This is a genomic window from Arcicella sp., assembly GCF_964672035.1.
Map to the genome: position 1 here is coordinate 1 of NZ_CBABQS010000028.1, position 49,665 is coordinate 49,665.

Consider the following 49,665-nt stretch of genomic DNA (forward strand, 5'->3'; position numbering starts at 1 on the left):
TCTTTTACTAAAATGGGCGTAGAGTTGACATTATTTTTAATGAAAACTTCCAAATAATCGCCCTGATTTATTTCGGCAATTGTTTCGAGTGTCAATTGAAAGCCTTCATTTTTTGCTCCTACTGAAATAGATGAATTCGGGGCAATTTGAATCAAGCCATTTTTATAAACTGCCACCGATAAATCTGAATTAGCTTCGGGTGTTTTTCCGCCCACGTTGATATATACACGTGCATTCAAAGGTCTTTTGCCCGTATAGGTAACTTTGTTAGATGAAATCGTAAATCCGTCTGATTTTATAGTGGTAGTTTCGCCAGCAATTTTTGCAAATAAATTCGGAGAAATCAATTTTGTTGGCGTCGCATTATCGTTCATATAAACAAATCCATAAGGCTTCGTATCGGGCAAACCGATGCCATTTTGCCTCATTTCCCAGCCAGGCGTAAATGAATCAAATCCTGTTATTAAAACTGCTGGGCCTCTGAAAAGGTTACCGTTCATTCTGGCTTGATCTACTTTGGCTTTTGCGTTGAATTTGACGGCTGTATTACCTGAAAACACAAAATAATTATTCGATAAATCAATATCACTTGCTTCAAAATCAGGCATAAATTCAATGCCTACGCCCGAAGAAATACCCGTAATGTAATTAAAAGCACTACAAAATTTACCCGTCGAACCTGAAATTTTCAAACCATCACGGCATCGCCAAAAATTGGAAGTAATGTACATCGAATTAAACCCACTAAATCGCCCAACGCCTCCGCTGACCATTCTTGGCGCTTCAATGACCGAATTTCCAGCTAATAAATTTAGGGTTTTTGTACCCGTATTATCCTCGAAATCATAAGCAGTAGTAGTGACTCCTAACGGAATCACACACACTTTTTCTAAATAAACGTCTAAGTCTTGGCTTCTCAAAACGGCACCTTTTACGGCTGAAATAATTCTATCTTTCGTTGGGTCAAGTCCTCTGATACCCGCTCCGTTCATATTAATGAAATTTTGTCCAATATCTACGCTTCCAACAATAATATATACTTTGGATGGGTTTAGCGTAATTCCTCCGTTTTGCTGACTCGGGAAATCTCCCACCGCATCTACATAGACGATATTGGCAGGGAAAGGATTTTGTGATTCTTTTTGGGCAAATGAATCGTTAAAGAAAATTGAGAAAAGTAATAGTGTTTTTGTAATCGTAATTAGCTGTTTCATACTGTTTATTGATTAAATTATGTGTATATTACAAGTTTTGAAAGTGTGTAAAATGTAGTAAATAAACTCGATTTTGTTTATGCTAAAAATTGCGAAGGGCGGACTTATTACTAAAATCTATTTTTCACAAAGGCCTTATTTTGAGGAGTTTCAAATAGTTACTACCAAAATTCGAACATTACATTTCTATAATTGTTTGTTTTATTTTACAAGATTATTTTTTACATTTTTAATGCCGATTATCATGATTTTAACATGATTACATACTGAAATTCGTTCAAACACAAATATATTTATGAAGGATAATGCTAACCATAAAAAAAGCTACAATCCCGAAATTATTCGGGATTGTAGCTTTTTTTATGGTTATACTTTTTACTTCCCTTCTCCAATTGGGGAATAATCCTTGAAAGTTTTCACTGGATTTGCTTCCACTTTTTTACGATATTCAAGCCAATTATTGGCAAAAAAATTATTAATTTTTTCGATGGATTCTTTCGTCAAAATCTCCAATTGTTCAACTAAATTAATGTCACCTTTGGTCGGGCTAATCTGTTTTGAACTAATATAATTCATCGCTTCAAAAATCTTGCCTTGCGCTGTTACTTGGTACGGTCGTCCGTAGCCTTGCTTCTCGAATTTTTTCCCCGTAATGATTTCTCTTTTTACCTTGATAGAATCTTGAATCGATTTACTGGCTTTTCCTAAATCTTCAAATGTTTTGCCCTCTTTATCTTTCACTTGGCTTTGAACAGCTTTCGCAATTTCTTCGGCTTCAGAGAGGCGATCGGTGGCTTCGGTGAGTTGGGTAATTGATTTTTCCATGCGAGCGTATAAAACTCTCTGTGCAGTTTTTACTTCCGTTGAAATTGGCACTCTTGGGTCGTCTTTTACTTCAATCATGGTAGAATCTTTAGCATCTCCACACGTGAATACAGCCTTATATTTTCCCGATAAAACGTCAATTCCGTTACCGTCAGGTGCATTTTTCTTAGGTTTTGGTGTACCTGGAAAACGAACCCCTTTTTCCGTCATATTCCACATAAAAGACTGATAACCAAGCGAATCTGGCTTGTGTTGTAAAGTTCGGATAAGTTTATTTTCAGCATTATATATTTTCACGTAAACGGTATCATATTTCATTCCACTTTTCTTAGTCGTATCCTTGGGCATACTTGGAGCAACTGCTACATTATCCGTATTTTTAACTTCTAAGCGCTTATTTTTAGCTTTTTCTCCACTTTTAATATTCGAGTTTGATGCTTTATTTTCCAATATATTTTGGGTATCCTTTTTCACCGAACTTGTATCTTTCTTGGGTGGATTATAAAAATAACTCAGTTTAAAACCCTTCTTACGGTTTTCTCCTGTGTAATTAGCGTCACCCGCAAAACCTGCACCTGCGGCATCTCTATAATTGGCCATATAACCCGTAGCATTATCAAAAGTGGCTAATTTTTGGGTTAAAATCGTCCCATTTGTTGCCGCAATTTGACGAAGCGGACGAATATTATCCAAGACATAAATGGCTCTTCCGAAAGTGGCAATTACTAAATCAGCTTCCCGTTCCTGAATACTTAAATCCATGGTTGAAACGGGTGGAAATCCATTTTTCCACTGCGTAAAATTTGCTCCTTCGTCCACACTTACCCAGAGTCCTTGTTCGGTACCAACAAACATTAATTTTGGCTCCACGATATCTTGCTGAATCGCCAAAGCGTAACCCACCACTTTTTTATCATCCACCAAATGCGTCCACGTTTGTCCGTAATCTTTCGTGCTGAAAATATACGCTCCCATGTCTCCTTGTCGGTAATTATTAGCCACCACAAATGCCTCTCCAGCGTTGAAAGTTGATGCTCTAATTTGCGGAATCCATGATTCCTTCGGCAACCCAACAATTTTGGGGGTAACATTTGTCCAGTTTTTACCGCCATCTCGGCTTAATTGCACATTTCCATCGTCCGTACCTACCCAAATCACACCTTGTGTCACGGGCGAAGGTGCAATACACAAGATGGTGTTATGATTTTCGGCAGAAGTTACATCCAACGTCAATCCGCCCGTTTCATCGGCCGCTTTTTGTTGAACTTTATTGTCCGTCGTTAAATCGGGTGAAATGGTTTCCCAATTCATTCCTTTATCAGTTGATTTATGGACAAATTGCGAAGCATAATAAATCGTTTTTTTGTCAATTGGGTCAAGGGCAAACGCAGCATTCCAATTAAAACGTAAACGAGTTTTGAGGTCTGGAGCATTTGGACGAATAAAAACATTAGCACCAGTTTCGGCATCGTATCTTGCTAAATTTCCACCTTGCGACATCGCATATCCGTGTCTAACATCTTGAAGGTCAGGCATAACGTCAAAACCATCACCGCCAACCATCATTTGCCAATGCCAACTTCTGATGCTTCCTTCTTGCCATGTATAACCTGGCCCACGCCAAGAACCGTTGTCTTGCAAACCTCCGTAAACATTGTACGGAATTTCATTATCAACATTTATATGGTAAAATTGTCCAATGGGCAACGTTTCCGAAAAATTCCATTTTCTACCTCTATCTCGGGAAATAGCAACCCCACCATCGTTTCCATTAATGATAAAAGAAGGGTCTTCTGGGTGAATCCAGAAAGCATGGTGGTCGGGGTGAACGCCTTCGTAAGGAACAATCACTTTGAAAGATTTTCCACCATCTTCACTCATCGAAATCATTTGAAAAATACCGTACACTCTATTTTCATTTTTAGAATCTACGGCAATATCCCAGAAGTAAAAAGGTCTATTTCCTTTGATGGTTTCGGCATCGTCATCATTTATTTTTTCCCACTTTACCCCGCCATCGTCCGAACGATAAAGCGCATTTTTAGCAGATTCAATCAAAGCATAAACTCGGTTAGGTTCCGAACGTGCAATTGCAATACCAATTCTGCCTAAATCGCCTTCTGGAATACCATTAGGCTTATTTGCCAACTTTGTCCAGTTCTTTCCACCATCTAAAGTTACATAAAATCCTGAGCCTTTTCCACCCGATTTGAAATCGTAAGAATTGCGGTGATGTTCCCACATGGCCACGAATAATTTATTGGGATTACTTGGATCCATTACCATATCACCCACGCCCGAACGCTCGTTGGTATAAAGGATTTTCTCCCACGTTTGTCCACCGTCGATGGTTTTGAAAACACCTCTTTCAGGATGATCAGCGAAAGGATTTCCGATAACGCCTACGTACACAATATTGGGGTTTGTTGGGTCAATAATTACTCGGTGAATGTTTTTAGTTTTCTCCAAACCCATTGATTTCCAAGTCTTTCCACCGTCGAGCGATTTAAAAATACCTGCTCCAAGATTGACAGAATTTCGAGGATTTCCTTCGCCCGTTCCTACCCAAACTACCGATGGATTGGACTGTTGAATGGCAATTGCTCCGATGTTAATAATTGGATTTTCGTCAAAAATAGAAGTCCATGTGGTTCCGCCATTTTCAGTTTTCCAAACGCCACCCGAAGCAGCTCCTGCGTAAATAATGTCAGGATTTGATACCACCGCATCAATCGCCGTGATTCTACCCGACATAGCCGCTGGGCCAATGGCACGAGCTTTCATGTTTTTCAATAAATCGGTTTTGAGTTTTTGGGCATTAATTTGAAAAAGAAGGAAAAATGACACGATACCGATTAGTAGCGTTTTAATAAAATTTGATTTCATTTTTTAAAGGTTTTGTGATGAAGTCTCAATTTCGGAAAAAAATGGAGCATTGGCAAAAAAATGTTTGATACGATTCTAAATGATATACTTACCTTTGTGTGTAAATAATTAAACTCTCCCAACAAATGTTAAAATCAAAATTATTTTTCGTTGTATTTTTATCCGTTTTAATTTCAAGTTGTAGTAGTGAAGAAACACTAACACCCGAACAAGAGAATCAAAAAATAGAAGCATATATTACTGCAAAAAAAATAACCATTACCGAGAAAACGACTTCTGGTTTGCGTTATGTTGTTACAAAAGCCAATTCAGCGGGTGCGAAAGTAGCAAATGGACAGACAATTTCGGTTATCTATGCGGGAAGATTATTGACCGATAAGCAATTTGACGCAGGCAATTTTTCTTTTGTTTTAGGTTCAGGAGGAGCAATTGCTGGTTTTGACCAAGGAATTGCCAAAATGAGAGTTGGCGAAAAAGCAACGCTTATTTTTCCTTCAGCTTTAGGATATGGCTCAAAAAGTCAAGGTTCGGATATTCCTGCTTATTCGCCCTTGGTTTTTGATATTGAAGTGGTTTCGGCGAGATAAAAAATCATGAAAACTCATTAATAAAAATAGGTTTATGCACAACGCTTAAACCTATTTTTATTAATGAGTTTTCATGATAAGAAACTAATCCTCCTCAATAATTTCCATTCCCCAAGCGCCCAAAGATAAAGTTGCGTTTTGAGTTACAGACGTATTTGACAGTAAATTTTTACCTCCTTTATACGGATATTTTACGGTACTTGGATTTGCCGAATAATTGAAATAATAATGCACCTTTTTCCCCTGTTGGTTCACGCCCGATTTTGTAATTAATGGAAAATATAAAGCCTGGTCAACACGCCAAAGATTGGCTTTTGTTAACGCTTCTTTCAATATTTTTTCGTTCAATACAGGCGTTGTCATGCAACCAATATATGTCGCTACGCCTTTTCCGTAGGCATTTTGCGTAATAGCTGCATATTTTCCCCAAACAGGATGGTCGTAATAAGCTAATACTTTGGAGGTGGTTGGCGTAATTAATTCCATCCAAGTATTCACCTTATTTTCTCCTGCACCCACTTGGTAAGGGTCGCCTTTTAACGAAACATTTTTCGGAATGGTGAATTGACTGTACGAAATTCCACAGGCTTCGTTGATAATACCTGGTTGTAAAGTGCTTCTGACTTTAACATTTTCATTCGAAAATCCACTTTTAAAAGTATAAACAACGTGGCCACCATTTTTTACGTAAAGGTTCAATTTGGTTAATAATTCATCCGAAGCGGCATATAAAGCGGGTATAACAATGAGTTTATATTGACTAAAATCTTTTACCGAAGGGTCGATAAAATCCGTTCCGACGTTCATTTTATAAAGCGCATCGTATAAAGGCCGTAAAATGTCGTTGTAATTTTCTTTGGCTCCCCAACCAAAACTAAAAGCATTGAAAGCCGTGAGGGCTTCGTTGCTAAAGAGAATGGCAACATCGTTTGTCTTTTTAAGATTCACCAATTTATCACTTAATCTTTGAAAGTCTTTTCCGATAGTTTTAGCTTCATTATAAGTTGGATTGGGTTCAAAATCGTGGCTCAACAAACCTTTCCAATAGGTTTCTGCCGAATTATGAATGGAATGCCAATGCCAATATTCCAACATATTTGCTCCCGAAGCCAAGTGACTGAACGCCTGTAAACGTAATTGATTGGGATACGGAACCCACTGCGGAAAACCTTGCGCTTCGGTTTCGATGACAAGATAATTTTTATTTTTCATCGAACGACCCACATCTCCACCAAACGAAATTTCAATACCCGTTAAATTATCTTGCGTAGGATGATAGATATCCACGCCCGCAAAATCCATGGTTTTACTGGCATCGAAATGATTGACATCGGTTTGAATTCCGTAAGAAATTCCACGCCATTCGAAGTCGAAATTTTGCGTAACAAATTGGTTTGGTTTGCTGTATTCTTTGACCAACGCTACTTGCCAAGCCAAATAATCAGTCACCAATTGACGTTGAAATGTTGAAAATTCTGAGTTTAAACTGGCATTAATTGAACCGACAGTTGAAGGAAAATCATTCCAATTATTAATTTTATTACTCCAATAATCTAAGCCAAAAGCCTTATTAACGTTATCTAAGGTCTTGAATTTATTTTTTATATATTCCACAAAAGCCTTTTGAACATTATCGCCAGCGGTATTATAATGCTTGGTTTCGTTATCGACTTGATACCCAATAATAGCAGGATGGTCTTTTACGTGTTCCATGATTTTGCGAATCACTCGTTCGGCATGAAAACGAAAATGCTCATTGGTAATATCCATATTTTGTCGAACACCGTAGCGGTTTTGTCCGTGGGCTGTTGTGGCCAAAACTGAAGGATATTTTTTGACCAACCACGTAGGAACCGCATAAGTTGGCGTGCCAATAATAACGCTAATATTGCCTTTGTGCATGGCATTTAGCACTCTATCAATGTGCGAAAAATCATAGACATTATCTTGCGGTTCTACGGTACTCCACGTTGATTCCGCAATTCTAACCACATTAATTCCCGCCTGATTCATCATGGCTACGTCTTTTTCAAGGCGTTCGTAAGGCATATATTCATCGTAATACGCAACCCCAAAAAGCAGTTTTTCGATTTTAGGAGATTGGGCGAAAACGAACGTTTGGAGCAAACAAAAGCCGAGCATTAACACCACTTTTTTGATGACAGAAAGATTCATTGGCAGTTTGGGTTTGTATTGTGTTAGATATTTTGCTACAAATTTACCGTAACCGTCATAGAAAGAACAAATAAAATGAAAAACTATTGGTTTAAGTACAATTTACATATTTCCACAAGCAATTATAAATCACTATTGTTATGAAGGTAATGATAATAGATGTTACTATTTTTTCGAGGAAATTAATGTGCTTTTTCATTTTACGGTAAACGGTTCACGGTGAACGGTAAGGGGTGAACAGTTATAAGAACGTTTTTTTTATTTACCGTTCACCGTTTACCCTTTTGTATATTTAAGATATTTCAACCAATTCTTGCCCCTAATTGCACTTTGTTAATGATTTCTTAAAGAATTTTCATAATTTCGAAATAGGAAAATTTGTTTAGGTACAGCTCTGTCTTAATTTCCTTCCATTTTTATAAAACCTCAATACAATGCAAAAACAATTATCTAAACTCTTAATTCTCTCATTCCTCATCGCTCACAGCTCATTGCTGAAAGCCCAAGACCCGTGGATTGTGAAAGCCGACAAAATTAATCCAAGTAACTATTACGGCGTAACGGTTGCCAATGGTATGATTGGGATTGTTTCATCACCCGAACCCTTGAAGGTGAAAGATGTGGTTTTGAACGGTGCTTTTGATACCTACGGACGTGGAAGAGTTTCGAATATTCTTAAAACTTTTGAATTCGCCAACATGGATTTGGAAGTAGATGCTCGCCGTTTGGGAAGAGCTGAGATTAGTAATTATGAGCAATCGTTAGACATGAAAAATGCGATTCTAACCACTACTTTTGATTATCAGGATAAGGTGTCGGTTAAATATTCAGTTATGGCATTACGTCATTTGCCGTTTACCATGATGATTGATGTGGAGGTAAAAGCCAAGAAAGACTGCGAAATTACGCCCCATAGTGTAATGTCTGCCCCAGATATGTTGCGAGATGTCAAAAATTCTTATGCGCTAATTGACCGTCCACACGCTTTAATTCCTTTGATGACTTCGGTAGCAAAATCGCCAACGGGCAAGCATACGTTAGCAGCTTCTAACTCCTTTATTTTCAGCGAAGAACGGGGAAAAGAACCGCAATTAATTCACGAAGAATGGGACTACGGAATGCACCGTTTGAAGTTTACGAAAAAGATGATTGCGGGAGAAACCTATTCATTTAGTATTGTGGGTTCAACGATTTCAACGGAACAAACCCCCGACCCACAAAACGAAGCCGAAAGACTAACAATTTATGCGGCTTTGGAAAAACACGACCGTTTATTGAGTCGTCACAAAGCCGATTGGGTAAAACTTTGGACTTCCGACATCAAAATCGAAGGCGACCCAGAAGCACAACGGGCGGCCCATTTTGCGATGTATCATTTGTATTCATTTTGTCGTGAAGGACAGGCGTATAGTCTTTCGCCCATGGGACTTTCGGGTTTGGGGTATAATGGACACGTGTTTTGGGATACTGAAATTTGGATGTACCCTGCCATTTTGGTTTTGCATCCAGAAATGGCTAAATCAATCTTGGAATACCGTTTTGAACGCATGGAATCTGCTCGTGCCAATGCAAAATCGCACGGATATAAGGGCGTAATGTTTCCTTGGGAGTCAGACGATAAAGGACAAGAAGCCACGCCAGTTTGGGCTTTGACTGGGCCATTTCAACATCACATTACGGGTGATATTGGATGGGCATTTTGGAAATATTATGAAGTTACGAAAGATAAAGAATGGCTCAGAACTCGTGGATATCCATTATTGAAAGAAGTTGCCGATTTCTGGATAAGTCGTGCGGAGAAAGGAACGGACGGAAATTATCACATTATCAACGTAGTTTGTGCGGACGAATGGGCGGAAAATGTGGACGATAATGCCTACACCAACGGCATGACAAAAGAGGTTTTAGGTTTCGCAATTGATGCGGCCGATGAGTTGAAAATTACGTCAAATCCAAAGTGGGAGGAGGTAATGAACGGATTAGTAATTCTGAGAAATGCCGATGGCGTAACGAAAGAACACGCTACTTATACGGGTGAGACAATCAAACAAGCAGATGTAAATTTATTGTCGTATCCAATGCACCAAGTTATTGAAAAAGAGCTAATTAAGAAAGATTTAGATTATTATGAAGCCCGTATGTCAACCGATGGACCCGCCATGTCGCAGGCGATTATGTGTATTTTACACGCCCGTTTGAATAATACCGACAAGGCTTTTGAACTCTTCACCAAAAGCTATAAACCAAATGAAGTTCCACCGTTTGGCGTATTATCAGAAACCGCAGGAGGCACAAATCCCTATTTTGCCACGGGTGCAGGAGGATTTTTACAAACGATTCTAAACGGTTTTGGCGGTTTGGACATTGGCGAAGAAGGTATCACCCAAATCAAAGACATTAAACTTCCCAAAACTTGGAAATCTTTGACGATTACGGGAGTTGGGGCTGAGAAGAAGACGATTGTGGTTTCTAATGAGAAGTAGTAACAAACTGTCCCAAGGGTTTAAAACCCTTGGGACAGTTAAAGATGAAAATATATCAAAAATAATATGGAAAAATTCTCAAATAGTTTTCAACCAGACACCTATTATCATGTTTATAATCACGCTATTGGACATGAAAATTTATTTAGGAATACAGGCAATTACCACTATTTTCTTAAAAAATATGCCGAATATCTACATCCTGTCTGTCAAACGTATGCTTGTTGTTTAATGCCAAATCACTTTCACTTATTGATTAAAATACGCAGTAGAAATATTTTATTCGAAACTTTGGATTTTCATAAATTAGTAATGTTGCAGTTTCAACATTTTTTGAATGGATATGAACAAGCAATTAAGAAACAATTTAATCGTAAAGGAGGGCTTTTTCTGAATCATCTTAAAAGAATAGTAGTCCCAACTGATAGTTATTTTACTTCCCTAATTCACTATATTCATTTCAACCCTATTCATCATGGATTTTGTAGAAAATTAAGCGATTGGCAACATTCATCCTATAATGCTTTTTTATTAGAGAAAACTACCCGCTTGGAAAGAGATGAAATTTTGAATTGGTTTGGGAATCGAGAGCAATATTTACGATTTCATGAACTGACTCTTGATACACACAGATTTAGTGAAATTGAATTTTAAAATTTTCTGATGGCTTTCATATAAAGAACAATTTTAATCTTCTTAAGGGTTTTAAAACCCTTAAGAAGATTCTTCATTACCCTTGAATGTGCTTTGTATTATACTTAAATTTAAATCAAAAAATATGTCAAAAACCCGCTTAGAAGCTTTCAGCGATGGTGTGTTAGCCATCATTATTACCATCATGGTTTTAGAACTAAAAGTGCCTCATGGCAATACCCTAAAAGATATTCAACCACTTTTAGGTATTTTTTTGAGCTATATTTTAAGTTTTATTTATGTACTAATTTATTGGAACAATCATCATCATTTGTTTCAATCGGTCAAACACGTCAACGGCAAAGTATTATGGGCTAATGGCCATTTATTGTTCTGGTTATCCTTGTTTCCATTTGCTTCAGGATGGATGATGGGCGAAAATCATTTTACTCCCGTACCAGTGCTTTTATACGCCATAATTGCGTTGATGTCGGGATTTGCTTATAATATTCTGACCGAAACATTATCGAAAATTCACGAAGAAGATTCGGTTTTCAAAAAAGCTAATCGCAGTACACGCAAAGGGATTGCTTCAATAGTTTTGTATTTTCTGGCTACAATTTTGGCATATTTCGTACCAATGGTTTCTTGTGGAATTTTTGTGGTTGTAGCCATTATGTGGTTAATTCCTAATCGAGATATTGAGAAAATTATCCACTAAATTTCACCCAAAATTATCATAAAAATATAGATTATGGCCAGTAACTAAGTTATCAAGTTTTTACATAGATTTCAGAAAAAAATCGCTTAATTTCCTACTAATTACCACTTTTGATAAGATAATAACATAACTTTTAAATTTCAAAGTAAATGAAAAGGAGCAAATTCATCGTATCAATATTAGCGGCCACAGCGGTTTCTGTTTCCGTAAAATCAACGAATAAAATGGGAAATTCAAGGACTGATAGAGGTTTCAAAGTAAAGGCAGGCGAAGGCAGAACACATGGACACCTTAAATTAAAAGGGGTTAATGCCAATGTATTAGATGTAAAAATATCTGGAAAAGATACTAACAACGGCTTTGCCATGTTTGAACAAACTTCACTATCGCAAGGGCGAGGGACTCCTTTGCACGTGCATCCTTACCAAGATGAAATGTTTTACGTTGTTGAAGGGGAATATTATTTTCAAATTGGCGAAGATAAATTTCGTGTCAGCATGGGCGAAACCATTTTCCTACCCAAAAATGTACCGCACGCTTGGACGCAAGTATCCGAAAAAGGTAAAATGACCGTTATTTTCCAACCCGCAGGGAAAATGGAAGAATTCTTCGTAACCATGTCAGCATTAGACCATGAACCAACGCCAAAGGAAATTACCCAAATTTTCATTGATAATGAAATGCAAGTGGTTGGTCCGCCACTGAAAATTGAATAATTATCCAAAATTGACTCCCTCTTAATTCTCCACCACAGCGACTATATCAGGGTTTTTAACTACCCATAAATGCTCAGCATATCCCACAAAAAGATACTAACCAAATTAAAATGCCGTTTTCTATCACAAAATTCCTTAAATTGAACCTCAGTGAAGTTTTGATATTTTTGAAAGTCCCATAAAATGTCATGTTCAAGACGTAAATCGCAATTTGTAACCCATTTTAAAGAATCAATTAATGCAACCCACGAAACTAATTCTAACCTTCCTCTTTGGGATTTTTATGATACTGGCAGGTATAAATCATTTCCTAAAGCCCGAAATGTACGCCCCATTTATACCATTTTTTTTACCAACCGAAACCACCAATTATTTGTTTGGTATTTTAGAAATTGTTTGTGGCGTAGGTGTATTTATTCCTCCATTTCGTAGTTTGGCAACTTTAGGCATTTTGGCGATGATGTTGCTTTTTTTACCACTTCATATTTGGGATATATTCAAAGAAAAACCTGCTATTGGAAGTCATCAAATAGCATTAATTCGGCTACCAATTCAATTTGTATTGATTGCGTGGGCATGGTTTATTAGTAAGAAATGAAAGAGATACAAACCGAAAAAAACAATCTTCATCCACGAAATCCGCATCGTTTTCGGTATGATTTTCAAGCATTAATCAAAAGTTGTCCAGCACTGCTGCCTTTCATTTTTATCAATAGATATGATTCTGAAACCATTGATTTTGCCAATCCAGAAGCGGTAAAAATGCTCAACAAGGCTATTTTAAAGCATTTTTATAACATTTCTAATTGGGATATTCCCAAAAACTACCTCTGCCCTCCTATTCCTGGACGGGCTGATTATATTCATTATATTGCCGATTTATTAGCGTCTTCAAACAATGGTATTATTCAAAAAGGAAAGTCAATAAAAGTGCTTGATATTGGCGTTGGAGCCAATTGTGTGTATCCAATTATTGGCAGTCACGCCTACGATTGGCAATTTGTCGGCACCGACATTGACCCCATAGCGATTCAATCTGCCAAGAATATTATTGAAAATAACGAGGTGATTTCAGATAAAATTGAGGTGCGATTACAAACTTCTTCAGCTAATATTTTCAAAGGAATAATCTTGCCCGATGAAGTTTTTGAAGTATCAATTTGCAACCCTCCTTTTCATACTTCTTTGGCTGAAGCAACGGCAGGAACGCAACGAAAAATAAAAAATTTAGGCGGCAAAAAATCTTCAAACCCCACCTTAAATTTTGGAGGACAAAATGCAGAACTTTGGTGTGAAGGCGGAGAGGAAAGTTTTGTAAAAAAGATGATTCTCGAATCGGCAACGATACCTAATCAATTCGTTTGGTTTACAAGTCTAATTTCAAAAAAAGAACATTTGCCCAGTATTTATCGGGCATTAAAAAACGTAAAAGCCCTTGAAGTTCGTACCATTGATATGGCTCAAGGGCAAAAAACGAGCCGAATAGTCGCTTGGAGTTTTAGGAAAAATCAAGAATAAAATTTGGCTAAATTATATCTAAAATTATTGACAAAAAATGACAAAAATAAAGTCATTTTAAGCCCATTTTAGCATAATACAAACCTTGGAAATTCGTTTAAATTATAGGTAAAAAATTTACTTATGTAGGTCAATTCAATCTTAATGCAGTTTTTTCATTAATAACGAATTCATTTCAGAATATAAAAATAAATCAGCTTTGTGATGAGGATAATAACCACACCTTGGAAAAATGAATTACTTGAATTAGTGTCAACGGCTAAAAAATCAATCAAAATTATCTCTCCATTTATCAAAGAAAACGTTTGCCAAGAATTACTTTTAACAAAACAAAGTCAAGCAAAATTTGAATTGATAACTTGCTTCAAATTCTCCCATTTCTGTTCAGGCAAAAGTGATTTATCAGCTTTCGATACCATCCTTACCGCCAACTGCAAAATAAAAATCAATCCAAGAATCCATTCAAACATTTACCTTTTTGATGATAAAAAGGCCATCATTGCTTCGGCAAATTTATCCGATGCAGGATTACTGAATAATTTTGAATATGGGATATTTTTAGATGACAAAATAATGGTGGCAGACGTTTTGGAAGATTATAATATCATTGCTAAACACGAAGAAACTCGGGCGGTAAAAAAAGCAGAAATTGAAATCATCAAAAAAATGCTTTTGCCGATTCAGAAAAATACTACCCAGAAAAAATTACGGTTATCAAAATTTGAAGTTGATAATATCAGAGAAACTTTTGATGTAGCAGATGCGCCAGCCGATGCCATTGCAACGGCTTTTGAAGGTTGGCAATTAGAAGTTTTCAATTGTATAAATTTAACCCAACAACAAGTTTTTACGTTGGAAGAAGTAAATTTATTCGAGAACCATCTCAAAAAAATCTTTCCTTCTCAGAAAAATATCCCCGAAAAAATAGAAATTCAAGTGAAGTATTTTACAGATTTAGGCTTAATTAATTTTTTAGGGGACGGATTTTACAAAAAACTGTGGCGGTAAGTTAATTAAATGCTTACAATAGGTTTTTGTCAATAAAAAAGCAAAAAACTCCTTAGCAATAACCTTTCAAAATAAACATTTCTTATGAAAAAAATCTTACCCATTTTCCTAATCCTTTTCACAACATTCACGGCAATTGCGCAATCTAAAATCCTTCCCGAACGTGAACGGGCAGAGGTAATTGATGAATTATTGGAAGATAAAATGACCAATCTTTTGCCCAAATTGATGCGAAAAGAAGGCATTGATATGTGGATTTTGATTTCAAGAGAATACAACGAAGACCCCGTGATGAAAACGATGTTGCCCGCCGTTTGGCTGTCGGCAAGGCGTAGAACGATTATGGTTTTCTCGGATAGTGGCGGAACAAAGGGCATTGAACGTTTAGCCATTGCTCGGTATGACGTGGGAAATTTGCTCAAAGGTGAATGGGATTTAAAAACAAATCCCGACCAATGGGATGCTTTGATGAAAACAATTCAAGAGAAAAACCCTAAGAAAATTGGACTCAATTTCTCTAAATTTTACGCTCACGCCGACGGTTTGACCTACACCGAGCAGAAAGAGTTTATGGACAAATTACCCGCTCAATTTCAAAATAGGGTAGTTTCAGCTTCCAATTTGGCCGTTAATTGGTTGGAAACTCGTACCGAAAGAGAGATGTCGATTTATCAACAAATTTGCAGAATCTCACACGAAATTATTCAAGAAGCATTTTCTGATAAAGTCATTCAACCAGGCGTAACTTCCACGGAGGATGTAGTATGGTGGATGCGTCAGCGAGTAACGGATTTGGGCTTGGAAACTTGGTTTCACCCAACAGTAGATATTCAAAGAGCCGACCCCGATAATTTTGACCATCTTCGCACATTCACCAAACGTCCAACCAAGCAAATCATTAAACAAGGCGATTTATTACATTGTGATTTTGGAATTACGTATTTACGCCTCAATACCGACCAACAACAACACGCATACATATTGCGAGCGGGCGAAAGTGATATTCCCGATTTTCTAAAAAATGCCTTTAAGCAAGGCAATCAAGTGCAAAATTGTTTGACTGATAATTTCAAAATTGGCATGTCGGGCAATGAAATTTTATCAAAAGCTCTCGAACAATCGAAAAAAGAAGGCTTAAATGGTACAATTTATACGCACCCAATCGGAAATCACGGACACGCAGCAGGCCCCACCATCGGCATGTGGGATAATCAAGGCAAAACCATCGGTAGTGGTGATTATCCACTCAATCCAAATACCGCATTTTCAATCGAATTAAATGCCGCCGTAGAGATTTCTGAATGGAAAAAAACCATCCGAATTATGTTGGAAGAAGACGGTTTTTTTGATGAAAAAGGTTTTCGATACATCGACGGAAGACAGACCGAAATGATAACAATTCCAAAAGCTTTGCAGGGAGTGAAATAAATATTTAAAGAAAATTATTTCACTCCGCAAGTTTTTCAAAATAAGTTCATCTAATTAACAAGAATTAACCAATAATCTCGTTTGTCTTATGAATCTTCCACATTCTAAATCATAATTCGTTGATAGAAATTTACGTAAATCTTTTTTACTGCTCAATTTTCCAAATTTTTATCCATTATGAAGAACCACAAAACCCTACTTTTGGCATTTTCATGCCTTGTCTTCTCACTTTTTGTTTTTTCTTGTAAGAATAATGACCCTGAAGTAGCCACTGTTTCGGAAGAATTAACGCCCTCAGCCCTAAAAGTTGATGCCATCACGGCAAGTCCACAAACCATTGCCTTAGGAAAAATGTTATTTTGGGATCCAATTTTATCGGGCAATAAAGATGTTGCTTGTGCCACTTGTCATCATCCTGCCAATGGATACGCCGATAATTTGGATGTATCAATTGGTGTAGGTGGCGTAGGTTTAGGCGTAAATAGGCATTTTTTAAATCCGAGAACGGGTGTTTTTGTCAAAAGAAATTCCCAAACCATTTTGAATACTGCTTTCAATGGGATGGATGTAAACGGAAATTATGACCCAATTAATGCGCCAATGTTTTGGGATTCGAGAGTAAAAAGCCTTGAAAATCAATCCGCTGAACCCATAAAAACATTGGAAGAAATGCGAGGAACGAAGTTTACCGAAACAAATGCCTTGGATAGTGTGGTGGCAAGGTTAAAAAATATTCCAGAATATCAGTTGCTTTTCAAAAACGCTTTTGGCACAACGCAAGCAATTACTATTCCCAATATGAGTGTGGCAATTGCCGCTTTTGAAAGAACTTTAACTGCCAATAATTCCCCATTTGACCGTTATAAAAGGGGTGAAAAAACCGCCATGAATGCCTTAGAAATTCAAGGAATGAACGCTTTTCAGACTGTAGGTTGTGCGGGTTGTCATACGGGAAGTATGTTTTCGGATTACCAATTACACGTGCTTTCAGTACCGGATAATGCCAAATTAGCTACGTCTGATGCTGGTGCAAATGGCACGTATAGTTTCAGAACGGCCAGTTTACGCAATTTGAAAGTAACGGCTCCCTATATGCACAGTGGTGTTTTTGGCACTTTAGACGATATTTTAAGATTCTATGGAAGAATCGCTGGTGGAAATTCTCAAAATCCAAATGTGAATATTATACAAGTGGATGCAAAAATTAGAAATGTAAGAATTCAGAATAATACCGCCGCATTAATTGCTTTTATTAACACGCTTTCGGACGATAATTTTGACAAAACCGTTCCTACCTCTGTACCGAGCAAATTGAATCCTGGAGGAAATATTAAGTAGAACAAAAGGATTTTCATTAGCTAAATTATCCGTAAATTTGGCTAATGAAAATTCCCCATGCTTTAATTGATTCAATCAACGATATAAAAGGTTTCAACCAAGAAGCCTTCATACAAACCCACGAACAAGGCGAAATACCTATTTCCATTCGCTTAAATCCATTCAAAATTTCAGTAAAGTGGTCTGTGGAGACACAGACCCCGGAAACTGGTACTCCGATAACAACTACTCCCGTTCTCTTTTCTGAATACGGAAGATATACGGATAATTTGCCAAATTTCAATGCAGACCCACTTTTCTACGCAGGAACGTACACGATTCAAGAGGCAAATTCAATGTCTTTAGAATATGTTCTCAGCAACACCGTTGATTTATCCAAAGACCTCCGAATCTTAGATTTATGTGCTTCTCCAAGTGGTAAAAATACGCACATTGCCAGTTTGATTACGCCAGAATCTATTCTAGTAAGCAATGAAGTTATCAGCACAAGGTCGGATATTTTAGCCGATAATATGACTAAATTTGGAACAATGAATACCATCGTTACCAGCAACGACCCAAAAGATTTTGGCAAATTATCGGGTTTTTTTGATGTAATAATCGTTGACCCTCCCAATTCAAGTTCGGGATTATTTCGTAAAAACCCCGAAGCCATCAAAGATTGGTCCTTAGAAAATGTAGCACTCTTTGCTCAAAAACAAAAACGGATTATTGCTGATGCTTGGGCATCTTTGAAAGATGGTGGAATTTTAATTTATTCAACTTCTTCGTACTCAACTGCTGAAAATGAGGAAGTTATGGATTGGGTCTGTGAAAAATATGGTGCGGCCAACGCTTTGAAGGAGAAAATTCTTAGGTTTTATCCTAATGAGAAAGGCGAAGGATTTTTTATCTCCGCTTTAAAAAAGAATAATCCCGAAAAAGAAACTTTTGTCCGTTCTGGAAGGCCGATCAAAAATAACAGTCGCCGAACACAACGAGAAGTTTTTAGGTATTGGATAAAAGACATTGACAATTATAATTGGTACGACATCAAAGAGGAGTTTTTCTTAATAAATTCGGAACATGAATATTTGATAAAAGTCTTAGAAATGTATTTACATATACGGAAAGCAGGGGTGAAAATGGGAAAAATTGCGGGCAAAGATTTAATTCCTGACCATCAATTGGCACTTAGTTTGTATATTTCGGATAATATCAATCGGGTGGAACTTACAAAAGAAGATGCCTTGAAATATTTACGAAGAGAAGACTTCAGGCTTGACCAAGCACAAAAAGGTTGGTCGTTGATGACCTTTGAAAATTTTGGTTTGGGATGGGCAAAAATTTTGCTCAATCGGATAAATAATTATTATCCAAAGGAGTTGAAAGTTGTAAATAAAGTCTGAAAAGATTTAATTTGTACTACTATTTATACGTATCTCTCAGTATTTTACATATTTTTGTATTGAAATTATAATACCACAAATAATTAACTGTATGTCAGCGGGTTAAACCCGATTAAAATGTTTATCTCATATTAACGATTTTGTAGGCCTCAACCCTAAAACCCTTTCAAAGTCGAAAAGCACGCATGATTAACGAAGAAGCAAAAGAAATTAAAGAAGAAATCGAAGCAAAGGCTATCGAGACAACTGAGACTACTGAGCAAGTAGATTCACCAGTGAGCGAGGCACCAGAAGCCTCTGAACCAACACAAGAAATAATTTCAGAGCCTGTGCAGGAAATTACTGAACCAGTTGAAGAAGTAATCTCAGAGTCAAAACTTGAAGTTACTGAACCAGTTGAGGAATTAGCCCCAGTAGAAGAAGTTACACCAGAATTAGTTTCTGAACCAACTGAAGAAAAACCAGCGCCAATCTCTGAACCAGCTGCAGAAATTTCTACGCCTGTAGAAATAACCTCTGAATCAACTACCGCCAACGAAATAGTTGCACAAATTGAAGCAGAACCAGTCGAAATTCAGACAGTTGATTATTCTAATTACAGCAAACAAGATTTCTTAGCTGCTTTAGAAAAAGTAATGGCTGACGTAAAAGAGAATCCATCAGTAGGAACTTTTAGACGTTCGGAAGATACTTTAAAAGAGGTTCGTCCATTATTTGAGCAAATCAAAGCGACTGAAAAAGCAGAAGCGCTTGCCAAATTCAAGGAAGCAAATGAGGATTCAGAAGAAGGTTTCGACTACAAATTTGATGCTGACGTTGAGCAATTCGACAAACTTTTCAAAGGTTTGAAAGATGAGCGTTCAAAGTATTTCCAGAGCATTGAGAAGGAAAAAGACAAAAACTTTAATCAAAAAACTGAATTGATTAATCGTCTTCGTACACTCGTAGAAGGCGAAGACAATTCAGACCCTGCCCATATCAAAACGGGTTTTAACGATTTTAAGAAAATTCAAGACGAATGGAAAGCTGCTGGGAATGTTAATTCTCCGCACAACAATACCTTATGGCAAACTTTCCACGCCTTAGTTGATAGATTTTACAGTAATAGAAGTATTTATTTTGAGTTGTTGGAACTTGACCGTAAGCGTAATCTTCAACAAAAAATTGAACTTTGTACTAAGATTGAAAAAATATCGGAAGCAGCTAAAACAGAGCCAGTGACGGGTAAAATGTTAGACGAAGCAGTTGCCGCTTTTGAAGAATATAAGCACGTTGGACCCGCTCCAAAAGAAGAAAATGAACTAATTTGGCAACGAGTAAAGGATGCTTTAGATGTGATTTATGGTAAACGCCGTGAACAAGGAGAAGCATCAAAAGCCGAAGCCGAACAAGTATTTGCCTTGAAATTAGCCATTGCTGAATTGATTGAGCCTTTTGCAACTTTCAATTCAACTACGATTACCGAATGGAACGACCGTACAAAAACACTTTTGGCGCTTCAAGACCAATGGAATGCTATAAAAGGTTTCATGCCGAAAGAAAAAGGCAAAGAATTGAGTGATAAATTCTGGGCAGATATTAAAACTTTCTTCCGTAATAAAACTGAATTTTTTAAAGTTTTAGAATCAAAACGTGATGAAAATTTAGTAGCGAAAACCGCCATTATTGCGGAAGTAGAAGCGCTTTTGGAAAGTGGAGATGAGTCACAAGAAGCAACTAATACCGTAATTCGTTTACAAAAAGAATTCCGTGATATTGGTCATGTTCCAGAGAAAGATAAAGATTCAATTTACGAGAAATTCAAAACGGCTTGTGATGCGTTCTTTAATGCGAAACGTGCTAAAAATCAACACGTTGAAAAAGATTTTGAAGCGAATTTAGAAAAGAAAACGGCTCTTTGCGATACCATCGAAGCAGAATCTGTGGAAGGAGCAAATACGGCTCGTTTGGCAGAATTCAAAGCAGAATGGTCGGCCATTGGTTTTGTTCCAAAGAAAGATATGCAGACAATTGGTAAGCGTTATATCAACGCCATCAATAAGTATGTGAGCGCCATGGGCAAACTTTCGAGTAAAGAAAAAGAGCAATTAACCATGACTGACAGCCCACGTCCTCCACGTGGCGACCGTCCAGAAAGAAGTGGTGGCGGACGTAATGACCGAAACAACGACCGTAACGACCGTGGTGGAAACAGAGATTATAACTCAAACAGAGGAGATTATAGTTCTAATAACGCTGGCGGTGGAAATAGCGATGCTCGTCGTAAGATTCAAACGCTTGAAAATGATATTGCAACGTACAGAAATAACTTAGAATTCTTTGCAAAATCTAAAAATGCAGATAAATTCCGTCAGGATGTTGAAGCAAAAATTCAATCAGCTGAAAAGGAAATTGCAAAATTGAAGGAGCAAGCGAAGTAAAATAAATGAGTAGGAAAAAGGCGAGCAGCGATGTTCGCCTTTTTTTGTGGAATTTGAAAATGATGAACCCAATCAACCTTATCACCGTTATTAATTCATATCTCAAAACAAAACAATGGCTCGAAATTCCCCCAAAGATTCCACTGATAATAAACCCAATATGCGTGAACGATTCAAGGCTTTGACAAATCTTCCTGCTTTTTTGAAAGAGGTATATCAGACTTCGCCTTCGCTCACGATTAGCAATACTTTTCTTCGATTAATTCGTTCTGGAATGCCCGTTTTGGCCTTGTACGTAGCGAAATTAATCATTGATGAAGTTATTTTTCAAGTAAATCATTCACCAAAAGACTTTAACCATTTGTATTTATTAATTGGTGTTGAGTTTATTTTAGCCGTCGTGGGCGATTTACTTTCAAGAGGTATTAGCTTGACAGACAGCTTATTAGGAGATTTGTTTGGTAATAGAACTTCTATTCAATTAATGAAACACGCAGCTTCATTGGATTTAGCTCAATTTGAAGATGCCACTTTTTATGATAAACTCGAACGTGCCAGACAACAAACCGCTGGACGCACCATTTTGCTCTCGCAAACACTCGCACAAGGACAGGATTTTATCACGATGGGCTTACTTTTGGTGGGTTTAATCGCCTTTAATCCTTGGTTAATTTTGTTGCTTTTGGTGGCAGTGATTCCATCGTTTTTGGGTGAATTACATTTCAACGCCAAAAGTTATTCACTTCAATTTGGCTGGACTCCCCAACGGCGAGAATTGGATTATTATCGCTTCATCGGGGCGAGTGATGATACCGCCAAGGAGGTAAAATTGTTTGGTTTATCTGACTTCCTGATTGAGCGCTTTAAGAATTTATCCATCCTTTATTACCACGAAAATCGTAAATTATCCATCGAAAGAGCCGTTTGGGGAAGTTTACTTTTGGCGGTGGGAACCTTGGGATATTTTGCCGCTTACGGAATTATTATTATCCAAACGGTGAACGGAGCAGTAACGGTGGGAAGTCTTACTTTTTTGGCGGGTTCATTCCGACAATTACGGTCTTTATTGGAAAGTATTTTAGGACGGTTCAACAGCATTTCGCAAGGAGCTTTGTACTTGAATGATTTGTTTGAATTTTATAAAATTATCCCAAAAATTGCTTCCCCTGCCAATCCGAGGGCTTTTCCAAAGATAATTCAAGAGGGTTTTCGTTTTGAAAACGTGGGCTTTAAATACCCAAATTCGGATAAATGGGCAAATCGGCATTTAGATTTTACGCTTCAAGTGGGGGAAAAATTGGCCTTAGTTGGCGAGAATGGAGCGGGAAAAACGACGCTTGTAAAACTATTGGGCAGACTTTACGACCCCGATGAAGGACGAATATTATTGGATGGCTATGATTTGAAAGAGTATAATCTCACTGAATTACGGGAACATATTGGCGTAATTTTTCAAGATTTTCAACGGTTTCAGTTTACGGCGGGTGATAATATTGCGGTGGGAGATATTGTGCATCGGGAGGAATTAACGGAATTGCAAAGAGCCGCTCAACAAAGTCTCGCCGATTCTGTAATTGACAAATTACCAATGACTTACGACCAACCGCTCGGGCGAAGATTTGCCAAAGGGGTAGAATTATCGGGTGGCGAATGGCAAAAAGTGGCGCTTGCACGGGCGTACTTACGGGAGGCAGATGTACTAATTCTGGACGAACCAACCGCCGCATTAGATGCACGAGCAGAATATGAAGTTTTCAAGCGTTTTGCCGAATTGACCAAAGGCAAGACTGCCATTTTGATTTCGCACCGTTTTTCAACTGTAAGAATGGCGGATAGGATTTTGGTATTGGATAAAGGGCAAGTATTAGAAATTGGAACGCATGAACAACTCTTGGCAAAAGGCGGACGATATGCCGAATTATTTAATTTGCAGGCGGAGGGATATCGATAGATAATTTTATTAGCACGCAGATGACGCAGATGCCTTCGGCAACGCAGATTTTCGCAGATTTTTTTAATCTGAGATTCTAACCATTATTTAATCAAAGCCTGAATTTTAAAAAATATAATTCAGAAATTCAACTTTTTCAAAAAAAATCTGCTTAAATCTGCGTTGCAAAGCATCTGCGTTCAAACAAATCCAATTGCGAAAAATAATCCACATAGACATGGACGCATTTTATGCTTCCGTTGAGCAACGGGATAATCCTGAGTTACGTGGAAAACCCGTGGCCGTGGGTGGGTCTCGTGAGCGTGGTGTGGTGGCAGCTGCCAGTTATGAAGCTCGTAAATTTGGCGTTCGGTCGGCAATGGCATCAATGGTGGCGGCTCGAAAATGCCCAAATCTTATCTTTGTAAAACCTCGCTTTGATGCCTATAAAACCGCTTCTCATCAAATCAGGGAGGTATTTTTAGAATACACGCCTTTAGTTGAACCTCTATCTTTAGACGAAGCTTATTTGGATGTTACCGAAAATCTAAAAGGAATTGCCTCCGCTACTGAGATTGCCAAAGAGATAAAAATCAAGATAAAAGAACGTACAGGACTTACGGCTTCGGCGGGTGTTTCTTACAATAAATTCTTGGCAAAATTGGCTTCTGATTACAACAAACCCGATGGCTTATTCGTAATAAAACCCAATCAAGGCGAAAAATTCGTGGAAAGTTTGGATGTTTATCGTTTTCATGGAATTGGAAAAGTGACGGCCGAGAAAATGAACAAAATGGAGATTTTTACAGGCTTGGATTTACGACAAAAAGATGAATCATTTCTCCGAAAACATTTCGGTAAAGCGGGTGGATATTATTTCGATATTGCCCGTGCCATTGACAATCGCCCCGTTAATCCTGATAGAATTCGCAAATCGGTTGGTTCTGAAAATACGTTTGATACAGATTTAGAAACTCGTATTGAATTAGAAGCGGGTCTATTACCATTGATTGAAGACGTTTGGCGTTATTGCGAGCGGACAAAAGGATTTGGAAGAACAGTTAATTTAAAAGTAAAATACCTTGATTTTCAACAAATTACAAGAAGTAAAACCGCCCTCTCTCCAATTATGGACAAAGTGTTTTTTGAAAAAATTTCTTTTGATTTATTAGCACAAATTCAGCCCGTGGAGAAGGGCGTTAGACTTTTGGGAATCTCCCTTTCTAATCTTGAATTTTCGGATGAAATGATCGGAAAGCAATTGACTTTAAATTTCTAAACGTTGAATCTGTTAATTTCTTTGTTTTCAAATTCAATAAGTGAGGGTATATTTTTTTAAAACAATACCGTTATTGGAGATTGTTATTGAATTTGCACGGTTTTGAGCATCCACTTCATACGTGACAAAATTATCGACCAGACCATTATTGTAGGATTTTGGCAAGGATGATAATGAACTCATGGTCAGGTCTGTATTATTGATGGTTACATTAAGAAACTGGATACTTTTCGTAATGTTATAAAGCGGATTTTCAGTATTCGTAAGTGAATTAATTGTATTGGTATTATCCAAATAAGCACCTTCTTTCCAGTGCATTTTGGTCAATTGATTTATCTCATTATAACTATATTCAACAAAACCCGAAATTGACCTTGAACCATAAATTAAATTAGATAGATTCCCCAATTTATTATAAGTCCAAGTAGTTGATAAGTAGTTTATTTGGGTGTTATCGGCATTATAAGTATAATTCTGAACAGTATTCCCATCAGAAAATCCTCCTCCTTGATACGTATATAGAATGCTTTGAATAAGTTTTTTATCATTTCTTGTAATATCATATTGTCGAACAAAATCCTGATTAGTTGCCGTATTCAATGTTTTTACGACAAATGAGGTAATCAGATTATCTTTCCATGTATAAGAAATATTGGTTGGATTGACTTCATTAAATGTAACAATCGTCAGCGTTTTGGGCTGAACTATCGCTGCAATAGGAGTTACTTCATTGGAAGAACACCCTCCTAAAAAAAATATTATATTTTTGAATGAGTACATGGAGTTTTAAGGTCAAATCATGAAATGAATAAGAAAATTGATGTCAAAGTAACTAAATTTACTGATATAATTAAGGAAAGTTACCTTAAAATGTTAGTATTTTGAAAACCATTTTTTTCCGTGGTAATGAAGCTGCTATGAGTCAAAATAATGATGCTTTTAATCATTAAATCTAAAAAGAAACACCTCCCAAAATTGAATTTGGGAGGTGTTTATAAACGCTAAAACAATAAATTTATGCTTTATACATCACTTTCTTAACAGCATCAATTGTTCCAGCAATACTTGGAAGAATGGCTTCTAAAAGCGATTGTGCGTAAGGCAATGGCAAATCTTTTGAGTTTACACGAATAACGGGAGCATCCATAAAATCAAATGCCCAACGTTGAATATTATAAGCAATTTCAGAAGAAAGTGCCGCAATTGGGTTGGCTTCTTCAACCACTACACAACGGTTAGTTTTCTTTACTGAATTGATAACTGTCTCATAATCAATGGGTCTCACCGTTCTAAGGTCAATTACCTCGGCATTAATTCCCATTTTTTCTAATTCAGCAACCGCTGGCATCACTACTCTCGAAAGCATTTTTCCAAAGGTTACAATGGTTACATCGGTTCCTTCTTTTACAATATTTGCTTTCCCGATTGGTACGATATGTTCTCCATCTGGCACTAATCCTTTATCGCCATACATCAATTCAGATTCCATGAAAATTACTGGATTGTTGTCTCTAATGGCTGATTTCAATAAACCTTTTGCATCCGCAGGATTTGAAGGTACTACCACTTTCAAACCAGGTGTATTGGCAAACCAATTTTCAAAATTTGAAGAGTGTTGAGAAGATAATTGTCCAGCATTTCCAGTTGGTCCACGAAATACAATTGGACAATGATACTGGCCGCCCGACATTGACATCATTTTGGCGGCTGAATTAATCACTTGGTCGATTGCAACCAATGAAAAGTTGAAAGTCATAAATTCAACCACGGGACGCAAACCGTTAGCGGCTGCCCCAACGGCAATTCCTGCAAAACCTAACTCGGCGATGGGTGTATCAATCACACGGTCGGGACCAAATTCGTCCAACATTCCTTGTGATACTTTATAGGCTCCATTATATTCGGCTACTTCTTCGCCCATCAAAAAAACGGATGGATCATTACGCATTTCTTCGTTTAATGCCTCACGAAGTGCCTCTCTGAATTGTATTTCTCTCATTTTTATTTAACAGTTTATGAGCTATGAAGGTTTAAATTCATAGTCTTACAAAATTAGGCAAGAAAGTTTATTTAGCCAAGATTAGTTATCGGTTCTGAGTTCATAGTTGCGTTTTTATGAGAAAATATTTTAATTTAAACAAAAAAGACGGCTCAATTTCATAAAATCCGTCTTTGTAATATTCATGAAGTGTTTAACTATTATTATTTTCTGACAAAAAGCAGATATTTGGAAGATTGCGAGTTTTTAGAATTCAAATTCTTGTTGCCTCCGCATAGGTTGCCATTTCAAATACGTTGCCGACCGCCAAAGCCATTCCATGGGGCCATAAATAAACCTTGAAAGCCACCATTTACTAAGAATTATTTGAAAAATAAATATCGCTATTCCGATTAAATAACACCGACCAGCATTAAATTCTCCCATCAGTCCAAAGCCAATTCCGTAAAACAAAATTACCCCAATCACACTCTGTAAAAGATAGTTTGTCAAGCCCATTTTGCCCACTGCCGAAAGTTTATCTAATATCCAATTCATACTTTTTAGATTCAGTAAAATGGCAATGCCTGAAACATAAAATATAGTCATGGTAACGGAATGAATTGTGAATAGAAAATTGAAGACAATGCCAATCCATTGGGGAAATTTATCGAAATAATTTCCAATTTGGATGGTTAAGAAAAAAGCAACAATAAAGATATTTGCTCCTAAACACCACCACATTACTTTTTTAAAGAAAGGTTTATTTTGTTCAAAATTCTCAAAAAATTTACCTCTTCCCACCCATAAGCCTAATAAAAAGAAACCTAACGTAATATAAATACGTCCAGAATCAAATTGAAAATCTGCTTTATATTTGAAATCTTTAAAATTCTGAACGATGACTTCTGAGTAACTTCCTTGCTTTAAAGTCGTGTAAGATTTTAGAGTTTCTTTTTCGTATTTATCTTGTTCATATTTCTGTTGTTTTTCGGTTTTGGGTTTTTCTTTCGGCTTTGTTTCCCGGATTGTATCACGAATAAGAATGGGGATATTTAGCGTAAAAAACAGAATACCAATCCATAGAATTTTATCACTTGCATTGCTAAAAAGCAACATAAAAAAGCCCAATACGGCGTAAATTCCTAATATATCACCTTTCCAGTGAATATGATGAATAAAGCCAATGATGGATAAAATCACCAATCGCCACATAAATCGGCGGATAAATTTAGGGTCGTTTTCTTTGCGTTGGAAAAGTTGAATAGCGAAACTTAATCCGAATAAAAAAGAAAAAAGGGTGTAGAATTTTCCGTCAATAAAAATGCCCCCAATGTAGTTAGCAATATTAGTACCGAGGTCATTTTGAAATTTTTGATATACGGCACTTGGGATTCCGCCCGCAACGAACCAACCTCCAATATGGGCAAGAATAATTCCTAAAAGCGAAAAACTTCGGAGTCCATCAATTAATAAAATTCTTTTTGGGGGGTGTGTGGTAAGTATTTCCATCGTATTTAAGCGTTAAGATTCTGATAATCAGATGCTAAAATACGGTGAAAGATTGCAAACCTACTTCATAAAATTGTTAAAGTTTCATGCCCAAATAATATCCCGATAAAAATGCACCTTCCACATTTCCCAAACCAAAACCGTCACCGCCCAAAAAGATGGATTGATTTTCAATTTGATAAAAATAATCTTGGAAACGTTTGGTGGCATTGCTAAATCGCCAACGATGGGTTTGGAAAGAATCAATATTTTCGGGCTTAACGTATTGATTAACAGATGATAGCATTTCATTGGCTATTTCCTGCAAATTATCATCAAAACGGGCAGCACTATACGCAGACGAAGCATGAAGCGTAACGGTTGGGATTTGGGTAATGCCTTTTTGATAATTATCCGCAATCCAAGCGACGGGTTGATTTTCTAAGATAATGCCTCCGCTAAGGATGTCAGTGGGCTTTTTCAGCACGGCCATGACCGCAATACAAGGCTCATATTCAATAGTAGCGAGAACGTTTTTATCTTTTTCCGAAAAATCAATTTTTGAATTTTGAAAAAGTTCAATTACTTGTGGAATTGGGATGGTAATGAGCAAATTATCAAAACCATACACCTTACCTGATTCAGTCTTTACGGTATTATTTTCAATCAAAACTACCTTTTCATTAACTAAAACATTGAGTGTGGAAGCCATTTTTTTAGGAATGGTATTCATCCCTTTTGCTCCTACATAACGCACGTTTTCACGTTGGGCAAGATGCCATTCTGCAGTGATATTTTCTGATTGCATTTCTGAGATAAACGCTTGAAATTCAGGCGATTTTACTGCAAAATACTGCGCTCCGTGGTCGGCTTTGGCATGATCAATCGTACGAGTGGACATCCTCCCTCCTACGCCACGACCTTTGTCCAAAACCGTAATGTCATGTCCTTTTTGAGTTAAAATTTTGGCGGCAGAAAGCCCTGCCATTCCTGCACCAATAATGATTGTTTTCAAGATATTTTTCTTTATTTATTGAGAACACAACTTGATTCTTGTGGAAGATGTTTTGAGAAATATTATTTAACTTCTTCCACTGAAACGCACATATTCAACAAATCCATTTCCCCAAATTGACTGGCAAAAGCCACATCATTAGCATCTCGACCGTAGGCAATTACCACTCTATTTCCCTTCGGAGCATCTTGAGTGGCATCGAAAGCGTACCATTTATCACCCACATAAGCCTCGAACCAAGCGTGCAGATCCATCGGTTTTAAATCGTAGAGATAACCAACCACCATTCGGGCGGGAATATTCAATGCCCGACAAAGTGCCAAGCAAAGGTGTGTAAAATCACGACAAACGCCCGTTTTGGTTTGAACAATATCAGCCGCCGACGTTGAGGAAGAACTACGTCCGTATTCATAGGTAATATTATTTTTTACCCACATCCTAATGGCTTCAACTTGGGCATAGCCCATTGGCTTATTTTCCGTAATTTCAAAAGCAAGAGAAAACAATTTATCCGACTCGCAATATCGACTCGGCAACATATAAATGATGGTCTCACTCGGAAGATTTTCAACGGGTACGAAACCTGCGTTCATGTTAGTTTCGAGCGTTTCATGAACGTCAAAAATTGAATGGGTTTTGATGTTTAATTTGCCGATTGGAGCCAGTATTCTTTGGCATAAATTTCCGTAAACATCACGATATTCTGAGAATTGGACATTAGGTGTGAGTAGATACGATTCTTCCATTAATTGTTGCTGAGGGCCGTTCTGAGGGCGGAGCATCAAAATTAGAGGAGCATTTTCTTTTAATTCATAATCGAGCTGACAAGCAACTTTTAATTTCATTGTGTGCTGTTGAAAAAGTATACACAAAGGTAACTTTTTACTTATCACAATGGTTCTAAGTTGGCTTGATTAATTCATTAGCCTTCATTGGCAAAGGATAAAGTGCTTTCAACCTATACCTACTAAAAAATCATTTAAGCAGTTGTATTTATTAAATCAAACCATTTTGCGTAATTTTGAAGTCTAATTAAAAAATTAACCAATGAAACGTAATTTCCTTATTTTTCTTACAGGTATTTCCCTGATAATCAGTTGTAAAAAAGAGAATACTGAGTGGAAAAAAGCGGCTGAAAATCCAGAATTTTTACGCCGTACCCAGTTCCAAGTCACTGAATCCATCATTCACGATATTTTTGCCCCTCCCGTTTCGAGTCGTATATATATGTATGCTTCTTTAGCGGCTTATGAGGCGGGTATCGCAGGAAACCCCAAATATAAATCAATGGTTGGGCAGTTGAGAGGATTAAAAAAAGTTTTCCTTTTAGATACTTCTAAAAAAATCTGCAACGGTTTGGCAGCAACTCGTGCATTTTTGACGGTTGGGAAGAACCTTACTTTCGCCCAAGATGTGTATGTAGGTTTTGAAGAAAAATTATGGAAAGAATATAAAGCAACGGGTATTCCAGAAGATATTTACGAAAACTCCATAGCTTTTGGAGATTCTGTGGCTGCTTCAATTATGAATTATTCCAAAAAGGATAATTACAAACAAACTCGTGGATTTAGATATACAGTGACTAATTTGCCAGGAACTTGGATACCAACTCCGCCCGCATATATGGATGCAGTAGAACCTAATTGGATGAGAATCAGACCTTTAACACTTGATACTTGTAGTCAGTTCCCTCCATTAGCTCCTTCAAAATTTGATATAACGAAAGGAAGTCAATATTATAAAGAAGTGTTGGATTGTTATAATACCGTGAAAAATCTGACCGACGAACAACGTAGTATTGCTAATTTTTGGGATTGCAATCCTTTTAAAATGAATATTACGGGTCATGCCATGTTTGCTACCAAAAAAGTATCCCCTGGTGGACATTGGATGGGAATTACATCTTTAGTAACTCGCCAACAAAAAGCGGATGTAGGGCAAACCGTTGAAGCCTATTTATTGACTTCGATGGCTATTTTTGACGGTTTTATTTCTTGTTGGAATGAAAAATATCGTACCGTTCGCATTCGTCCTGAGAGTATTATTAATGCTAACATTGATAAAGATTGGGTTCCTATTTTACAAACACCACCATTTCCAGAATATCCTTCGGGACACTCGGTAATTTCTGCCGCAGCGATGGTGGTATTAAATAAAACCTTGGGAGAAAATGTAGCTTTTGCCGATTCTACCGAAATTCCTTATGGCATTCCAGTAAGAAAATTTAACTCTTTCCGTGAAGCAGCACAAATGGCTTCCATCAGTCGACTTTACGGCGGAATTCATTTTCGCCCAGCTTTAGATAATGGATTTATAGAAGGAGAACAAGTGGGGAATTGGGTTTTGAGTAAGGTGAAAACTCGCCGATAAAGGATATGGCAAACGGATGATACGGAATAATCAAATATAATTAAGCAATATAAAGAATCTCTATTGGAATAATTATATTTTCAACAACCTTTAGAACCTTTATTCATAAATTTGTGTCAAGATTAAAATTAGTATTGAGACTATTGTATGAGCATATTTGGGGTTCAATTTTTCAAGAAACAATAATTATTGAAGACTCAGTAAAAGTCTAACGTACTGAGTCTTCAATATATCAGTATAAAAAGCATAAAATAAGTACAATCTCACTGAATAGCCCTTTCCATACTTTTCGGGTTGCTGCCCAACCGTCTGTATTTACGCTTTTGGGCTGATTAGCTTGGTGAAATATTGAGTGCTTCTTGTTTGAATATGTCATAACTTTCTTTAAGTCCTCGTTCGTCCTCAGTCAGTGATAAATCAGCTCCTACAATACAGTTATCACCAACGGTCATACAAGCGTATATTTCTTTACCATTTAAAAAAGTAATCTTTCCATCCGCAGTCAATGATTGAGATAATAAATCTGAATTTTTAACAGTTGTTCCTACTATACTAAAACGACCTAAATGATTGACTCTATCTAACCATTTTTGTTGGTTATCGCAAAAACATGCTGTAATATTATCCAAAGATCTCCCTCGAAGGTACAACATGATACCTTCTCGATAATCTTCAACTTTACCACTCCATTCAGGCATAATAAAACTGGGTTGAATCGCATAAATCTGTCCTCAAAGGGTTATTCGACGATAAGGCAATGACATTTTTTTAGAATATCTAATATCGTGAAATTGATAGCTTTAGATAAATCAGCTCCAAATAATGATTTGTACTTTTCGTCAAGACCATCAAGCCATTGACCAAAACAAACAGGATCTTTTACCGTCTCTAAATACTTTAATTCTCAGATTGATAATCGAATAATATTTGTCCCTTTTGATATTTTTGCTTTTTTTCTTTACTTGCAGTTCGTTTCCGAACTTTTGGTTCTGATTCTATCACTTACTTGATTTTATTGTTTCGCAAAACAAAGATCAGCCAAGTTTTTTAATTGCTCCCAAAAACATTAGAATCAGAAAAATTTAAGGCTTAATAACATTAAAGTTGCTACAAGATAGAAATCTATAAAAAAAGCCTCTTCAAATTTATTTGTTGTTTTTTTATTCTGCAACCACATAGATACATAGGTGAAATAGTTAAGAGTAGGATTCATTTACTGGCTCATACAAGCATCCACACTTTTTCGTTCTCGTACAAGCGTATTCGCTTGTACGCACAAAAATCTCCACTCTTTTTCAAAACTGTTTGATTATCGTTCTCTTACAAGCATCCTCGCTTGTAAGCACAAAAGTGTCCACACTTTTTCAAAACTGTTTAAATAATATTTACGTAAATATGACATACTAACGACATTATTAATTAAAATTTCTTCTCACATTTGTAATATAAATTTGAATTTAAAATATGAAAAAAATAGTCCACAAACATCCGCTGGCAATTCGCTGGTTTCATTGGGTCAATTTTCCCTTACTCTTCGTGATGATTTGGTCAGGAATGTTAATTTATTGGGCAAACGGAATTTATAAAATTCAGATTGGAGATACCCTTATTTTTAAATTTTTTCCAAAAAGCGTTTATACTTTTCTTGGGTTATCAGGACAATTAGCCAAAGGCATGGCATGGCATTTTGCCACCATGTGGTTATTCACCATCAACGGAATTTTATATTTTTTATACACCATGATTTCGGGTGAATGGCGTTTGATTGTTCCAGAAAAAAAATCATTTAAAGAAGCGTGGCAAGTGGTTTTACACAGCATGGGGGTTAGTAAAACGAGTCCACCACAGGATAAATATAACGCTGCTCAACGGATTGTTTATACCTTAGTAATCGTAATGGGCTTTGGCTCAATTTTAACGGGTTGGGCCATTTTCAGACCGGTACAATTAGCTTGGTTGACCACAATTTTGGGCGGATACAAATTAGCCAGAATTGAGCATTTTGTGCTAACTATTGGTTTTGTACTGTTTTTTATAGTCCATATTTTGCAAGTCATAAAAGCAGGCTGGAAAAATTTTCAGAGTATGATAACAGGATTTGAAGTAAAAGAAAAAGCATGAAAGAAGAACTAACAACCGACCAAAAAATTAGACGCCAAACCATCAAAGCTTTCGTGGGTTTTGGCGTTTTGAGTCTCGTGCCGATTGGCGTGTGGAAATGGATAAATGCCAGTTCATATCTCAATAACACGCTTGCTCCCTTGCGAAAAACGTTAGAATTTAACGAACGCCTAACGGGTAAAATATTGCAAAACAGCCATTTAGCTCCTTCATTTCCCTTATCAGAAGCTCAACGAAATGTTCGGGTGAATGGTAGCGTTGGCTTAGTGAGTCCGTTAGAAGGAGATTATAAAGTAAAAATAGAATCGGGCGATAATAAATTTGACGTTACTTTAGATGAATTAAAGGCCTTACCAAAACAAGAAATTGTCTTTGAATTTAAGTGTATTGAAGGCTGGTCGCAGATTCAACATTGGGCGGGAGTCCGTTTCGTGGACGTAATGCACCATTATAAAATTGGGCAAAAAGATGCGGAGAATTTATATAAATACGTAGGAATGGAAACGCCCGATGATAAATATTACGTAGGAATTGATATGCCAAGCGCCGTGCATCCGCAAACGATTTTGGCCTACGAAATGAACGGACAGCCTCTGACTGATACAAAACACGGTGCGCCTTTACGGCTGATTATCCCTGTGAAATATGGTTATAAAAGTTTGAAAAGAATTGGCGTAATTAAATTTTCAGACACTCGCCCCAAGGATTATTGGGCTTTGTTTGGGTACGATTATTTTGCGGGACTTTGAAAAATAATAATAATATTCAAAAGCAGCCTCCAAAGGGTTGCTTTTTCTTTTAATCTTTGATAAAAAATAACGTATTTTGCTGTTTCTAAACGATGTGAGAGAACATCTTGTTATATATACATGAATCTAATAAAAGTCGCCGCAGGGGTTGTGAATCAAACGCCGCTTGCTTGGGAAAGCAATAAAAACAACATCATCAATAGTATTGAAGATGCCAAGAATCAAGATATTAGCCTACTTTGTTTGCCCGAATTATGTATCACTGGGTATGGATGTGAGGATATGTTTTACGCACAATCTACGTGTGATACTGCCATGGAAATGTTGCAGGAGATTGTACCTCATACCTCCAGTATTGCGGTTTGTGTGGGTTTACCGATTCGGGTAATGAATCATGTCTATAATGCAGCCTGTTTGATTGTGAATAAGCAAATAAGGGGTTTTATCTGCAAAAAAAATCTGGCAAATAACGGAATTCATTACGAAACCCGCTGGTTTCAACATTGGCCCGTTGGCGAGCGTACCGAAATGCGTTTGGGCGAATTTACGTATCCCGTTGGAGATTTTGTTTTCGATGTCGGGGGTGTGAAAATTGGTTTTGAAATCTGTGAAGATGCTTGGATTGCCAATCGTCCTGGTCGTGATTTGTATTTGCAAGGTTGCGATGTTATCTTGAATCCAACGGCATCACATTTCTCATTTTTCAAAACTCAAACCCGTGAAAGATTGGTGCAAGAAGGATCTCGTTCTTTTGGCGTGGCCTATATTTATGTCAATTTATTGGGAAATGAGTCAGGTAGAGCCATTTTTGATGGTGATGCAATGGTCGCACAAACGGGCGAAATGTTGGTGTCTGGCACAAGGTTTTCGTATAAAGATTACTATTTAACGACCGCAGTAATCGATTTAGACAAAATTCGATTGGAACAAACCCAAAATCGAATCACCTTCAAATCGACTAATCCTGTTCAAGTGCTTTTTGATTATCCAGAAATTGACCCAGTTAAAAATGTTTTTGAATTAGAACATTGGGAAGCGAAGGGCTACCAAAAAGAGGAAGAATTTGCTCGGGCAATTGCCTTAGCCTTGTTCGATTATCTGCGTAAATCACGCTCAAATGGTTGGGTAATTTCACTTTCGGGTGGAGCGGATTCTTCGGCAATTACGGCTTTGTGTTATTTAGCAATTGAATTGTGTGTCAAGGAGTTAGGCTTAGAAGATTTCAAAAAGAAGTTTGCCTATATCAAAAATATTCAAGGATGTAAAGATGTAAAAGAATTATCGGCCGCTTTGATTATTAATGTTTATCAAGGCACTGAAAATAGTTCAAAAGCTACTCGCCATTCTGCTACTTCTTTGGCGAAAGATTTGAATACAACTTTTTATGATATTGATATAAATGGGTTAGTAGAAACCTACAAAGGACTCATTCAAGAGGCAATTGGACGAGATTTATCATGGGAAACCGATGATATTGCGCTCCAAAATATTCAAGCGAGGGTCAGAAGCCCAAGTGCTTGGTTACTGGCAAATATTACGAATTCATTGTTACTTTCAACCTCAAATCGTTCGGAAGCCTCGGTTGGATATGCCACAATGGATGGTGATACATCGGGTTCAATTTCACCGATTGCGGGGATTGATAAGCATTGGCTACGTCATTTTTTACGTTGGTTAGAAAATACAGGACTGGGTGGAGAATTAAAAATTGCAGGACTCAATGCCATGAACAATCTGCAACCAACCGCCGAACTTCGACCTTTGGAAGCCAAACAAATTGACGAAGAAGATTTGATGCCTTACGACCTCTTAAATGCCATTGAAACGGCTGCGATTCGGGATAAAAAAACACCGAAAGACTGTTTACAACTCATGGAATTAGAATTTGAAGGAATTTACAATCGAGAAAAATTAATTTTATCCATCGAAAGATTCTTCAAATTATTTGCACGTAACCAGTGGAAAAGAGAACGTTACGCTCCAAGTTTCCACGTGGACGACCGCAACCTCGATCCAAGAAGTTGGTTAAGATTCCCGATTTTGTCGGGCGGATTTGAGAAAGAATTAGCAGACCTACACGAATATGTAAAAAGTTCTGGAAAAGGGAAGCGTAAAGGAAAGATTGGGTTTTAAAACAATAAATTTTAGCATAAATGTCAAAACAAATTAACACCATTATTTTCGATTTAGGCGGAGTCTTGATTGATTGGAATCCATTATACGTTTTCAACGATTTGATTCCTGATGAAGAACGTAGAGCCTATTTCTTTGAGGAGGTTTGTCCGATGCACTGGAACGAACGCCAAGATGCAGGAACTTTAATTGCGTTGGCAACGGAAGAAAGAATTGCGCTCTTTCCTGATTGGGAACACGAAATTCGAGCTTATTATGGCCGTTGGGTTGAAATGTTGGGCGATGCTAATCAAGGAACGGTGGAAATTCTCAGAAAATTGATTGATTCGCCAGATTATCGAGTTTATGCCCTCACGAATTGGTCAGCCGAAACTTTCCCCATTGCCAAAGCTATTGAGCGTTTTCATTTTTTGCATTGGTTTGAAGGCACTTTGGTTTCGGGCGAGGAATTTTTATTAAAACCTCAACCAGAAATCTATGAAGCTATTCTGAGTCGCTACGATATTGACCGAGAAAAAGCTATTTTTATTGATGATAATATTAAAAATGTAATCGGTTCAAAAGCCGTAGGATTGGATGCTATTCATTTTCAATCGCCCGAGCAATTAGCCGAGGAATTGAAAAGTAAAGGCATTAGGGTTTAGAAAAGCTAACATCCTCCACTAATTCTCAGTCCCAAAAACCTTAAAAAAATATGCTTTTAGCCATTGATATTGGAAATACTGACATCGTTTTTGGAATTCATGATAGTTTTTCATGGATTCATCAATTTCGTATTTCTTCTTCTTTATCTCAAAGATCTTCTGATTATGAGGCTCAATTACGCATTCGATTTTTAGAAAACTCATTGAAAATCGGTGAGATAAAAAAATCAATTATCAGTTGTGTTGTCCCCGACCAGAAAGCTATTTTGAAAGAAATGGTGCAACAAATGTTTGGAATCGACCCATTAATAGTTGGCGTTGAGATGTACTATAAACTAAAAATGAAGATTCCAAGTCCTTATGAAATCGGAACAGATTTGGTCTGCAATGCGGTTTATGCGTATTATACCCACAAAAAAAAGTGCATCATCGTTGATTTTGGCACGGCACTTACTTATACAGTTGTCTCGGAAAAAGGCGAAATTATCGGGGTTTCAATTGCCCCAGGTTTGAAAACTGCCGTAAAAGCATTGTTTTCTAATACCGCACAATTGCCCGAAGTACCTTTACAAATGCCCGAATCTGCCATTGGAAGAAATACCGTTCATGCAATACAAGCTGGAATTTTGTGGGGATACGTGGGCATGGTTCGAGAAATGATTCATCAAATCAAAAAAGAAGTTGGACTGGATTGTGTAGTTTTGGCTACGGGTGGGCTTTCATCTATTCTTACTCCTTTGCAAGATGATTTTGATGAAGTAGATAAAGCCTTGACTTTAAATGGATTAAAAATTATTTCTGAGTTGGTTTGAATAAAATTATTTCAACATATTAATTCATGATAAGGCCTAAAGCCATGCCATGAATATTAAAAAAATCATCATTTTTGTGAAATGATGATTTTTTTATTCCTTCTGCAACCTTTTTCTCCCCACTTGCATCTCATTGACAAATACCCATTCTTCCAGAACTAAACAAATACTTTAACGCAATTCCACAACCATTCATCCTTTAAAAGAACCGAATAGGTAATATGCAATACAAGGTAGTAGGCTTTACTTATAATTTTGACTTAACAAATAAACCTTTTTCCGATGCCCCGTAATGGCATCGTTTAATATTAAACATAAAACTCATTATGAAAAATTTTCTTTACACAATCCTCACCCTCCTAAGCCTAAATAGTTTCAAAACTAATGCACAGGGAAAAGTAAGCGGACAAATTACGGATGACAAATCTAAAATCGTAGAATTTGCCAGCGTAACCTTACTAAAAGCAAAAGATTCTACACTCGTAAAAGGGGCTTTATCTGACGGCAGCGGCTCTTTTGAATTTGAGAAAATACCTTCGGGAGAATATTTAGTAAATATTTCTCAAATGGGCTACAAAAATTTTTATACCCCAAAATTTTCTTTAGATGCTGACAATCCTTCGGTGAAATTATCAAATTTGGTTTTATCAGAAGATTCTAAGCAATTATCTGAAGTTCAAGTAATTGCTAAAAAGCCTTTCATTGAGCAACAAATTGATAGAACCGTTGTAAATGTCGAAAACTCAATCGTCTCGGCGGGAAGTACGGCTTTGGAAGTATTAGAAAAAGCACCAGGGGTAACGGTTGATAAAGATGGCAATATTTCGTTGAAAGGTAAACAAAATGTAATGGTTTTGATGGATGGAAAACCAACGTATATGTCTGCCGGTGATTTAGCAAATTTATTGAGAAATATGCAGTCGAATCAATTAGAAAAAATCGAAATTATGACCAATCCACCCGCCAAATATGATGCTTCGGGCAATGCGGGAGTTATTAATTTACGGACAAAAAAGAACCAAAATATGGGCATAAATGGCTCGGCTACGGTTGGTTTTGGGTATGGTTTCTATCGTTCTTTACCGAAAGAAAATGGAAGTTTAAATTTGAATTATCGTCAAGGAAAATTGAATTTATTTGGAAATTTCTCTGCAAACAATCGTAAAAGTTTTCAAATAAATGAGATAAATAGAAAATTTGTTGAGAATGGAAAAGTGCTTTCAGGCTTCGACCAAGTGGCAGATTCTGATAAGAAAAATAGCTCAGCTTCTTACAAAATGGGAGCCGATTATTTCTTAGATTCAAAAAATACCATCGGCGTTTTATTCAACGGCATGAGTGGGAATTATAGTGAATTGCTTGACAATCAAGCCATTGTAAAAAATTCATTGGGTCTGCAAGATTCAACTTCTATCACAAAGGGAGATATCAATAACGATTGGGCAAATTATTCTGCTAACATCAATTTCAAACACGTGATTGATTCAACGGGTAAAGAATGGACAATGGATGCTGATTATGCTCGTTATAATGCCAATAATAACATGAAGTATCGTACTTCCAAATACGACCTTTTGAATATTCTTCGCCAAACTCGTAATGAAGATGGCATGACGGATTCAAAAATCAATATTTACTCTTTTAAAAGCGATTTAGTTTATCCAATAAATAAAACTTCAAAATTTGAAGCCGGGATAAAGTCAAGTTATGTCCATTCCAACAACGATATGCGCTTTGAATTCTTGATTGGCGACCTTAACAATCGTGTTCTTGACCCTACTCGTACCCGTGATTTTTTGTATAAAGAAAACATTAATGCGGGCTACGTAAATTATTCAAAACAATTCAAAAAATTGAGCGTACAATTGGGATTACGAGTTGAAAATACCATCGGACAAGGAACTTTGAAAGGCGTTGAATTATTGAATAGAAACTATACAAATTTGTTCCCGAGTATCTTTTTGCGTGAAAAACTCAATGCAAAACACCAATTGGGCTTATCGTATAGCCGCAGAATTGACCGCCCAAGTTATGAGGATTTGAATCCGTTTTTATACTTCCTCGACCCTTATACTTTTGAGAAAGGAAATGAACTTTTACTACCACAATATACCGATGCTTTGGAGTTGTCGCACACATTCATGGATGCTGTTACCACTACCATCAATTATAGCCGAACCAACGGCATGATGACCCAAATTTTGCAACAAAATAATGCGTTGAAATTGACGAATGTAACGAAATATAATATCGGATACGTAGATAATTTTGGCATTGCTTTCTCTGTTCCCGTTCCCATGGCGAAGTGGTGGTTTAGCAATACTTATTTCAATTTATACAACAATCATTACGTGGGTGATATTCCAAAAGTTACGATTGGAACCGACGGAAAGGAAAGCGCAATTTATCAACCTTTGGATGCTCGTGCCACCACTTACAATGTCAATATGACCAATCAATTTACGGTGACTAAGAAATTTTCGTTGGAATTGAGCGGTTGGTATCAGTCGGGATTTGTTGAGGGGCAATTAGTGGGGAAACCCATGGGAGCTGTTTCATTTGGTATTCAACAAAAGCTAATGAATGATAAAGCAACGTTGAAATTAAACGTAAATGATGTATTTTGGACTCAGAAATTCACAGGAAGTTTTCTTTTTAATGATATTGATGTTCAGATTGCAAATCGTTGGGAAAGTCGTACTGCTCGGATTACATTCACTTATCGTTTTGGTAATAATAAAGTTAAAGCCGCTCGCCAACGTCAAACAGGATTGGAAGATGAAAAAGGTCGGGTAAAAAATGGTGGGAATTAGAAATTAAAATTTCTTGGTAAATATTGATGGCATGACTTTGAGTCATGCCATCAATATTTTATTACTGCTTTTCGCCTGGCAAAGTATATTTAAACTTAGTTTTACCTGATTTTTTATCCTTCTTTCCGTTAAATTTCTTCCCCCCTCCTAAGCGACTCCAAGGCCAATGTTTTTTACTTGTAACCCACGAAAAAGCGGCCCGAGGACGATAAACACCATTTTCATGCTTATGTTCTTGAGAAACTCTACACGTTTTTTCGGGACATCTTCTCGCCCAAATACAACTCTCCAACGTTTGACAGCAAATAATTAGAATGGCACAATACAGCAGTGTTTTCAATCTCATTGAGTAAGGATTTTATTTAAGCAAATGTAAGAAAATATTCCTTTTCTAAGTCCGTAACATAGACGAGTTTGTCCGCAAAAATATTTATATCTCAATAACGAAAAAAACAAGCAAAATATTGGACAAATCTTGTTGCCTCAATGCTCATTTTTCACGACTAAATTTCAAAATATACTTTATGAATGAAGCAATTTACCGTAAACTAAATATTGATACCATAACATTCATTTAATTCTTTATTGAATTAATCAATCATATTTGTCAAGATTTATTGATAAAAATTCAAAATCAACTTTCTAAAATTCATTTAACGAATCAATTAAAAAATACTGTCATGAAAAAATTACTAATTCTCTTTACCCTTCTTGTTATGATGATTAATGCTTGTAAAAAAGATGAGTCAAGCGTAAAACCAAGTGAAAATCCAGTATCTTCTTTAGTATCCGATGTCGATTGGGCAGTATCTGATGCGTCAAATGGAGGTAAATATGAGTTAGGATATGTGTTCAGTTCAAATACCAAAGGAAAAGTCACGCAAGTAGCTGCACAAATGAAAGACCCTGGCATTTATACAGTTTCTATTTGGGATGGAGATTCAAAAGCTTTATTACGCCAAAAAACAATTGAACAAACAAGTCCAAATAAATTTTCATTAGCTTCGGTTGACGAATTGGTGATTGAAAAAGACAAGAAGTATGTAGTCAGTATTAACAACACAATCAGTAATGTAGCAAAAGGTTACAATGCTCTAAAAAAGAAGGTGAATTCTTCTGCAACCATATTTCCTATTAGCAGAGGAAGTATTATCATTCAAAAATCTGTTTATGCATCTTCTGCAACACCGGTATTTCCAGCAGTTGATTATTCAAGTAGTAATACCTTTTATGGTTTTGCAGATATCACTTTCATTCCTGACTGATTAGTAGATTCAAACAGAAAGCCTCTCAAATTTGATTTGAGAGGCTTTCTGTTTATAAAAAAAGAGTTCTACATTATCTTTCTCACAATGTCTTCAACCGAAACTCCTTCTGCCTCAGCCTTGAAGTTACGAACAATTCTGTGACGAAGTACTGCCATTGAAACGGCTTTTACATCTTCAATATCGGGAGAATATTTTCCGTTTAAAAGCGCATTGCATTTTGCGGCCAAAATCAAATTTTGTGAAGCTCTTGGACCAGCACCCCACTCCAAATATTTATTGCAAGTCTCATTGGCCATTTCTGTATTTGGGCGAGTTTTCTGCACCAATTTCACGGCGTATTCCACCACATTATCCGCTACGGGTACACGTCTAACTAATTGCTGAAATTCCAGAATTTGTTGACCTGTAACCTGCTTTTGAACTTTATATTTTTTATCCGAAGTTGTACTTTTTACAATATCCAATTCTGATTGATAAGAAGGATAATCTAACTTCACCATAAACATAAAACGGTCTAATTGAGCTTCTGGAAGCGGATATGTTCCTTCTTGTTCAATTGGGTTTTGGGTTGCCAATACAAAAAATGGCTTCTCCAAAGGATATTTATGTCCTGCCACCGTCACGGCGTATTCTTGCATAGCTTCCAATAAAGCAGATTGCGTTTTTGGTGGAGTACGGTTAATTTCATCGGCAAGGATGATATTGGCAAAAATAGGACCTTTTACAAATCTAAAATTACGCTCATTATCCAATGTTTCTGACCCCACAATATCCGAAGGCATTAAATCGGGGGTAAACTGAATACGATTAAAATCCAAATCTAATGCCTCGGCAATGGTGTGAATCAAAAGTGTTTTTGCTAACCCTGGAACGCCCACAAGCAAACAATGTCCTTGACAAAAAATGGCGGTAAGCAGCATTTTAACGGTATCTTCCTGTCCGATAATTACTTTCCCGATTTCAGTAGTAAGTTTTTGGTAAGATTCTCTTAAAGCATCTACTGCTTCAACGTCTGATTGGTATTGAGCCATATTATTAAATTTCAGGTTTTAATTTAGCTTTTAGCTTTGAAGAAGTACTATAACTCATCTCTCAAAACTGTTTTCATATAAAAGTCAAAGTGTCAGGCAAATTTACCTGACACTTTTTAAATATAAACAAAATTGTTGCCAAAGATTTTAATTACTATTGGTCTTCATCACATTACATTCTTTATATTCATCTACCACGTAAATAAACACATCTTCTTTGGCTTTGGCAAACCATTTCTCGATGGCAGTATTTTTCTTTCTGTTCAATGTATAATTAGATAATCTCTGGAAATCATCTTGTAAATTAGCAAAGTGCGGAGCGTGTTTTGTTTTATAAAACAAGATTCTCATGGCAGAACGACCGTCTTCCGTTCTGTAAGCCATTGGAGCGGTTACAGTTCCTACTTTCATCGTATCAACGGTGAAGTACAAACCCGATTCCATCGTACCATCCAAAGGCATTCTGATTGAGCGAGATTGTGGATCAACTAACATTCCTCCAGCATCTTGAGTAGCTTTGTCTTCCGAAAACAATTTAGCTGCCTTTTCAAATTTCAACGTATCCCGTTGAATTAAAACCCGAATACTATCTAAGAAACGAGTTGGATCAGTCACATCAAGTCGTTGATAATCAGGCCTTAACAGAATGTGTAAGGCATGGTATTCTTGTCCACGAGTTTCCAATAGTTTTATCAAGTGATAACCAAATTCAGATTCTACCACATCCGACATCTGACTGGGTTTCAATTTCAGAGCGGCCGCCTCAAACGGTGCAACCATTTGTCCACGTTTTGAGAAACCTAAATCCCCACCTCTTTTCCCAGAACCAATATCTTCTGAATAGAGTTTAGCTAAATCTTCAAATTTCTCACCATTTTCAACTCGCTTTTTATAATCCAAAAGTCTTTTGTAGAGTTCTGCTTTTTGAGCTTTGGTGGTTTTTGCCATTCTCACAATTTGTCCAATTTCCACTTCTGAAGGCAAATAAGGCAATGAGTCTTTGGGAATAGCCTCATAGAATCGTCTTACTTCTTTAGGCGTAACTTTAACATCACCCGTGATTTTATCTTGCATTTTGCGGGTTACTAATTGTTCTTTAATGGCTGAACGCAATTCCTCTTTCAACGAAGCAATTGTTTTTCCATACGCCTCCGTGATATTTTTCTGAGAGCCAAACTGTTGCTCCATTTGATCCATCCGAGAATTAAGCTCCGAGTCAATTCGCTTTTCTTCAACCGTTACAGAGTCAATTTCAGATTTTGCCAACATCAATTTACCCACTACCAAACTTTCTAATAATTGGCATTTGGGAGGTGCTTGTTGTCCATTTTGCGAAGCCTGTTGCAGCTGTGCTTCCAATTCAGATTTCAATAAATAATAATTATCTACCTTCGCAATGATTTTATCAAGCACAATGGGGGTTTGAGCCACCAGTGAATGTTGCGATATTGCAGTTATGGTTAGTAATAGAAAAAGATTTTTTAGGAATTTCATGTACGAAAAATTAAAATAACACGTAAAGATAACGCTTTTTGCGGCGTGCATTGGTATAGTGATAAAGTTAAAAAGTGTTAAGGAAAATTTTATTCTGGGTTTCTTGTTCTGAATTTTCGCTCTTAATTTTAATTTAGGAATGCGACAGAATAGAGTACCCAGTGTTTAATTCAATATTTTATTCAACTCATCTTGATTCAAAACTACTGGATATTTTGCTTTTAATTGGTTGATTAAATTATTGTACAATACCGTTTGATAATCCTTCATTATTTGTCCACGTGCTTCTTGAAAAGTTTTGGCCCGAGGTTCCTCCACTTTCTGAATATTCACCCAAATTTGTCGGCCTTTTGAGTCAGAATTATTCTCGCCAATGATCCAACTTATCGAATCCAGATATTCATTTTCACCTTTTTTAAAGAAACGTTCTTCGGCAGTCAGGCTTCCCGGTTTCAACGCATTAAATCTCTTTACCACATCGTCCATCGAATTTGAGAAGAATTTAATACCCACTCGCATATTTTTCAAGCGGTCAGTTTTTGAAACGGGTTTATATTTTCCGTCATCTTTTTCAAGAATTCTCATCGGAGAGATTCCCTTATTGATTAAGTAATTAACAATTTTTCTGGCTCTTTGAGATGATACAGTTTCAGATTCTTCGGGGTCAGAATTTCCAGTGACTTCAATGGTATAATCACGATTTTTTGTCAGAATAATAGTCAAATCGTAAAGCATTTTTTGCGTATCTGCTGAAAAATCCGATTTGTCCTTTTCAAAATAAATCTCCGGGAAACGGCGATTCATGAGATAAGGAGCTTTCAACAAAGAAGACTTTACTTGTTCCATCGTTTCTTTACGGTCAGTCGAAATAATTTTTGCAAAAACCCGATTAGTGTATTGGTAATTCTGAGCGTTTTGTATAAAATAATTTATTTGAGCCAAAGAATCTAAGGATTTTTCCAGCACATTATCACTCAAAAATTCTTTCTGTAAAATACCTTCACGAAAATCTTGTATGTCCGAACGGAATTCAGGATATTTCACTTCCAGATTACTTTCTTCATAACGCAAATTTCTATCTTCCACGAAAAGGTTGTACCAATCACGTTCGGATTTGTCGTTCAATGCGCCTATTTTAGCTAATTGTTTTTGTGTTTTTGTTACGAAACCATAAAACTCACGAACCGTTGAAAACGTTTGGTTGATGGTAAAAATAGTTTTTCCAAGATAATCTTCGTTACCCACTCTATCTTTATAAAAACTATCGAACGCTTCTTGTTTGACAGAGATAGATTCTTGAAAATTATTATCCTTCTTCAAACGCTTCACTAAGTTTCCCTTAATGATTATTCCCCTTGAAGGATCAGCAGTTACTTTTTCTTTAATGTACTGCGCTAATTCTTCAAATTTCAATAAAGGTTTTTTCTCAACTAATCTAAAAATGTGCCAACCCAAAGAAGTCTGAATAGGAGCGGTAAAATCACCTTTCTCACTCAAAGCAAACACGGCATTTGCCATTTTTTCGTCAATCAATGTTCCTGCCTCAAACCATTTATTGATTACTCCACCTTTAGATTTGGTGTTAGGGTCGGTCGAATAAACTTTGCATACGCCCTCAAAAGGCTCATTTTTCTTCAAATATCCGTAGGCTTCTTCAATTTTCTTCTTGGCTGCTTCAATTACTTCTGGCTTTTCGTTTGGTGCCACACTGACCAGAATATGGGCTAATTTAACCTTTCCCCGTGAAGAACGTTTTTCTAAAACTTTCACTAAATGATAGCCTTTATCCGTCCGAATTGGCAATAAAACTTCACCTTTGGGATATCTATAAGCAGCAGATTCAAAAGCGTAATGATTATCTAAAACCGCAATAAATCCAATGTCTCCCCCTTTTTCAGCCGTTTTTGCATCTTGAGAATAATTTTTGGCTATTTGTTCAAAAGATTCCCCTTTCAAAATCCTCAAACGCAAAGTTCTGATCTCATCAAAGGAAGTCATCGTATCAGCAGGGCTGGCATTATTGGGCACCGCAATAAATATTTGGGCAACTCGAACTTCCTCTCGCATACGCTCGTAGGCCTCCTGAATCATTTTTTCGAGGATAATTTTATCAACTAAATAAGGGGTTGCCAACTCTTTACGGTACGAATTAATCTCTTCTCTAAACCCCTTGGTGGTATCCTTGCCCATCCGTTGGGCAGCGTAAACCATGAGTTTATAGTTTAAATAGTTATCAAAAAACTCTTGTGATTTATCTTTCTTTACACTATCACTCTGAAGAAGTTTTCGGTAGGTTTGCGACAGTTCTAAGGGTGTGATTACACGGTTGCCAATTTTGATTGCGAAGGGTTCTGTCTGAGCATTTACTGCATTGAAGCACAGAAAAAAACAAGCAGTTGTTATATAAAATAATCTAATAATGTGGGTCATAATTTTTCAATCTTAATGCTTAAAATGGCGGTATTTCAAACGATTTATATCAGAAACTTCTTATTTAAAAAAGCTTATCTAACAATTTCTGATATGATTTCTAACTATTTAGCGTGTTAGTTTATTGTATTGGGGTTGCAAAAATACAAATAATTATCCAGACAATCTAACCTAAAATTAATCCTATATATTGATGAGCAACGGACAAAAATATATATTGAATCAGAAATAAATCATTATTACAATACTAACGTTTTGAATCAATTATTTTTAATTCATAATTTAATTCATATTTAAATGTATTTTTAAAATGCTCTCCTTCAAAAATAAGAGTGATAGGATACATTTTTTGGGTAGCAGAAAGCCTCGAAACTTGGAGTTCAAAGGTACTTTGACCGAGCAAATCATCTTGGTCAAATTTCTCAAGGGCTTTCAATCCAATTCCCGCCGCTTGCAGACTTGCAAAAACAACGGCTAAAGGCGTTTCAAGTTCGCCCAAGGAAATAAACATGGCAGGTATTTTACCTAAACCACCCACTTCATTTATCTTTTTAACCAGACTTTGGGCTTTTTGATAATCATCAATTTCAGTCAAAACAACCGAAGATAATATTTTGCCTTTCAAGGGAATTTGCAGTTCAATGGTTTTAAATTTATCCTCCAAAGCAATTTGGCCTTTCTTCATACTTTCAACGCCCCAAGAACCATTTGCCACTTGAACCACCTTATTATTTTCATCCACGGCGGTTAAAGAATACGTCAAAACAACTTCATCAGCCAAAGTCAATTCTTCCTCCAAATTAATGGCTTTCAAGGATTTAACTTGAAAAACTACAAATTGGTCAGGCTTTTTAGCTTTGTTTTCGGTGATTGATTTGGTGGATTTGCAGGAAGTGAATCCGAGAATTATCAAAATAATATATAAATATTTGTGTTTCATTTTTAGAATTTTTATTTTATTTAAACCACGGGTTCTTGTTGTGAAAGACAATGGAAACTTCCTTGTCCCCAAATAATATCCGTAGCATCCAAACCAATTACTTCTCGACCTTTAAAACACTGCGAAAGAATGTCTAAAGCAATATCGTCATTTTCGCATTGATACGTTGGCACAATTACGCCTGCATTACAAATTAAAAAATTAGCGTACGAACCTGGCGCTCTAAAATCATCAATCACCACGGGCGAAGGCATCGGTAACTCAATGACATTCAATTGCTTACCATTTAGCAACCGCATCTGTTTCATCAATTTCAAATTCTCATTCAACACCTCATAATTCTCATCATTTTTGTTATATTCAACCGCTGCCAAAACCGTATCTTCGTTGACAAAACGGGCGGTATCATCAATGTGTCCGTCAGTATCATCACCCACAATGCCATCATTTACCCATAAAACTTGTTCCAATCCGTAATAATCACAAAGATATTCTTCAATTTGAGACTGATTCAAATGTGGATTTCGATTTGGATTCAACAAACACGAACGACTGGTCAAAACCGTTCCTTTTCCATTAAAATCCACCGAACCGCCTTCCATAATAATATTGGGCGTAACGTAGTCTAAACCACGATATTTAGCAATTTTTACGGGCAAATTATCATCCTCTTCAAAAGGTGGATATTTACCTCCCCAAGCGTTGTAACCCCAATTTACAACCATGCGTTGCTTCGTTGCTGGATTAATCAAAAACGCAGGCCCGTGGTCACGACACCAAGCATCATTGGTTGGATTTATTAGTATTTCGATTTGATTTTTATCAATATTATACTCAGGTAATTGACTTAAAATAAAATCGCTAAGTTGCTCATTATCAACATTCAAGCACACTTTCTCACCTTTTGAAATGGCTTTAATAAACTGAAAATATTGTAGATACATTTTTGCCAATTTACCATCTTGCCACGAATGGTCATTATGCGGAAAAGTCAACCATGTAGCCACGTGTGGATGCCATTCGGCAGGAAAGAAAAAACCTTGTTGTTTTGGAGTCATATTAATTTCAGATTGAAGATTTGGGATTTAGGATTCAACTATTTATATTTTATTGCCAACTTAATAACCAACTTTCCCTCGATTCGCCTTTTTATCCGAAGCCATTTTTTTGTTTTTCAATCGTTCGGCAATCATTCCAGCGGTTGGCGTAACTTTAATACGTTTTTTAGGAATCGTCAAAGCCTTGATTAACAATTCTTTAAACTTCTTAATTACCGTATTTTTGTTTCGCAATTGCGTGCGTTCTTCTTGCGAAACAATGATTAGTTCACCTTCCGAATTAATTTGATTCTTACATTTTTTCTGAATTAATTCTTTTTGGGTATCATCTAAAATAGAAGAATTCAAAACATTAAATCGCAATTCCACTTTGGTAGAAACTTTATTTACGTTCTGCCCTCCTGCCCCACCACTTCGGGAGGCTTGGAATTGAAATTCGGGCAAAAAATCTTGTTTTAATAATTCAGGTAAATTCATTTTTTGTTAAAACGAACGTTTTGATTCGTCTTTATTTTTACACAAAGGTAAAATGCTAAGTTGGAATTAAGAATGAAACATAGAAAAAGGAAGGTATTTTGTTGAAGAAGGCATTTTAGGATAAAAATGGAGGATTTTTTTAGATTTTATGAAAAAATAATTGTGTGACTAATCTTTTGAAAATCAAAACCTTATAATTTATTTAGCAGAAATTTTAAATTTTATTGCCAAAAGGCTTGCACAGAAACAGAAAACGCCCTAATTTTACATCACGATAAAAGAACAACGCTTC

At 36.7% G+C, this 49,665-nt stretch carries 38 protein-coding genes; 22 read left to right on the plus strand and 16 right to left on the minus strand.

Annotated elements, in window-relative coordinates; all coding sequences use genetic code 11:
• Together AC1W31_RS09845 and AC1W31_RS09850 are read right to left on the minus strand one after the other, a co-directional pair.
• The coding region (locus AC1W31_RS09845; protein WP_481734263.1) for a hypothetical protein at nucleotides 1-1,214 on the minus strand (1,214 nt) is incomplete at its 3' end.
• 375 nt (nucleotides 1,215-1,589) lie between these two features.
• Nucleotides 1,590-4,925, minus strand: coding sequence for a VPS10 domain-containing protein (locus AC1W31_RS09850; RefSeq protein WP_481734264.1), 3,336 nt, complete (start codon nucleotides 4,923-4,925; stop codon nucleotides 1,590-1,592).
• A gap of 125 nt (nucleotides 4,926-5,050) precedes the next feature.
• On the opposite strand from AC1W31_RS09850, the gene AC1W31_RS09855 reads away from it, so the two are divergent.
• Nucleotides 5,051-5,512: an FKBP-type peptidyl-prolyl cis-trans isomerase gene (locus AC1W31_RS09855; RefSeq protein WP_481734265.1), complete on the plus strand. Its 462-nt coding sequence runs from the start codon at nucleotides 5,051-5,053 to the stop codon at nucleotides 5,510-5,512.
• Nucleotides 5,513-5,596: 84 nt separating this feature from the next.
• Here AC1W31_RS09855 and AC1W31_RS09860 read toward each other — a convergent pair whose 3' ends face one another.
• Nucleotides 5,597-7,687, minus strand: coding sequence for a beta-galactosidase (locus tag AC1W31_RS09860; protein ID WP_481734266.1), 2,091 nt, complete (start codon nucleotides 7,685-7,687; stop codon nucleotides 5,597-5,599).
• Between the two features lie 434 nt (nucleotides 7,688-8,121).
• Between AC1W31_RS09860 and AC1W31_RS09865 the strand changes: the two genes are divergently transcribed.
• From AC1W31_RS09865 to dinB, 13 genes are all read left to right on the plus strand, one after another.
• Nucleotides 8,122-10,170 carry a kojibiose hydrolase gene (locus AC1W31_RS09865; RefSeq protein ID WP_481734267.1) on the plus strand — a complete coding sequence of 683 codons (2,049 nt, stop codon included), beginning with the start codon at nucleotides 8,122-8,124 and terminating at the stop codon, nucleotides 10,168-10,170.
• A 66-nt stretch (nucleotides 10,171-10,236) separates the two neighbouring features.
• Nucleotides 10,237-10,824: a transposase gene (locus tag AC1W31_RS09870; RefSeq protein WP_481734268.1), complete on the plus strand. Its 588-nt coding sequence runs from the start codon at nucleotides 10,237-10,239 to the stop codon at nucleotides 10,822-10,824.
• Between the two features lie 124 nt (nucleotides 10,825-10,948).
• The gene (locus AC1W31_RS09875) at nucleotides 10,949-11,524 is read left to right on the plus strand and encodes a TMEM175 family protein (RefSeq protein ID WP_481734269.1); all 576 of its coding nucleotides are present in this window, start codon (nucleotides 10,949-10,951) and stop codon (nucleotides 11,522-11,524) included.
• A gap of 149 nt (nucleotides 11,525-11,673) precedes the next feature.
• Nucleotides 11,674-12,240 carry a cupin domain-containing protein gene (locus AC1W31_RS09880; protein ID WP_481734270.1) on the plus strand — a complete coding sequence of 189 codons (567 nt, stop codon included), beginning with the start codon at nucleotides 11,674-11,676 and terminating at the stop codon, nucleotides 12,238-12,240.
• A gap of 238 nt (nucleotides 12,241-12,478) precedes the next feature.
• Nucleotides 12,479-12,838: a DoxX family protein gene (locus AC1W31_RS09885; protein WP_481734271.1), complete on the plus strand. Its 360-nt coding sequence runs from the start codon at nucleotides 12,479-12,481 to the stop codon at nucleotides 12,836-12,838.
• The gene (gene rlmF, locus AC1W31_RS09890) at nucleotides 12,835-13,758 is read left to right on the plus strand and encodes a 23S rRNA (adenine(1618)-N(6))-methyltransferase RlmF (protein ID WP_481734272.1); all 924 of its coding nucleotides are present in this window, start codon (nucleotides 12,835-12,837) and stop codon (nucleotides 13,756-13,758) included. Before AC1W31_RS09885 ends, rlmF begins: the two co-directional genes overlap by 4 nt.
• 204 nt (nucleotides 13,759-13,962) lie before the next feature.
• A complete protein-coding gene (locus AC1W31_RS09895) occupies nucleotides 13,963-14,766 on the plus strand; it encodes a phospholipase D-like domain-containing protein (protein WP_481734273.1) in 804 nt (267 codons plus the stop codon).
• A gap of 84 nt (nucleotides 14,767-14,850) precedes the next feature.
• The gene (locus AC1W31_RS09900) at nucleotides 14,851-16,194 is read left to right on the plus strand and encodes a M24 family metallopeptidase (RefSeq protein WP_481734274.1); all 1,344 of its coding nucleotides are present in this window, start codon (nucleotides 14,851-14,853) and stop codon (nucleotides 16,192-16,194) included.
• 177 nt (nucleotides 16,195-16,371) lie between these two features.
• Nucleotides 16,372-17,532, plus strand: a complete 1,161-nt coding sequence (locus AC1W31_RS09905; protein ID WP_481734275.1) for a cytochrome-c peroxidase — start codon at nucleotides 16,372-16,374, stop codon at nucleotides 17,530-17,532.
• A 44-nt stretch (nucleotides 17,533-17,576) separates the two neighbouring features.
• The gene (locus AC1W31_RS09910) at nucleotides 17,577-18,920 is read left to right on the plus strand and encodes a methyltransferase RsmF C-terminal domain-like protein (protein WP_481734276.1); all 1,344 of its coding nucleotides are present in this window, start codon (nucleotides 17,577-17,579) and stop codon (nucleotides 18,918-18,920) included.
• A 185-nt stretch (nucleotides 18,921-19,105) separates the two neighbouring features.
• Nucleotides 19,106-21,340: a DUF349 domain-containing protein gene (locus AC1W31_RS09915; protein WP_481734277.1), complete on the plus strand. Its 2,235-nt coding sequence runs from the start codon at nucleotides 19,106-19,108 to the stop codon at nucleotides 21,338-21,340.
• A 115-nt stretch (nucleotides 21,341-21,455) separates the two neighbouring features.
• Entirely contained in the window at nucleotides 21,456-23,291 is a 1,836-nt protein-coding gene (locus AC1W31_RS09920; protein ID WP_481734278.1) for an ABC transporter ATP-binding protein, read from the plus strand.
• 217 nt (nucleotides 23,292-23,508) lie between these two features.
• On the plus strand, nucleotides 23,509-24,549 hold the full coding sequence (dinB, locus tag AC1W31_RS09925) for a DNA polymerase IV (RefSeq protein WP_481734279.1): 1,041 nt from the start codon (nucleotides 23,509-23,511) through the stop codon (nucleotides 24,547-24,549).
• A 33-nt stretch (nucleotides 24,550-24,582) separates the two neighbouring features.
• Here the strand turns inward: dinB and AC1W31_RS09930 are convergent, their stop codons facing one another.
• From AC1W31_RS09930 to AC1W31_RS09950, 5 genes are all read right to left on the minus strand, one after another.
• Nucleotides 24,583-25,329 (minus strand): hypothetical protein, encoded by a 747-nt coding sequence (locus tag AC1W31_RS09930; protein WP_481734280.1) that lies wholly within the window; start codon nucleotides 25,327-25,329, stop codon nucleotides 24,583-24,585.
• Between the two features lie 235 nt (nucleotides 25,330-25,564).
• Nucleotides 25,565-26,548 (minus strand): pyruvate dehydrogenase complex E1 component subunit beta, encoded by a 984-nt coding sequence (locus tag AC1W31_RS09935; RefSeq protein ID WP_481734281.1) that lies wholly within the window; start codon nucleotides 26,546-26,548, stop codon nucleotides 25,565-25,567.
• Nucleotides 26,549-26,794: 246 nt separating this feature from the next.
• Nucleotides 26,795-28,039 carry a DUF418 domain-containing protein gene (locus tag AC1W31_RS09940; protein WP_481734282.1) on the minus strand — a complete coding sequence of 415 codons (1,245 nt, stop codon included), beginning with the start codon at nucleotides 28,037-28,039 and terminating at the stop codon, nucleotides 26,795-26,797.
• A 76-nt stretch (nucleotides 28,040-28,115) separates the two neighbouring features.
• Nucleotides 28,116-29,033 (minus strand): NAD(P)/FAD-dependent oxidoreductase, encoded by a 918-nt coding sequence (locus AC1W31_RS09945; protein WP_481734283.1) that lies wholly within the window; start codon nucleotides 29,031-29,033, stop codon nucleotides 28,116-28,118.
• 62 nt (nucleotides 29,034-29,095) lie between these two features.
• The gene (locus AC1W31_RS09950) at nucleotides 29,096-29,878 is read right to left on the minus strand and encodes a transglutaminase domain-containing protein (RefSeq protein WP_481734284.1); all 783 of its coding nucleotides are present in this window, start codon (nucleotides 29,876-29,878) and stop codon (nucleotides 29,096-29,098) included.
• 202 nt (nucleotides 29,879-30,080) lie between these two features.
• Between AC1W31_RS09950 and AC1W31_RS09955 the strand changes: the two genes are divergently transcribed.
• Entirely contained in the window at nucleotides 30,081-31,403 is a 1,323-nt protein-coding gene (locus AC1W31_RS09955) for a vanadium-dependent haloperoxidase (protein WP_481734285.1), read from the plus strand.
• A 332-nt stretch (nucleotides 31,404-31,735) separates the two neighbouring features.
• On the opposite strand, the gene AC1W31_RS09960 is transcribed toward AC1W31_RS09955, so the two are convergent.
• Entirely contained in the window at nucleotides 31,736-32,101 is a 366-nt protein-coding gene (locus AC1W31_RS09960) for a hypothetical protein (protein WP_481734286.1), read from the minus strand.
• Between the two features lie 766 nt (nucleotides 32,102-32,867).
• Here AC1W31_RS09960 and AC1W31_RS09965 point away from each other — a divergent pair.
• The 6 genes from AC1W31_RS09965 to AC1W31_RS09990 all read left to right on the plus strand — a co-directional run bounded on the left by AC1W31_RS09965 (nucleotide 32,868) and on the right by AC1W31_RS09990 (nucleotide 40,675).
• A complete protein-coding gene (locus AC1W31_RS09965) occupies nucleotides 32,868-33,524 on the plus strand; it encodes a cytochrome b/b6 domain-containing protein (protein ID WP_481734287.1) in 657 nt (218 codons plus the stop codon).
• Nucleotides 33,521-34,273, plus strand: coding sequence for a molybdopterin-dependent oxidoreductase (locus AC1W31_RS09970; protein WP_481734288.1), 753 nt, complete (start codon nucleotides 33,521-33,523; stop codon nucleotides 34,271-34,273). Before AC1W31_RS09965 ends, AC1W31_RS09970 begins: the two co-directional genes overlap by 4 nt.
• A 120-nt stretch (nucleotides 34,274-34,393) precedes the next feature.
• Nucleotides 34,394-36,406, plus strand: coding sequence for an NAD(+) synthase (gene nadE, locus AC1W31_RS09975; protein WP_481734289.1), 2,013 nt, complete (start codon nucleotides 34,394-34,396; stop codon nucleotides 36,404-36,406).
• 20 nt (nucleotides 36,407-36,426) lie between these two features.
• Nucleotides 36,427-37,050 carry an HAD family hydrolase gene (locus tag AC1W31_RS09980; protein WP_481734290.1) on the plus strand — a complete coding sequence of 208 codons (624 nt, stop codon included), beginning with the start codon at nucleotides 36,427-36,429 and terminating at the stop codon, nucleotides 37,048-37,050.
• 50 nt (nucleotides 37,051-37,100) lie between these two features.
• Nucleotides 37,101-37,862 carry a type III pantothenate kinase gene (locus AC1W31_RS09985; RefSeq protein ID WP_481734291.1) on the plus strand — a complete coding sequence of 254 codons (762 nt, stop codon included), beginning with the start codon at nucleotides 37,101-37,103 and terminating at the stop codon, nucleotides 37,860-37,862.
• A 326-nt stretch (nucleotides 37,863-38,188) separates the two neighbouring features.
• The gene (locus AC1W31_RS09990) at nucleotides 38,189-40,675 is read left to right on the plus strand and encodes a TonB-dependent receptor (RefSeq protein WP_481734292.1); all 2,487 of its coding nucleotides are present in this window, start codon (nucleotides 38,189-38,191) and stop codon (nucleotides 40,673-40,675) included.
• A 61-nt stretch (nucleotides 40,676-40,736) separates the two neighbouring features.
• Here AC1W31_RS09990 and AC1W31_RS09995 read toward each other — a convergent pair whose 3' ends face one another.
• Nucleotides 40,737-41,021, minus strand: coding sequence for a hypothetical protein (locus AC1W31_RS09995; protein WP_481734293.1), 285 nt, complete (start codon nucleotides 41,019-41,021; stop codon nucleotides 40,737-40,739).
• 334 nt (nucleotides 41,022-41,355) lie between these two features.
• Between AC1W31_RS09995 and AC1W31_RS10000 the strand changes: the two genes are divergently transcribed.
• Nucleotides 41,356-41,940 (plus strand): DUF4082 domain-containing protein, encoded by a 585-nt coding sequence (locus tag AC1W31_RS10000; RefSeq protein ID WP_481734294.1) that lies wholly within the window; start codon nucleotides 41,356-41,358, stop codon nucleotides 41,938-41,940.
• Nucleotides 41,941-42,008: 68 nt separating this feature from the next.
• Here the strand turns inward: AC1W31_RS10000 and AC1W31_RS10005 are convergent, their stop codons facing one another.
• The 6 genes from AC1W31_RS10005 to arfB form a co-directional block, all read right to left on the minus strand.
• Nucleotides 42,009-42,974 (minus strand): AAA family ATPase, encoded by a 966-nt coding sequence (locus tag AC1W31_RS10005; RefSeq protein ID WP_481734295.1) that lies wholly within the window; start codon nucleotides 42,972-42,974, stop codon nucleotides 42,009-42,011.
• Between the two features lie 147 nt (nucleotides 42,975-43,121).
• Nucleotides 43,122-44,468 (minus strand): peptidylprolyl isomerase, encoded by a 1,347-nt coding sequence (locus AC1W31_RS10010; RefSeq protein WP_481734296.1) that lies wholly within the window; start codon nucleotides 44,466-44,468, stop codon nucleotides 43,122-43,124.
• Between the two features lie 165 nt (nucleotides 44,469-44,633).
• The gene (locus AC1W31_RS10015; protein WP_481734297.1) at nucleotides 44,634-46,898 is read right to left on the minus strand and encodes a peptidylprolyl isomerase; all 2,265 of its coding nucleotides are present in this window, start codon (nucleotides 46,896-46,898) and stop codon (nucleotides 44,634-44,636) included.
• A gap of 247 nt (nucleotides 46,899-47,145) precedes the next feature.
• A complete protein-coding gene (locus AC1W31_RS10020) occupies nucleotides 47,146-47,838 on the minus strand; it encodes a hypothetical protein (RefSeq protein WP_481734298.1) in 693 nt (230 codons plus the stop codon).
• Between the two features lie 20 nt (nucleotides 47,839-47,858).
• Nucleotides 47,859-48,896, minus strand: coding sequence for an agmatine deiminase family protein (locus AC1W31_RS10025; protein WP_481734299.1), 1,038 nt, complete (start codon nucleotides 48,894-48,896; stop codon nucleotides 47,859-47,861).
• Nucleotides 48,897-48,956: 60 nt separating this feature from the next.
• Nucleotides 48,957-49,373 carry an alternative ribosome rescue aminoacyl-tRNA hydrolase ArfB gene (gene arfB, locus AC1W31_RS10030; protein WP_481734300.1) on the minus strand — a complete coding sequence of 139 codons (417 nt, stop codon included), beginning with the start codon at nucleotides 49,371-49,373 and terminating at the stop codon, nucleotides 48,957-48,959.
• Between the last annotated feature and the right edge of the window lie 292 nt (nucleotides 49,374-49,665).

Excerpts from the sequence above, each read along its gene's own strand:
- AC1W31_RS09850 (WP_481734264.1), bottom strand. The coding sequence starts at position 4,925 with ATGAAATCAAATTTTATTAAAACGCTACTAATCGGTATCGTGTCATTT.
- AC1W31_RS09855 (WP_481734265.1), top strand. The coding sequence starts at position 5,051 with ATGTTAAAATCAAAATTATTTTTCGTTGTATTTTTATCCGTTTTAATT.
- AC1W31_RS09860 (WP_481734266.1), bottom strand. The coding sequence starts at position 7,687 with ATGAATCTTTCTGTCATCAAAAAAGTGGTGTTAATGCTCGGCTTTTGT.
- AC1W31_RS09865 (WP_481734267.1), top strand. The coding sequence starts at position 8,122 with ATGCAAAAACAATTATCTAAACTCTTAATTCTCTCATTCCTCATCGCT.
- AC1W31_RS09870 (WP_481734268.1), top strand. The coding sequence starts at position 10,237 with ATGGAAAAATTCTCAAATAGTTTTCAACCAGACACCTATTATCATGTT.
- AC1W31_RS09875 (WP_481734269.1), top strand. The coding sequence starts at position 10,949 with ATGTCAAAAACCCGCTTAGAAGCTTTCAGCGATGGTGTGTTAGCCATC.
- AC1W31_RS09880 (WP_481734270.1), top strand. The coding sequence starts at position 11,674 with ATGAAAAGGAGCAAATTCATCGTATCAATATTAGCGGCCACAGCGGTT.
- AC1W31_RS09885 (WP_481734271.1), top strand. The coding sequence starts at position 12,479 with ATGCAACCCACGAAACTAATTCTAACCTTCCTCTTTGGGATTTTTATG.
- rlmF (WP_481734272.1), top strand. The coding sequence starts at position 12,835 with ATGAAAGAGATACAAACCGAAAAAAACAATCTTCATCCACGAAATCCG.
- AC1W31_RS09895 (WP_481734273.1), top strand. The coding sequence starts at position 13,963 with ATGAGGATAATAACCACACCTTGGAAAAATGAATTACTTGAATTAGTG.
- AC1W31_RS09900 (WP_481734274.1), top strand. The coding sequence starts at position 14,851 with ATGAAAAAAATCTTACCCATTTTCCTAATCCTTTTCACAACATTCACG.
- AC1W31_RS09905 (WP_481734275.1), top strand. The coding sequence starts at position 16,372 with ATGAAGAACCACAAAACCCTACTTTTGGCATTTTCATGCCTTGTCTTC.
- AC1W31_RS09910 (WP_481734276.1), top strand. The coding sequence starts at position 17,577 with ATGAAAATTCCCCATGCTTTAATTGATTCAATCAACGATATAAAAGGT.
- AC1W31_RS09915 (WP_481734277.1), top strand. The coding sequence starts at position 19,106 with ATGATTAACGAAGAAGCAAAAGAAATTAAAGAAGAAATCGAAGCAAAG.
- AC1W31_RS09920 (WP_481734278.1), top strand. The coding sequence starts at position 21,456 with ATGGCTCGAAATTCCCCCAAAGATTCCACTGATAATAAACCCAATATG.
- dinB (WP_481734279.1), top strand. The coding sequence starts at position 23,509 with ATGGACGCATTTTATGCTTCCGTTGAGCAACGGGATAATCCTGAGTTA.
- AC1W31_RS09930 (WP_481734280.1), bottom strand. The coding sequence starts at position 25,329 with ATGTACTCATTCAAAAATATAATATTTTTTTTAGGAGGGTGTTCTTCC.
- AC1W31_RS09935 (WP_481734281.1), bottom strand. The coding sequence starts at position 26,548 with ATGAGAGAAATACAATTCAGAGAGGCACTTCGTGAGGCATTAAACGAA.
- AC1W31_RS09940 (WP_481734282.1), bottom strand. The coding sequence starts at position 28,039 with ATGGAAATACTTACCACACACCCCCCAAAAAGAATTTTATTAATTGAT.
- AC1W31_RS09950 (WP_481734284.1), bottom strand. The coding sequence starts at position 29,878 with ATGAAATTAAAAGTTGCTTGTCAGCTCGATTATGAATTAAAAGAAAAT.
- AC1W31_RS09955 (WP_481734285.1), top strand. The coding sequence starts at position 30,081 with ATGAAACGTAATTTCCTTATTTTTCTTACAGGTATTTCCCTGATAATC.
- AC1W31_RS09960 (WP_481734286.1), bottom strand. The coding sequence starts at position 32,101 with ATGCCTGAATGGAGTGGTAAAGTTGAAGATTATCGAGAAGGTATCATG.
- AC1W31_RS09965 (WP_481734287.1), top strand. The coding sequence starts at position 32,868 with ATGAAAAAAATAGTCCACAAACATCCGCTGGCAATTCGCTGGTTTCAT.
- AC1W31_RS09970 (WP_481734288.1), top strand. The coding sequence starts at position 33,521 with ATGAAAGAAGAACTAACAACCGACCAAAAAATTAGACGCCAAACCATC.
- nadE (WP_481734289.1), top strand. The coding sequence starts at position 34,394 with ATGAATCTAATAAAAGTCGCCGCAGGGGTTGTGAATCAAACGCCGCTT.
- AC1W31_RS09980 (WP_481734290.1), top strand. The coding sequence starts at position 36,427 with ATGTCAAAACAAATTAACACCATTATTTTCGATTTAGGCGGAGTCTTG.
- AC1W31_RS09985 (WP_481734291.1), top strand. The coding sequence starts at position 37,101 with ATGCTTTTAGCCATTGATATTGGAAATACTGACATCGTTTTTGGAATT.
- AC1W31_RS09990 (WP_481734292.1), top strand. The coding sequence starts at position 38,189 with ATGAAAAATTTTCTTTACACAATCCTCACCCTCCTAAGCCTAAATAGT.
- AC1W31_RS09995 (WP_481734293.1), bottom strand. The coding sequence starts at position 41,021 with ATGAGATTGAAAACACTGCTGTATTGTGCCATTCTAATTATTTGCTGT.
- AC1W31_RS10000 (WP_481734294.1), top strand. The coding sequence starts at position 41,356 with ATGAAAAAATTACTAATTCTCTTTACCCTTCTTGTTATGATGATTAAT.
- AC1W31_RS10005 (WP_481734295.1), bottom strand. The coding sequence starts at position 42,974 with ATGGCTCAATACCAATCAGACGTTGAAGCAGTAGATGCTTTAAGAGAA.
- AC1W31_RS10010 (WP_481734296.1), bottom strand. The coding sequence starts at position 44,468 with ATGAAATTCCTAAAAAATCTTTTTCTATTACTAACCATAACTGCAATA.
- AC1W31_RS10015 (WP_481734297.1), bottom strand. The coding sequence starts at position 46,898 with ATGACCCACATTATTAGATTATTTTATATAACAACTGCTTGTTTTTTT.
- AC1W31_RS10020 (WP_481734298.1), bottom strand. The coding sequence starts at position 47,838 with ATGAAACACAAATATTTATATATTATTTTGATAATTCTCGGATTCACT.
- AC1W31_RS10025 (WP_481734299.1), bottom strand. The coding sequence starts at position 48,896 with ATGACTCCAAAACAACAAGGTTTTTTCTTTCCTGCCGAATGGCATCCA.
- arfB (WP_481734300.1), bottom strand. The coding sequence starts at position 49,373 with ATGAATTTACCTGAATTATTAAAACAAGATTTTTTGCCCGAATTTCAA.